General features: G+C 60.6%; 37 protein-coding genes, 3 tRNA genes and 1 pseudogene. 22 read left to right on the forward strand and 19 right to left on the reverse strand.

Going from position 1 to position 47,908, the window contains the following annotated elements; translation table 11 throughout:
- Nucleotides 1-211: 211 nt before the first annotated feature.
- Nucleotides 212-1,873: an L-lactate permease gene (locus ACNA0J_RS25280; protein ID WP_415821665.1), complete on the reverse strand. Its 1,662-nt coding sequence runs from the start codon at nucleotides 1,871-1,873 to the stop codon at nucleotides 212-214.
- Between the two features lie 243 nt (nucleotides 1,874-2,116).
- Between ACNA0J_RS25280 and ACNA0J_RS25285 the strand changes: the two genes are divergently transcribed.
- Nucleotides 2,117-2,965, forward strand: coding sequence for an inositol monophosphatase family protein (locus ACNA0J_RS25285; protein WP_415821666.1), 849 nt, complete (start codon nucleotides 2,117-2,119; stop codon nucleotides 2,963-2,965).
- A gap of 206 nt (nucleotides 2,966-3,171) precedes the next feature.
- On the opposite strand, the gene ACNA0J_RS25290 is transcribed toward ACNA0J_RS25285, so the two are convergent.
- Both ACNA0J_RS25290 and epsC read right to left on the reverse strand, forming a co-directional pair.
- Nucleotides 3,172-4,056 carry an NAD-dependent protein deacetylase gene (locus ACNA0J_RS25290; RefSeq protein ID WP_415821667.1) on the reverse strand — a complete coding sequence of 295 codons (885 nt, stop codon included), beginning with the start codon at nucleotides 4,054-4,056 and terminating at the stop codon, nucleotides 3,172-3,174.
- Between the two features lie 14 nt (nucleotides 4,057-4,070).
- A complete protein-coding gene (gene epsC / locus ACNA0J_RS25295) occupies nucleotides 4,071-5,018 on the reverse strand; it encodes a serine O-acetyltransferase EpsC (RefSeq protein WP_415821668.1) in 948 nt (315 codons plus the stop codon).
- A 303-nt stretch (nucleotides 5,019-5,321) separates the two neighbouring features.
- Between epsC and ACNA0J_RS25300 the strand changes: the two genes are divergently transcribed.
- The 10 genes and pseudogenes from ACNA0J_RS25300 (at nucleotide 5,322) to ACNA0J_RS25345 (ending at nucleotide 20,734) form a co-directional block, all read left to right on the forward strand.
- Entirely contained in the window at nucleotides 5,322-6,080 is a 759-nt protein-coding gene (locus tag ACNA0J_RS25300; RefSeq protein WP_415821669.1) for a TetR/AcrR family transcriptional regulator, read from the forward strand.
- Between the two features lie 86 nt (nucleotides 6,081-6,166).
- A complete protein-coding gene (locus ACNA0J_RS25305; RefSeq protein WP_415821670.1) occupies nucleotides 6,167-8,515 on the forward strand; it encodes an acyl-CoA dehydrogenase in 2,349 nt (782 codons plus the stop codon).
- Nucleotides 8,516-8,539: 24 nt separating this feature from the next.
- On the forward strand, nucleotides 8,540-9,826 hold the full coding sequence (locus tag ACNA0J_RS25310) for an acetyl-CoA C-acetyltransferase (RefSeq protein WP_415821671.1): 1,287 nt from the start codon (nucleotides 8,540-8,542) through the stop codon (nucleotides 9,824-9,826).
- Nucleotides 9,823-11,784, forward strand: coding sequence for a 3-hydroxyacyl-CoA dehydrogenase NAD-binding domain-containing protein (locus tag ACNA0J_RS25315; protein WP_415821672.1), 1,962 nt, complete (start codon nucleotides 9,823-9,825; stop codon nucleotides 11,782-11,784). The genes ACNA0J_RS25310 and ACNA0J_RS25315 overlap by 4 nt, the downstream gene beginning before the upstream one ends.
- A gap of 62 nt (nucleotides 11,785-11,846) precedes the next feature.
- Nucleotides 11,847-13,139 carry an OmpP1/FadL family transporter gene (locus ACNA0J_RS25320; RefSeq protein WP_415821673.1) on the forward strand — a complete coding sequence of 431 codons (1,293 nt, stop codon included), beginning with the start codon at nucleotides 11,847-11,849 and terminating at the stop codon, nucleotides 13,137-13,139.
- Nucleotides 13,140-13,203: 64 nt separating this feature from the next.
- On the forward strand, nucleotides 13,204-15,237 hold a 2,034-nt coding region (locus ACNA0J_RS25325; RefSeq protein ID WP_415821674.1), incomplete at its 3' end, for a 3-hydroxyacyl-CoA dehydrogenase/enoyl-CoA hydratase family protein.
- A gap of 1 nt (nucleotide 15,238) precedes the next feature.
- A pseudogene (locus tag ACNA0J_RS25330) lies at nucleotides 15,239-15,597 on the forward strand (3-hydroxyacyl-CoA dehydrogenase); the annotation flags it as partial.
- Nucleotides 15,598-15,616: 19 nt separating this feature from the next.
- On the forward strand, nucleotides 15,617-16,813 hold the full coding sequence (locus tag ACNA0J_RS25335) for an acetyl-CoA C-acyltransferase (protein WP_415821675.1): 1,197 nt from the start codon (nucleotides 15,617-15,619) through the stop codon (nucleotides 16,811-16,813).
- Nucleotides 16,814-16,831: 18 nt separating this feature from the next.
- Nucleotides 16,832-18,499: an AMP-binding protein gene (locus ACNA0J_RS25340; protein WP_415821676.1), complete on the forward strand. Its 1,668-nt coding sequence runs from the start codon at nucleotides 16,832-16,834 to the stop codon at nucleotides 18,497-18,499.
- Nucleotides 18,500-18,625: 126 nt separating this feature from the next.
- Complete coding sequence (locus ACNA0J_RS25345) at nucleotides 18,626-20,734, forward strand: TonB-dependent siderophore receptor (RefSeq protein WP_415821677.1); 2,109 nt, start codon at nucleotides 18,626-18,628, stop codon at nucleotides 20,732-20,734.
- 93 nt (nucleotides 20,735-20,827) lie between these two features.
- On the opposite strand, the gene ACNA0J_RS25350 is transcribed toward ACNA0J_RS25345, so the two are convergent.
- The 3 genes from ACNA0J_RS25350 to ACNA0J_RS25360 all read right to left on the reverse strand — a co-directional run bounded on the left by ACNA0J_RS25350 (nucleotide 20,828) and on the right by ACNA0J_RS25360 (nucleotide 23,246).
- On the reverse strand, nucleotides 20,828-21,802 hold the full coding sequence (locus ACNA0J_RS25350) for a Bug family tripartite tricarboxylate transporter substrate binding protein (RefSeq protein WP_415821678.1): 975 nt from the start codon (nucleotides 21,800-21,802) through the stop codon (nucleotides 20,828-20,830).
- Between the two features lie 91 nt (nucleotides 21,803-21,893).
- Nucleotides 21,894-22,781: an amidohydrolase family protein gene (locus ACNA0J_RS25355; protein WP_415821679.1), complete on the reverse strand. Its 888-nt coding sequence runs from the start codon at nucleotides 22,779-22,781 to the stop codon at nucleotides 21,894-21,896.
- 27 nt (nucleotides 22,782-22,808) lie between these two features.
- Nucleotides 22,809-23,246 carry a carboxymuconolactone decarboxylase family protein gene (locus tag ACNA0J_RS25360; RefSeq protein WP_415821680.1) on the reverse strand — a complete coding sequence of 146 codons (438 nt, stop codon included), beginning with the start codon at nucleotides 23,244-23,246 and terminating at the stop codon, nucleotides 22,809-22,811.
- 143 nt (nucleotides 23,247-23,389) lie between these two features.
- On the opposite strand from ACNA0J_RS25360, the gene ACNA0J_RS25365 reads away from it, so the two are divergent.
- Entirely contained in the window at nucleotides 23,390-24,079 is a 690-nt protein-coding gene (locus tag ACNA0J_RS25365; RefSeq protein ID WP_415821681.1) for a GntR family transcriptional regulator, read from the forward strand.
- 210 nt (nucleotides 24,080-24,289) lie between these two features.
- Entirely contained in the window at nucleotides 24,290-25,459 is a 1,170-nt protein-coding gene (locus ACNA0J_RS25370; RefSeq protein WP_415821682.1) for a tetratricopeptide repeat protein, read from the forward strand.
- 113 nt (nucleotides 25,460-25,572) lie between these two features.
- Here ACNA0J_RS25370 and ACNA0J_RS25375 read toward each other — a convergent pair whose 3' ends face one another.
- Nucleotides 25,573-26,229, reverse strand: a complete 657-nt coding sequence (locus tag ACNA0J_RS25375) for a TetR/AcrR family transcriptional regulator (protein WP_415821699.1) — start codon at nucleotides 26,227-26,229, stop codon at nucleotides 25,573-25,575.
- Between the two features lie 233 nt (nucleotides 26,230-26,462).
- Here ACNA0J_RS25375 and ACNA0J_RS25380 point away from each other — a divergent pair, with 233 nt between their 5' ends.
- The 3 genes from ACNA0J_RS25380 to ACNA0J_RS25390 are packed head-to-tail and all read left to right on the forward strand — an operon-like array spanning nucleotide 26,463 to nucleotide 32,208.
- A complete protein-coding gene (locus ACNA0J_RS25380; protein ID WP_415821700.1) occupies nucleotides 26,463-27,515 on the forward strand; it encodes an efflux RND transporter periplasmic adaptor subunit in 1,053 nt (350 codons plus the stop codon).
- On the forward strand, nucleotides 27,512-30,697 hold the full coding sequence (locus ACNA0J_RS25385; RefSeq protein WP_415821683.1) for an efflux RND transporter permease subunit: 3,186 nt from the start codon (nucleotides 27,512-27,514) through the stop codon (nucleotides 30,695-30,697). The genes ACNA0J_RS25380 and ACNA0J_RS25385 overlap by 4 nt, the downstream gene beginning before the upstream one ends.
- Nucleotides 30,694-32,208, forward strand: a complete 1,515-nt coding sequence (locus ACNA0J_RS25390) for an efflux transporter outer membrane subunit (protein WP_415821684.1) — start codon at nucleotides 30,694-30,696, stop codon at nucleotides 32,206-32,208. The genes ACNA0J_RS25385 and ACNA0J_RS25390 overlap by 4 nt, the downstream gene beginning before the upstream one ends.
- Before the next feature lie 131 nt (nucleotides 32,209-32,339).
- On the opposite strand, the gene ACNA0J_RS25395 is transcribed toward ACNA0J_RS25390, so the two are convergent.
- Nucleotides 32,340-32,416, reverse strand: a tRNA-Arg gene (locus tag ACNA0J_RS25395).
- A 47-nt stretch (nucleotides 32,417-32,463) separates the two neighbouring features.
- Complete coding sequence (locus ACNA0J_RS25400) at nucleotides 32,464-33,747, reverse strand: MFS transporter (RefSeq protein ID WP_415821701.1); 1,284 nt, start codon at nucleotides 33,745-33,747, stop codon at nucleotides 32,464-32,466.
- A gap of 222 nt (nucleotides 33,748-33,969) precedes the next feature.
- Between ACNA0J_RS25400 and ACNA0J_RS25405 the strand changes: the two genes are divergently transcribed.
- From ACNA0J_RS25405 to ACNA0J_RS25415, 3 genes are all read left to right on the forward strand, one after another.
- Nucleotides 33,970-34,773: an AraC family transcriptional regulator gene (locus tag ACNA0J_RS25405; RefSeq protein WP_415821685.1), complete on the forward strand. Its 804-nt coding sequence runs from the start codon at nucleotides 33,970-33,972 to the stop codon at nucleotides 34,771-34,773.
- Between the two features lie 118 nt (nucleotides 34,774-34,891).
- Nucleotides 34,892-35,185, forward strand: coding sequence for an ArsR/SmtB family transcription factor (locus ACNA0J_RS25410; RefSeq protein WP_415821686.1), 294 nt, complete (start codon nucleotides 34,892-34,894; stop codon nucleotides 35,183-35,185).
- 62 nt (nucleotides 35,186-35,247) lie between these two features.
- The gene (locus tag ACNA0J_RS25415) at nucleotides 35,248-36,360 is read left to right on the forward strand and encodes an alkene reductase (RefSeq protein ID WP_415821687.1); all 1,113 of its coding nucleotides are present in this window, start codon (nucleotides 35,248-35,250) and stop codon (nucleotides 36,358-36,360) included.
- Between the two features lie 86 nt (nucleotides 36,361-36,446).
- Here the strand turns inward: ACNA0J_RS25415 and ACNA0J_RS25420 are convergent, their stop codons facing one another.
- Nucleotides 36,447-37,040, reverse strand: a complete 594-nt coding sequence (locus ACNA0J_RS25420; RefSeq protein WP_415821688.1) for a hypothetical protein — start codon at nucleotides 37,038-37,040, stop codon at nucleotides 36,447-36,449.
- Nucleotides 37,041-37,261: 221 nt separating this feature from the next.
- Here ACNA0J_RS25420 and ACNA0J_RS25425 point away from each other — a divergent pair, with 221 nt between their 5' ends.
- Nucleotides 37,262-37,615 (forward strand): DUF1428 domain-containing protein, encoded by a 354-nt coding sequence (locus ACNA0J_RS25425; RefSeq protein ID WP_415821689.1) that lies wholly within the window; start codon nucleotides 37,262-37,264, stop codon nucleotides 37,613-37,615.
- Nucleotides 37,616-37,725: 110 nt separating this feature from the next.
- Here ACNA0J_RS25425 and ACNA0J_RS25430 read toward each other — a convergent pair.
- A tRNA-Arg gene (locus ACNA0J_RS25430) sits at nucleotides 37,726-37,802 on the reverse strand.
- 50 nt (nucleotides 37,803-37,852) lie between these two features.
- Nucleotides 37,853-38,710, reverse strand: a complete 858-nt coding sequence (locus ACNA0J_RS25435) for a LysR substrate-binding domain-containing protein (protein ID WP_415821690.1) — start codon at nucleotides 38,708-38,710, stop codon at nucleotides 37,853-37,855.
- A 114-nt stretch (nucleotides 38,711-38,824) separates the two neighbouring features.
- Between ACNA0J_RS25435 and ACNA0J_RS25440 the strand changes: the two genes are divergently transcribed.
- Nucleotides 38,825-39,496, forward strand: a complete 672-nt coding sequence (locus tag ACNA0J_RS25440; RefSeq protein ID WP_415821691.1) for an O-methyltransferase — start codon at nucleotides 38,825-38,827, stop codon at nucleotides 39,494-39,496.
- Between the two features lie 94 nt (nucleotides 39,497-39,590).
- Here the strand turns inward: ACNA0J_RS25440 and ACNA0J_RS25445 are convergent, their stop codons facing one another.
- The 4 genes from ACNA0J_RS25445 to ACNA0J_RS25460 form a co-directional block, all read right to left on the reverse strand.
- On the reverse strand, nucleotides 39,591-40,370 hold the full coding sequence (locus ACNA0J_RS25445) for a 1,6-dihydroxycyclohexa-2,4-diene-1-carboxylate dehydrogenase (RefSeq protein WP_415821692.1): 780 nt from the start codon (nucleotides 40,368-40,370) through the stop codon (nucleotides 39,591-39,593).
- Between the two features lie 16 nt (nucleotides 40,371-40,386).
- Nucleotides 40,387-41,730 (reverse strand): MFS transporter, encoded by a 1,344-nt coding sequence (locus ACNA0J_RS25450; protein WP_415821693.1) that lies wholly within the window; start codon nucleotides 41,728-41,730, stop codon nucleotides 40,387-40,389.
- 68 nt (nucleotides 41,731-41,798) lie between these two features.
- Nucleotides 41,799-42,734, reverse strand: a complete 936-nt coding sequence (gene catA, locus ACNA0J_RS25455; protein ID WP_415821694.1) for a catechol 1,2-dioxygenase — start codon at nucleotides 42,732-42,734, stop codon at nucleotides 41,799-41,801.
- A 48-nt stretch (nucleotides 42,735-42,782) separates the two neighbouring features.
- Nucleotides 42,783-43,928: a muconate/chloromuconate family cycloisomerase gene (locus tag ACNA0J_RS25460; RefSeq protein WP_415821695.1), complete on the reverse strand. Its 1,146-nt coding sequence runs from the start codon at nucleotides 43,926-43,928 to the stop codon at nucleotides 42,783-42,785.
- A gap of 327 nt (nucleotides 43,929-44,255) precedes the next feature.
- Here ACNA0J_RS25460 and ACNA0J_RS25465 point away from each other — a divergent pair, with 327 nt between their 5' ends.
- Nucleotides 44,256-45,209 (forward strand): M14 family metallopeptidase, encoded by a 954-nt coding sequence (locus ACNA0J_RS25465; protein ID WP_415821696.1) that lies wholly within the window; start codon nucleotides 44,256-44,258, stop codon nucleotides 45,207-45,209.
- A 100-nt stretch (nucleotides 45,210-45,309) separates the two neighbouring features.
- Here ACNA0J_RS25465 and ACNA0J_RS25470 read toward each other — a convergent pair whose 3' ends face one another.
- The 3 genes from ACNA0J_RS25470 to ACNA0J_RS25480 all read right to left on the reverse strand — a co-directional run bounded on the left by ACNA0J_RS25470 (nucleotide 45,310) and on the right by ACNA0J_RS25480 (nucleotide 47,720).
- Nucleotides 45,310-46,167, reverse strand: coding sequence for a polysaccharide pyruvyl transferase family protein (locus ACNA0J_RS25470; RefSeq protein ID WP_415821697.1), 858 nt, complete (start codon nucleotides 46,165-46,167; stop codon nucleotides 45,310-45,312).
- A gap of 124 nt (nucleotides 46,168-46,291) precedes the next feature.
- A tRNA-Ser gene (locus ACNA0J_RS25475) sits at nucleotides 46,292-46,384 on the reverse strand.
- 70 nt (nucleotides 46,385-46,454) lie between these two features.
- A complete protein-coding gene (locus tag ACNA0J_RS25480) occupies nucleotides 46,455-47,720 on the reverse strand; it encodes an aspartate kinase (RefSeq protein ID WP_415821698.1) in 1,266 nt (421 codons plus the stop codon).
- Nucleotides 47,721-47,908: the final 188 nt, after the last annotated feature.

Raw genomic sequence — 47,908 nt, forward strand, 5'->3', positions numbered from 1 at the left:
CCTCAAAGCCGAGTGGAGCGGATGCTGAAGGTAGGCCCGTAGGGGCCGGACGAAGCGAGCGAACACGGTGTCCGGCCCCCGCGGGCCGGACCGGCTTTGTGAAGCCCTCACGGCCCGATTGCCTCGGCTCGACGTCCAATAAGCACGCCCCCCTCACACCATCGAAACCCTGACGACATGAGAGAAGCAAGACTATTCAATAGTCGACCATTTATTGCACCACCATAGCCGAAAATGGCCACACGTAGGCCTGCAACGTCACATACAACCCGACCAGGCACGCCAACGCAATCGAGTGGAAAAACACATAGCGCAAGATATCGCCTTCGTGATGGAACCAACGTGTAGCCGTCGACGCAACCACGATCGATTGGGCATCGATCATCTTGCCCATCACCCCGCCCGAGCTGTTGGCCGCGCCCATCAGGTTAGCCGACAACCCCAACTGCTCGGCGGCGACTTTTTGCATACCGCCAAAGAGCACGTTCGACGCCGTATCGGACCCCGTCAATGCGACGCCCAACCATCCCATCAAGGTCCCGAAGAAGGGATACAACACACCCGTATTGGCAAAGGCCAGACCCAGAGTGGTGTCGGTGCCGGAATAACGCGTCAGCGTGCCCAACGCCAGCATCAGCACAATGGTCAGCAGCGAGTACTTCACCAGCCATATCGTTTTAAAGAACGTGCGCACAATCGCGATCGGGTTGTATTTCATGACGAAAGCGCTGACCACAGCCGCCAGCAAAATCGCCGTCCCCGTCGCGGACAACAGGTTCAACGAATACACCGCAGTCTCGGCATGCGGCGCCGGCACGACCGGGGGAACTTTGAAAATCAGGTTATGCAGGCCGGGCATCGGAAAGGCCGGTGCAAAGAGACCATTGAGCCAGGCCTTTACCGGAGGCAAGCCCCACAGGAAAACAAAAACAGACAGAATGACCCACGGCGTCCACGCGGCAATCAGTTGCTCGCGGCTATGACTCACCACCGCCTGCATAGGTTTGGCTTCTGCAGCACTGATGTCTTTGCCTCGCAACGACGCCGAGGTCCAGATGTTTTTGGGCCGCCATACGCGCAGGAATGCTACCAGGGTCGCCATCGATACCAGCGCCGCGATGATGTCCACCAGCTCAGGGCCCATGAAGTTCGAGACCAGGAACTGCGGCACCGCGAACGAAACCCCGGTCACGAGAATCGCGGGCCAGATTTCCCACATGCCCTTGCGCCCCGCAAAAGCCCAGATCAGCCAGAACGGCACCAACAAGGAAAAGAACGGCAATTGCCGCCCAATCATGGCAGTGACTTGCTCCAGATCGTAGCCGTGCACCTTGGCCAGCGTGATCACGGGCGTACCCAGCGCGCCGAATGCCACCGGCGCCGTATTCGCGATCAACGACAGCCCCGAGGCCGCCAGCGGCGAAAAACCCAAGCCGATCAAGATGGCTGCAGTCACGGCCACCGGCGTACCGAACCCTGCCGCCCCTTCAAAAAAGGCCCCAAAGCTAAAGGCAATCAGCAGCAATTGAATGCGGCGGTCCTCAGTAATGCCCGAGAGCGAGTCCTGCAAGACCTTGAAACTGCCGTTCTGCTCGGTCAGTTGGTGCAGGAAAATAATGTTGAGCACAATCCAGCCGATGGGCAGCAGACCGGTAAAGCCCCCGAACACCGCCGCACGCCCCGCCATCTCGGCCGGCATGCCGTAGGCAAAGATCGCGACGAGCAAGGCCGTGATGAGCCCCATGCCCGCGGCGATGTGCGCCTTGATATGAAAAACCCCGAGCGCCGCCAGCATCACCACCACGGGTAACGCTGCCAGTAGTGTGGAAATAAACATATTTCCAAAGGGGTCATAGATCTGCTGCCAAGTCATGCTGTCGTCTCCGGTTCAACCTAGTAAGTCGTAAGCGCCCCCACGGGAACGCACGTTTGTTGTTCAGATAACTGCCAATCACAGGTCTAGCCAGCGCATGTAACCAGCGAGTTCCTGACAGTTGCATGAACGTAAGTTCCCGGTAAGAAAGCCATCTAAGCTGACTAAGAAATCTATCTGCTCGGCGTAAACACCCTGCCCTGCAAACGTGCTAGATTTGTGCACCGTTCCCTAGAGCCTCGCATGACTCGCACCTTTACCCGAGAAGACACCCGCCGCATTGCGGCTATCCTGGCCGAAGCCGCACAGGTCGAAGTGATGCCGCGTTTTCGCCGGCTCACCGCCGACGCCGTGCACACCAAGAGCTCGCCGCGCGATCTGGTCACCGATGCCGACGAGGCGGCGGAACGCTTTATCACTACCAAGCTCGCCAAGCTCTATCCCGGCGCGATCATGGTGGGCGAAGAAGCCTCGGCTCGTAATCCTGCCTTGCTGAATATGCTGGTCGATGCGGACCTGGCTTTTTTGATCGATCCGATCGACGGCACACGCAATTTCGTGGCGGGTCTGCCGTTGTTTGGCATGATGGTGGCCGTGTGCCATCGCGGCGACGTATTGGCGGGCGTCATATACGACCCGGTCGCGCATGATTGGGCCATGGCGGTACGGGGCGAAGGCGCCTGGTCCGAGGCGGCCGATGGCACACAGACGCCACTGAAAGTGGCACAGCCGGCGCCGCCTCACGACATGGACGGCATGATTTCCACGGGGTTTCTGCCTGAGCCGCTGCGCAGCACCGTCAATGGAAACCTGGGCACGCTGGGCTCGACTGCGTCGCTACGCTGTGCCGCCCATGAATATCGTCTGGCGGCCAGCGGGCACTGCCACGTCATGCTCTACAACAAGCTCGATCCTTGGGATCACGCGGCGGGTTGGTTATTGCATCGTGAGGCTGGCGGATTCTCTGCGCACTTTGATACGAGCCCGTACAAACCGACGCATCGCACGGGTGGTCTGCTTTATGCGCCGGATGTCGGCAGTTGGCATGCGACGCGTCGCGCGTTGATGGGCGAGGATTTTCCTCCGATGTAGAGACGGCGCGCGTCGTTGCGGCACGCAGCCATCGCCCGGCCCTGGAGACATACCGCCATTACCCTCTGGAGACTTATCCCCAGATTTTGTGGACAACCCTATGGACAGCCTGGGGTCTTTGGCAAAAAATCCAACGGGGCCAAGCACTTAGAAATTTCGTTCAGGACTGATCAGCGCCATCGCTGCACACGGCCATCCGGTACCTGTCAGGCAGCCGGGTCAGCCGCATCAGGACCCACCGCATCAGCCCCCACGGCAGCCCCCGTCAACGGGGAAAAAGGCCCATATAACGCGTCCAGGGTTTCCGCACAGGAGGCCGACACCTTCAAGGTGAATAACTCGTCGGCCCGTGTGCGCCCCAGATTCAACGCAGCGATCGGCAGTCCGGCCTCAGAGGCGGCTCGCACGTAGCGATAGCCCGAGTGCACCATCAATGACGATCCGACCACCAGCACCGCATCCGCATGCTCTAGCGCAGTACGTGCCTGCACCCCGCGTTCCGGCGGAATGCTTTCACCGAAAAACACCACATCGGGTTTGACGATACCGCCACAGCGAGGACAGGCCGGCACGGTAAAACTGGCGAAATCCACACCCTCCAGATCCGCATCGCCATCGGGCGCATCGGCGGCATCCAGTTCGGCCCAATCCGGATTCCGAGCATTCAACTCGGCTTGCCAGGCAGCGCGTGGACCCCTCCAATCGCAACGCATGCAGCGCACCTCGTCCAGACGGCCGTGCAAATCGAGCACACTACGGCTGCCGGCCGCCTGATGCAAACCATCGACGTTCTGCGTCACCAACAGGCGTATGTGGCCTCGCGTTTCGAGCAATGCGAGTGCGCGATGCGCTGCATTGGGCTGCACATGGCCAAAACGGCGCCATCCTACGGTGCTGCGCGCCCAATAACGCGCCCGCGCGGCATCGCTGCCCATGAAGGCCTGAAAATCGATCGGCGGGCTGCGTTTCCATTGGCCATCGGCATCGCGATAATCCGGAATACCTGAACCCGTGCTGCAGCCTGCGCCCGTCAGCACAAACAGGTGTCTGTGCCCATCGATGAACTCACCCAGCGCATGGAAGTCTGGCATGTTGCGGTGATGCCTTATAAGCTGTCCAGCCCGCAATTAGGCATGTTATTGACCAGGCTGGCCTGCGTCACGTTGCTCTCGGCCGGCACGCTGCGCGTGAGCCAGACGTTCCCGCCGATGACCGAACCGCGGCCGATCGTCACGCGCCCCAGGATCGTCGCGCCGGAATAGATCACCACGTCGTCCTCGATAATCGGGTGACGCGGCAGGCCTTTTTTGAGTTCGCCATTTTCGCCAGGCGGAAAACGCTTCGCACCCAAGGTCACCATCTGATAGAGCCGTACACGGTCGCCAATGATTGCCGTCTCGCCGATCACGACGCCTGTGCCGTGGTCGATAAAAAAGCTCTTGCCGATGGTGGCGCCCGGATGGATATCGATCCCCGTATCGGCATGCGCGATCTCGGCCACAATGCGGGCCAGCATCGGTACGCCCAGCTTGTAGAGCACACTGGCCAGGCGATGATGAATCATCGCGGACACACCGGGATAGCACAGCAGCACCTCGTCGACGCTATGTGCAGCGGGGTCGCCTTGATAGGCTGCTGTCACGTCCAGATCCAATGCGCGCCGCACCTGCGGTAACGCGGCGCCAAACTGCCGTACGATCTGCACTGCGCGGGCATGCAAGGTATCGTCTGATTCCGCCTCGCCCGCGTTGCGGCCCATGTGGTGCAGCTCCAGGCAGACCTGATGCAACAATGCGTCCAACGCCGCGCCGATGGTATGCCCGACGTAAAAGTCCTCGACCTCGGCGCGCAGATCGATGGGGCCTAGCCGCATCGGAAACAACGCTCCGCACAATTGCCGAATGATCGTGCGCAGGCTTTCCTGCGAGGGGAACTCGCGATCGCCCGAATCCTCGCGCAGGCGCCCGCGCGGGCCGCGCCAGTCGACACGGGCCGCTCGCAGCCCGGAAACGATATGGTCCAGATTCCAGTGAGCTTGAGACGAATCGTTCATGACAACAGTCCTGCGGCTACCACAGCCGGCGTGCATTCAAACATGAAAACCTCTGAGAAAAGCCTGCGCCGCGCATTCTGCAGCGCAATATTCATGAACTGTAACCGCTAGCGCGGATTTTGCCTCTCGCGACCCGTCTCACAATGGGGTTTTGGCGCCACATTGCGCGAGCATGCGTTTCGGTTCATGCGGCAAAAACCCTGCATCGCCCCACCTTGATGCGCCTACGGGTTAATGCTGACTCGATTAGAAACCTATCTACCTTTATATTTCATTCAAACGAACGTTTGAATGAAATTCATCATGAACAAGCCGAGTACCGACGCAGCAGGAAACACCGGGTCTGCTCAGGCCGAGTCAAGTTCAACGGCGAACGGGCCTGACGACACTCAGTCCCTGGGGCAGTCGACTCGCGACATCATCCTGGACACCGCAGAACGGCTCTTTGCACAGCAAGGGCACGATGGCACCTCGATGCGGCAGATCACAAGCGAGGCTGGCGTCAATCTGGCTGCCGTGAACTACCACTTCGGCTCCAAAGAATCACTGGTACAGGCCGTGCTGAAGCGCCGGTTGGCCGTGCTCAACCAGGAACGTCTGCGCCTGCTGGACGAGCTGGAGGGTCAGGCAGAAGGACGGCCGCTCAAGCCTTCGCACATCGTGGATGCGTTCTTCGGCACCCTGCTGCGGCTGGCATCGCGCCCCGAACACGTAGGCAAGAATTTCCTGCCGCTGCTCGAACGCACCATGACGGATCCCACCGGCTTTATCCGCGCCATCGTGGCCGAGGAATATGCCAGTGTCATGGAACGCTATCAGAACGCTTTTTTCAAAGCGCTGCCCGATGTGCCTCGCACCGAGATTATCTGGCGCTTTCAATTCATGCTGGGCGCCACCTCGTACGCCATCGTCGGCACCGACGTCTTGAGGCTGGCCATGGGCTGGTCCCTGGAAGACAGCGATCCGACGCACGATCCCGAGCGCACCTTACAACGGCTGATGAGCTTTTTATTGGGCGGTTTGCGCGCGCCGTTGCCGCCAGCGTCACCGGCCACGTCCTGACAACGCGAACCGAACATTCGCCCGTATGCAGCGGTCAAGACTCGCAACGGGCACAGGCAATAACAACAATGACGGAGACACCAGAGATGAATGGACTATTTGCGATTGGCTGCATCTTGATAGCCCTGATCGTCATCGTAGTGGCCGTGCCACCGATCCGGCGCACACTGTTGTCGCGCCCCTTGTTTCAGGCGTACCGCAAAGTCCTGCCGCCCATGTCCGACACAGAACGCGATGCGCTGGAGGCGGGCACGGTCTGGTGGGAAGGCGAACTGTTTCGCGGACGGCCCGATTGGCAGCGATTGCTCGATCTGCCCAAGCCGGTGTTGACTGCGGACGAACAACAATTTCTGGACAATCAGGCCGAACACGCTTGTCGCATGGTGGATGACTGGCAGGTCACGCAAAAACAATACGACCTGTCTGCCGAGACCTGGGACTATCTCAAGCACAATGGCTTTCTGGGCATGATCATCCCGCGCGAATACGGCGGCCTGGGTTTTTCCGCCTACGCGCATTCGCAGATCATCACCAAACTGTCGACGCGCTCTTCTGCGCTGGCCGTATCGGTCATGGTGCCCAACTCGCTGGGACCGGCCGAATTACTCCTGCATTACGGGACTGAAGCCCAGAAAAATCACTACCTGCCGCGCTTGGCGCGCGGCGACGAAGTCCCCGCATTCGCGCTGACGAGCCCCTGGGCCGGCTCCGATGCCGCCGCGATTCCTGATTCCGGCATCGTCTGCAAAGGCATGTGGCAAGGCGAGGAAGTGCTGGGCATGCGCGTGACCTGGGACAAACGCTATATCACGCTCGCCCCGGTATGCACGTTGTTGGGATTGGCATTCCGGCTCTATGACCCGGATGGATTGCTGGGCGGCCCCGCTGATGTCGGCATCACCTGCGCACTCGTTCCGCACGATCATCCCGGCGTCGAGACGGGACGGCGTCATTTCCCGTTGAATGCCATGTTCATGAATGGCCCCACGCGTGGCACCGATGTATTCATGCCGCTGGATTTCATCATCGGCGGCCCTGCGAGAGCGGGCCAAGGCTGGCGGATGCTGATGGAATGCCTGGCCGCGGGCCGATCGATCTCGTTGCCAGCCTCGAATACGGGGATGTCACAGCTCACAGCACGCACTGTCGGCGCCTATGCGCGAGTACGCAGCCAATTCCGTACGCCGGTCGGCCGCTTTGAGGGCGTAGAAGAAGCCTTGGCGCGTATTGGCGGGCATACCTATTTGATGGATGCAGCGCGAGTGATGACTGCCGGCGCCATCGATCTCGGCGAAAAGCCCTCGGTAGTTTCCGCCATCGTGAAATACCACATCACAGAACGCGCACGCCAAGTCGTCAACGATGGCATGGACGTGATCGGTGGCAAAGGCATCTGCCTGGGGCCTTCCAATTTTCTGGGACGGGCTTATCAGCAGGTCCCTGTAGGCATCACCGTAGAAGGCGCAAACATCCTGACACGCAGCCTGATTATCTTTGGCCAAGGCGCGATCCGTTGCCATCCCTATGTCCTGACAGAAATGCAGGCCGCGGGAAACAGCGATACCCGAGAGGGCTTGAAAGCCTTTGATCGTGCATTCTGGCGTCACGTCCGATTTGTGATGGGTAACGGTTTACGCGCAATGGGTCACGCCTTGACCGGAGCACGCCTGGCACACGCGCCGGCCTCGGCAGCGCCTGAGATGCACCGCTATTACCGCCAGCTAACGCGCTACGCCTGCAGCTTTGCACTGCTTGCCGACGTGTCGATGGCGCTGCTGGGCGGCAGCCTCAAACGTCGCGAGCGCCTGTCGGCACGGTTGGGCGATATCCTGTCGCAGATGTATTTGGCCTCTGCCGTACTCAAGCGATTCGAAGATGAGGGACGGCAATCGGCAGACGCGCCGCTGGCCCATTGGGCGCTGCAGGATGCGCTGCAACGTTTACAGGCTGCATTTGTCGGCGTACTGGACAACCTGCCACAACGTTCGGTAGGCTGGATGCTACGCCGACTGGTGTTTCCCTGGGGACTCATGCAGCACACACCATCCGACGAGTTAAGCCAACATGTTGCCCGCCTGTTGACTGAGCCTGGCACCACACGAGAACGATTGACCGCCAACTGCCATGTGCCGGACACCGAGCACGAGCCTGTCGGTGCCTTGGAACAAGCCCTCGTTGCCACGCTGAATGCAGAGGCTGCCGACGCGCGCCTGCGCGCCTATGAAAAAACCGGCGCGCTGACAGGTGATCCGCGCGCCAACGTCCGCGATCTGGCCGAGGCAGCGCACGCCCGGGGTGGATTGGACCAGCGTGATTATGAATGCATCAAGCGCCGAGATACGTTGCGCGATCAAGTCATCCGGGTCGACGATTTTCCGTTCGACTTCGGTATGACGGGCGCCATGCAGCCAGGCGCTCAACGTAAAGCCGCCTAGGACACATACGCGAAGGAAAACCTTATGCCACACGCCCCTATCTATGTCGTGGACGGTGCGCGCACTCCTTTCCTGAAGGCGCGCAACGCGCCGGGCCCGTTTTCCGCCGCGGATCTGGCGGTACAGGCCGGACGCGCGCTGTTGCTGCGGCAACCCTTCACCCCTGAGGACTTGGACGAAGTCATCGTAGGTTGTGCAGCGCCGTCGGCAGATGAGGTCAACATCGGCCGCGTCATTGCACTGCGGCTGGGCTGCGGCCATCGCGTGCCCGGCTGGACCGTCATGCGCAACTGCGCCTCCGGCATGCAGGCGCTCGACAGCGCCATCGCAAACATTCATACCGGCCGTTCCTCTCTGGTCCTGGCCGGCGGTGTCGATGCGCTGTCACGTGCGCCTTTGCTTGTCTCCGACGAGATGACGCGCTGGCTCGCTCGCTGGAACTCGGCACGCGGCGTGGGCAATCGTTTCGCCGCACTACGCGGGTTTCCCTGGCGCAGCATCGCCCCGGTGATCGGCTTGGTCAAAGGACTCACCGATCCCGTGGTGGGGCTATCCATGGGACAGACTGCAGAAAACCTTGCCACACGCTTTGGTATCAGCCGCCACGCGATGGATGAGTATGCAGCACGCAGCCATACACGCGCCCTGGCAGCTAGAGCGGCCGCCGCTCACGAGATCGCGCCGCTGATCGATGCCCGCGGCACGCTCTATCCCATCGATGACGGCGTACGGGATGATTCCACCATCGAGCGGCTGGGCAAACTGCGTCCGGTATTCGACAAGCCCTGGGGCAACATCACTGCGGGCAATAGCTCGCAGGTCACCGACGGCGCGGCATTGCTGCTATTGGCCTCCGAGGACGCGGTCAAACGCTGGAACCTGCAACCGCTGGGACGTATCGTCGATTCGCAATGGGCAGGCCTGGATCCTGCGCAAATGGGGCTGGGGCCGGTACACGCGGCCACCTCGATCCTGCAGCGGCATCACCTGGGCCTGAACGACCTGGACCTGTGGGAAATCAACGAGGCCTTTGCCGCGCAAGTGCTGGCGTGCCTCGCGGCCTGGAACGATACCGTCTATTGCCGGGAGGAGCTTGGCACTGAACCCTGGGGTGTGCTGGACCAGGCACGCTTGAACATCGAAGGCGGCGCCATTGCGCTCGGCCATCCCGTCGGCGCCTCGGGCGCACGTATTGTGCTGCATCTGCTGCAACTGCTGCGTGCACGTGGCTTGCAACGCGGCATGGCAGCGATCTGCATCGGTGGCGGACAAGGCGGCGCCATGCTGCTGGAAACGGAGGCTGCACAATGACGTCCACGACAGAGCTCTCGCCATCGCAATGGCGGCACTGGCGCCTGGAGCGCGAAGCCGATGGCTTGGCATGGTTGACGATTGACCGCGCCGATAGCGCCGTCAACGCCTTGTCAGCCGAGGTCATGACTGAGCTTGCCCAGGTGTTGGACACCTTGCAGTCCACCCCGCCTGCAGGCCTCATCATTCGTTCAGGAAAAGCTGCAGGCTTTATCGCCGGCGCGGACGTGGAAGAATTCGCCGGGCTCGCCACGCCGCAACAAGCACACGCGCTGGTGGAACGAGGCTGGCATTTGTTCAACCGCTTGGCCAGCGTGCCCTATCCCACCCTTGCCTTGATCCAGGGGCATTGCCTGGGCGGCGGCCTGGAGCTGGCGCTCGCGTGCCGCTATCGGTTGGCAGTGGAGGTGCCGGGCACCTCGCTCGCGCTGCCGGAAGTCATGCTGGGTATTTTTCCCGGTTGGGGCGGCATGCGCCGGTTGCCCGCACTGATCGGCCCCGTCGCCGCACTGGACATGATGTTGACGGGGCGCCCGGCCGATGCGCGCAAGGCCGCCACGCTGGGCCTGGTCGACGCACGCGTGCCGCCGAGGCTATCGGACACGGCTGCGCGCCGCCAGGTGCTGTCCGGCAAACCGGCTCGTCGAGCGCGCGGCATCGCCGCGTGGTTGAACCATGCGCCATTCAAATCGCTGGTGGCCAAACGCGTCCTGAAGCAAGTCAACGCCAAAGACCCTCTGGGCCACTATCCTGCCGCCCCTGCCATCGTCACCCTATGGTCGCAATACGACGGCAATGCCCTCGCCGCACCACAGGTCATCGACCGCATCCTGACCTCTGATACGGCGCGCAATCTGCTGCGTGTTTTCCGTTTGCAAGAACGCCTGAAATCCTGCGGCAAGGCGCGCGATGGGGTTTCACCTGTACAGCACGTACACGTCGTCGGTGCCGGCACCATGGGCGGCGACATCGCGGCGTGGTGCGCACTGAAAGGCATGACCGTCACGCTGCAGGACCAGGACGCCGCACGCATCGCGCCGGCTATCGGCCGAGCCGCGGCACTCTACGCACGCAAACTCAAAGATCCCTATGCTGCGCGAGCGGCCGCCGATCGCCTGATCCCGGACCCTGCGGGCGACGGTGTCGCTCGCGCCGACCTGGTGATCGAAGCCATCACGGAACAGATCGAGGCCAAACAAGCCCTGTACCGTGCGATCGAATCCCGCCTCAAACCCGATGCGATCCTGGCCACGAACACGTCCAGTCTGTCGCTGGGCACCTTGCGTGCCGGGCTGACCCAGCCGCATCGGCTGATCGGCGTCCACTTTTTCAATCCTGTCGCGCAAATGCCATTGGTTGAGGTCGTCCAGGCAGGCCCCGACGAACAAGGGATACAAGCTCGTGCCTGCGCATTTGTCGGCCAGCTCGGCAAGCTGCCCCTGCCCGTCAGCGATGCGCCTGGATTTCTGGTCAATGCAGTGCTGGCGCCATATATGTTGGCCGCCATGCGACAGGTCGATGATGGCGTTTCGCCTGAAACCGTCGATCGCGCCATGACAGACTTTGGCATGCCCATGGGACCGCTGGAATTAGCCGACACGGTGGGCCTGGATATTGCCCTGGCGGCCGGCCAGCAACTCACACAACAGGCCGAGCCGCCGCGCTGCCTCGCCGATCGCATCGCCCGCGGGGATCTGGGCCGTAAAAGCGGCCAGGGTTTTTACACCTGGCACGACGGCAAAGCCCGCAAGCGTGAACCAGGGACCTCGCCCGCGGGCCTGGCAGAACAATTAATCGCCCCCCTTATCGAACGCACGCAACAGCAGGTCGATCAACGCGTCGTCGCCGACGCCGACCTGGCTGATGCGGGCGTGATTTTTGGCACAGGCTTTGCCCCGTTCACGGGCGGGCCGCTGCACTACCGGAACAACAAGCTGCATAAAACAAGTACGACATAAAAAACGCCAACGCACAGGCCCATGCAACACCCATGTTCACGCCTGACGAGAGGAGACACACTATGCATAAAAAATCGTTGGCCTTGGCTACTTTGTCCGTTGCTATCACGGCGATCGGCAGTGCCAGTAACGTACACGCCGCCGGCTTCCAGTTGTTGGAGCAAAATGCCAGCGGCCTCGGCAACGCCTACGCCGGCTCGGCCGCCATCGCGGAAAACGCCAGCACCATTTATTACAATCCCGCCGGGATGACCTATCTGCCCGGCTTCAATATTTCCGCCGGCGTAAACGCCATACAACCGTCTTTCAAGTTTCGCGACAACGGCAATAGCCGCAATCCCACCGCGCTAGGCGGCGGTGCACCCATGGGAGGCAATGGCGGCGATGCGGGCAACCTCGGGGTCGTGCCCAATGCCTATTTCTCGTGGCAGCTGAACGAAAAATGGTTTGTCGGCCTGGGCGTCGGTGCACCGTTTGGATTGATGACCGAATACAACGACGATTGGGTCGGCCAGTATCACTCCAATAAATTCGACATCAAGACCATCAACATCAACCCGTCGATTGCCTACAAGGTCAATGACCAATTTTCGATGGGCTTCGGCGTGAACTGGCAACACATCGACGCGCAATACAAAAAGAAAGTGGTGGTTCCAGTGACGCCTGCTGGCCCTTTTCTGCCTGGCGATGCCGATTTGAATCTGGACGGCGATGCCTGGGGCTGGAACATCGGCTTCATGCTGCAACCCACCGAGGACACCCGCATCGGGCTATCTTACCGGTCTAAGATTCGCCACAACGCCAAAGGCGACACCAAGATCGACGGCTTTGCGCCAGGGCAATCCTTGTCCTACGACGCCAGCACCAGGGTCGACCTGCCCGACTCGTTGATCTTGAGCGCCGTGCATCAATTGAATGAACGGTGGGAATTGCTGGCCGATATTTCCTGGACCGGCTGGAGCAGCCTGCCCCAACTGAAGATCAAAAACGACGGCGGACCGACCGACACGCTGCCGCTGGATTTCCGCGACACCTGGCGCGTCGCGCTGGGCGCCAATTATCAGCTTGCACCGAAATGGAAATGGCGCTTTGGTGTCGCCTGGGATCAGTCCCCCGTGCACAACCCGAGCGATCGCCCCACGTCGCTGCCCGACACGGATCGCTGGTGGTTCTCAACCGGAGTACAGTATGCAGTGAGCAAAGACACGCAAATCGACGTCGGCTATACCTATCTGTACCTGCGTGATGCCGACATCGATACCACCTCGGGCAATGCGCTGACCAAGGGCCGCGTCGCGGGCGACTATCGCAGCAAAGGGAACATCCTGGGGATCCAGGTGTCCACCCGGTTCTGATCGTCATCATGTTGTCCCGTTCGCTATCAGGCAGCGCCTGGCGCTGCCCAAACAGGAGACCGCTTTGAGCAGCAAGTTCATTGTCAAACACGCCGCCGTACTGGGAGCGGGTGTCATGGGCGCACAAATCGCCGCCCATCTCGCCAACGCCGGCGTTCCCGTTACCTTGTTCGACCTGACCGCCAAAGACGGCGATCGCAATGCCATCGCGAACAAAGCCCTGGCAGGCCTGAAAAAACTCGAGCCCGCGCCGCTTGCGAGCCCGTCGCGCCTCGCGTTGATCACGCCCGCGAACTACGATGACCACCTCGATCAGCTCCCTCACTGCGATCTGGTCATCGAAGCCATTGCGGAACGCATGGACTGGAAAACGGCGCTGTACGAGCGTATCGCCCCGCATGTCTCTCCCGACGCAATCCTGGCCTCGAACACATCCGGCTTGTCTATCGGCGAATTGGCCGACGCCCTGCCTGAAAATCTGCGCGCCCGATTCTGCGGCGTGCATTTTTTCAATCCACCGCGCTACATGCGTCTGGTCGAAATCATCGCCACCCGCCACACACAAGGCGAGGTCGTCGATCATCTGGAAAGCTGGTTGACCAGTCAGTTGGGCAAAGGCGTCATCCGCGCGCTGGATACGCCCAACTTCATCGCCAATCGCATCGGCGTGTTTTCGATTTTGGCCGCGCTGCACCACACCGAACGGCTCGGCCTGGGCTTTGACGAGGTCGATGCCTTGACCGGCCCCAAGATCGGCCGCCCCAAGAGTGCCACCTATCGAACCGCCGACGTCGTGGGCCTGGACACGCTCGCCCACGTCGTGGCCACCATGCGCGACAAGCTGCCATCGGATCCCTGGCATCCGCATTTTCAATTGCCTGCGTGGCTCAATGCCCTCATCGAGCGCGGCGCGTTGGGCCAGAAAAGCGGCATCGGCGTCTATCGCAAAGTCGGCAAAGAGATCCAGGTACTGGATCCCGCGGCGGGCGACTATCGCCCCTCGGCGGGTGTCATTGCCGACGAAGTCGATGCGATCCTGAAACAACGCGATCCGGCGCAACGCTTTGCAGCATTGCGCGCGAGCAAACATCCTCAGGCGCAATTCCTGTGGAGCCTGTTCCGCGACATTTTTCACTACAGCGCCACCCAGCTCGAACATATCGCCGATAACGCTCGTGATCTCGATCTGGCAATGCGTTGGGGATTCGGCTGGGCGCAAGGGCCCTTTGACACCTGGCAAGCGGCCGGTTGGCGCGGCATTGCCGATGCCATCGCAGCTGATATCGCCGCCGGTGCGGCGATGAGCACGGCTCCTCTACCGGACTGGGTACAAGAAAACGGCCGCGAAGGTGTACACAACGCGCAGGGCTCCTATTCCGCGCGCGACGGCAAACAACAACCCCGCTCCGCGCTGCCCGTCTATGCACGCCAGTTGTTCCCCGAGCGTCTGGTTGGCGAAGCCTCCGTCACACGAGGCACCACGCTTTGGGAAAACGCAGGGGTGCGTCTATGGCATCTGCCCGAATTGGACCCAGGCGTCGGCATCCTGTCATTCACCTCGAAAATGCACGCCATCGGTGACGAAGTCCTCGACGGCGTGCTGCATGCGGTGGCGCATAGCGAACAGCAATTGGAGGCGTTGGTCGTCTGGCATGATGCTCCGTTTGCCGTGGGCGCGAATCTGTCGCAAGTCGTGCAGGCATGCGTCGCCGGTCAATTCGACATGTTGGAGGCTACCGTAGAAAAATTCCAGCGCGCCTCGCTATCGTTGCGTTATGCACGTGTGCCGACCGTCGCGGCGGTACAGGGAATGGCGCTGGGAGGCGGCTGCGAATTTCTCATGCATTGCAGCCATCGGGTCCTGGCGTTGGAAAGCTATATCGGCCTGGTAGAGGCCGGTGTGGGCCTGGTGCCGGCAGGAGGCGGCAGTAAAGCCCTCGCCGCACGCGCCGCTGCATTGGCCGCGATGACGGCAACGCCCGCCGAGGTGTTTCCGTATCTGCAGCCGGTATTCCAGAACATTGCCACCGCACAAGTCTCAAAGAGCGCACTGCAGGCCATCGACATGGGCTATGCGCAAGCGCACGACCAGGTCGTGNTTCATCCCGACGAATTGCTGTGGGTCGCGATCAAGCAAGCACGCGCCGCCGCTGATGCCGGCCACACCCCGCCCCTGCCCGTGACCAACATTCCCGTTGCTGGCCGCACCGGTATCGCGAACTTTGAAATGGTGCTGGTCAACATGCGCGAAGGGGGCATGATCAGCGCCCATGATTACCAGGTTGCCCGCAGTGCCGCTGTCGCCCTGTGCGGCGGCGAAGTCGAAGCCGGCACACGCGTGAACGAAGACTGGCTGCTGGCCGTCGAACGCCGCGAATTCGTGGCCTTGTTGCGTACCAAGGAAACGCAAGCACGTATCCAGCACACACTGGAAACCGGCAAGCCGCTGCGCAACTGACACCCGACAAGGATTCCCGATGAGCAAACAAATTCAAGACGCCTATATCGTCGCCGCCACCCGCCTGCCCGTGGGCAAGCGCAATGGCCTTTATGCTACGACCCGCCCCGACGATATGCTGGCGGCCGCCCTGCGCGCCGCGCTGGCCCAGGTCCCTGCTTTAGATCCCGCCCGCGTCGAAGACGTCATCGCGGGCTGCGCCATGCCCGAAGCCGAACAAGGTATGAACGTCGCCCGCATGAGCCTGCTGCTCGCCGGTCTGCCGGACAATGTACCGGGCGTTACGGTCAATCGTTTTTGCGCCTCTGGCTTACAGGCCGTTGCCGATGCTGCCGCGCGAATCCGGTTGGGCATGGCCGACGTCATGATTGCCGCCGGCACCGAATCGATGAGCGCCATGCCGCAAATCATGGGAAATAAAGTCGCCATCAATCCCGAGATTTTTGCGCACGATGAAAACCTGGGCATGGCCTACGGCATGGGCCTGACTGGAGAAAAAGTCGCCGCCCAATGGAAGATCTCGCGCGAGGACCAGGATGCCTTTGCCTTGGCCTCTCATCAAAAAGCCTGCGCCGCGATCGCCGCAGGACACTTCGACGACGAGATCACGCCCTATCAGACCGTCACGCACCTGCCCGGCGAGGCAGGGACCGTACGTACGGTTGAGAAACTGGCGGAACACGACGAAGGCCCACGCCCAGACACCAACGCCGAGGCGCTCGCCAAACTGCGTCCCGTGTTTGCCGCGCGCGGCTCCGTGACCGCAGGCAACAGCTCGCAGATGTCCGATGGCGCCGCCGCCGTCGTGCTCGTGTCCGAGCGTATTCTGCGTGAACTCAATCTCGCTCCTCTGGCGCGCGTGGTGGGTTTCTCGGTCGCGGGAGTTCCCCCCGAAATCATGGGCATCGGCCCCAAAATGGCCATTCCCAAAGCCCTCGCACAAACCGGCATCGCACAACAGGATCTGGACTGGATCGAACTCAACGAGGCGTTCGCCGCGCAATCATTGGCCGTCATGCGCGACCTGCAGTTGGACCCAACCAAGGTCAATCCGCTGGGCGGCGCGATTGCGTTGGGCCACCCCTTGGGCGCGACAGGTGCGATCCGCACCGCCACCGTCGTGCACGGCCTGCGGCGCACCGGCGGCAAATACGGCATGGTCACGATGTGTGTTGGCACCGGTATGGGTGCAGCCGGTATATTCGAGGCACTGTAGCTCGCATCGACTCGACATATGGAACGCATCTGGCTCGATCATTACCCGCCCGGCGTCCCTGCCGACATTGACACTGCGCCCTACGAATCGCTGCTGACGATACTCGACGATAGTTGTCGGCGTTTTGCCGGCAACCCTGCGTACACGAGTCTTGGCACCACGATCACCTACGCCGAGTTCGATCGTCTGTCGCGCGATTTTGCCGCATGGCTGCAATCACGCGGTCTGCGCCAAGGCGACCGTGTCGCGCTGATGCTGCCCAATCTGCTGCAATATCCCATCTGCCTGTTCGGGGCATTGCGTGCAGGCTGCGTCGTCGTGAACTGCAATCCGCTCTATACCGCCCATGAGCTGGCACACCAATTGGGCGATGCCGGCGCGCAGGCCATCATCATCGCCGAGAACTTTGCCCATACCCTGCAAAAGGCATTGCCGCATACCGCCCTGCGCCACATCGTCGTCACCTCCATAGGCGAATTGCTGGGCCCCATCAAAGGCCGCGTGGTCGATCTGGCCGTGCGCCACATCAAACGCAAAGTTCCGGCATGGTCACTGCCCGGCACCGTGCGCCTGCGTACCGCACTGGCTGCCGGGCGTGGCCTGTCGCTGCGCCCACCCACTCTGACGCGCGCCGACCCTGCGTTTCTGCAATACACGGGCGGCACCACCGGTGTCGCCAAGGCCGCCGTGCTCAGCCACGGCAACATGCTGGCCAATCTGTGTCAGGCCCATGCGTGGATACGCGGACATCTGCGCGAGGGCGAGGAATGCATCGTCACTGCCCTGCCGCTTTATCACGTGTTCGCCCTCACAGCCAATTGCCTGACCTTCATCAAACTGGGCGCACGCAACCTGCTGATTCCCGACCCACGCGATCTGCCTGCCTTCATCAAGGCCCTGCGCAAAACACCCTTTAGTGCGCTCACCGGCGTCAATACCCTGTTTTGCGCATTGCTGAATCATCCCGACTTTGCCAAGCTGGATTTTTCCCGGCTGCGCATCACACTCGGCGGCGGCATGGCCATCCAACGCGCAGTAGCCCAACGCTGGCGCGAGGTGACCGGCGTCTCGCTATGCCAAGCCTACGGTCTCACGGAGACCTCGCCCGCGGTCACCTTGAATCCCCTGGATGTCAGCACCTTTACCGGCTCCATCGGCCTGCCGGTCCCCTCTACCGAGATATCCATCCGCGACGATGACGGCCGTGAACTGCCGCCAGGCGAAACCGGCGAACTCTGCGTACGCGGCCCGCAAGTCATGTCGGGCTACTGGAAACAACCCGCCGAAACTGCCCTGGTCTTTCATCCCGATGGTTTTCTGCGCACAGGAGACATGGGCTATGTCGATGAACGCGGCTACGTCTATCTGGTCGATCGTAAGAAAGATCTGATCCTGGTATCAGGCTTTAACGTCTATCCCAACGAAGTCGAAGACGCCGCCGCCCTGCACCCCGGCGTACGCGAGGTCGCCGCCATCGGCGTACCCGACGAGCGCTCGGGCGAAGCGGTCAAACTGTTCGTCATCCGCCGCGACCCTTCACTGGATGCCGCCACCCTGATCGCTCACTGCCGCCAGCACCTGACCGGCTACAAGGTCCCTCGCCACGTCGAATTCCGCGATGAGTTGCCGCGCAGCGCCGTCGGGAAAATCTTGCGCCGCGAACTGAAACCCGGCTCTCGCTCGTAAAAACCACTCATCTGACATACCGAGGTCAGCCCATCTCTGCAGTTTCCCAAAGCCCCACTATAATTCGATAAAATTAATACAAATCATTATCACTATCGGATACATTTTTCTAATCTGGGGATTCTGTTGAACCGTTATTTGCCTGCGACACCCGTCCGCAAGACGCCCGCCTTTACCTTGGCCCTATTGACCGCCAGCCTGGCCCCGTTTTTTGCCCAAGCTCAAGGCACCGACACGGAAGCCGCGACACTGCCAACGGTACGCGTCACTGGCGCCCAGGAAACCGCCACCAGCCCCGTCGAGGGTTATGTGGCGACGCGCAGCGCCACAGGCACAAAGACAGACACCCCGTTGCTGGAAACACCGCAAGCCATCACGGTGATCCCGCGTGAACAATTCGTCGACCAGGGCGCGCAAAATGTCCAGGACGCGCTGAATTACGCCGCCGGCGTGCGCCCCAACGCCTACGGCGTCGACAATCGCGCCGACTACGTTCGCGTACGCGGCGTCGAGCCCGTGCAGTATCTGGATGGCCTGCGCCAGTTCTTCAGCTACAACAACCCGCGCACCGATATTTACGCGCTGGAACGGCTCGAAGTCCTGCGCGGCCCATCGTCCATGTTGTACGGCCAAGGCAGCACCGGCGGCGTGTTGAACCTGGTCAGCAAACGTCCCTTAGCCGAGGCCCAGCACGAAATCGGCGTCATCCTGGGCAATCACAATCGCAAAGAAATCCAGGCCGACCTGACCGGCCCGGTCACCGAGGACGGCCAATGGCTCTATCGTGTCGTCGCGGTCGCTCGTGACAGCGACACGCAAGTGCAACACGTCGGCGACGACCGGCTGATGCTTGCCCCCTCGCTCACGTGGCAACCCAGCGCCGCCACCTCGCTGACGCTGCAAGGTTATTTCCAAAAAGACAAAACCGGCACCACGCAATCGTTCCTGCCCTGGAGCGGCAGCGTCAGCCATAACCCCAACGGTCAAATTCCCACGCGCCGCTTTGCCAGCGAACCGGGTTTCGATGCCTATGACACCGAGCAATTCAGCGTAGGCTGGCTGTTTGAACACAAGTTCAATGATCGCTGGACCGTGCGGCAGAGTTTCCGCAATACGATCAGCAAAGTCGACTACAAGTCGATGTATCCGGACTCGTATTCGAATCCCGAAGCCCCCTACATCGACCCCGAGCAAATGACGCTCAACCGCTACTATTACGTGCACAAGCCACGCATGCGTACGTTGTTGGTCGATCAAAACGTAGAAGGCAAGGTGGATTGGGGCTCGACCCAGCATACCTTGTTGTTTGGTGCTGACTACAGCCGCTATCGCGAAACGGGACAAGAAGCCACGGGCCTCGGCAGCCCGTTGAACGTCTACCATCCTGTTTACGGCAACATCCCGGAATACGATCTCAGCGATACGCCCAAGACGAAACAACAGCAACTCGGTTTTTACGCGCAAGACCAGATGCGTTATCAAAACTGGATCTTTGTCGCAGGGATCCGCCACGACCGTGCCCAGACCGATATCGAAGGCAACGACCGCGAAGTCGACAACGCGACGACCAAACGATTCGGTTTGCTCTACGCTGCAGACAACGGCCTGTCGCCATACATCAGCTACAGCGAGTCATTCACCCCGATCGGCGGCACGGACATCTATGGCAATCGATGGAAGCCGATGCGCGGCAAACAATGGGAACTCGGCTTGAAATACATGCCGCCGGACTCCGATCTGGAGTTCACCGCAGCAGCCTACGACCTGCGCGAGAAAAACCGCCAGGCTCCCGACCCATCCAACCCAAACAACCAGATTCAGGCAGGCAAGACCAAGACACGAGGCATAGAACTGGAACTGCGCGGCCGCGTGACCAAACAACTGGACGTCATCGCCAACTATATCTACACCGACATAGACTCCGATCTGGAGCCCGTGCCCAAACACATGGCGTCGCTGTGGGGTAAATATCGCTTTGCTGTGGCCAGCATGCCCGGCTTTTCGGCGGGTGCGGGCGTACGCTACCTGGGTTCGTTCACCGATGGCGCCGCACCAGAAACCCCATCGGTCACCTTGTTCGACGCGATGTTGGCCTATGACAGCGGCGCATGGCGCTACGCGCTCAACGTGAACAACATTGCCGACAAAACCTACGAGGTCACATGCCTGAACCGCGGCGATTGCTTCTATGGGCAACGGCGTACGGTCACGATGAGCGCGACCTATCGGTTCTGATCGGACGACGGCAAGAACAAAATCGCCGTAGCACAGAGGAGCCTTTCCCCTGCCTACGGCGATTTATCCATCGGTGCAGCGCTCAGATCATGCTTAGCCCAATTGCATACCTGTCGCCTTGATGATCTTTCCCCACTTGTCCTTCTCAGCGCGAATGAATTGACCGAACGCCTGAGGAGTATCTCCCACCAGCCGTACCCCGACCTCGTCGAAACGCTTGATCACCTCGGTATTCGACAGCACTTGCCTCACCGCGCGATTCAGACTATCGACGACATCCTCCGGCGTTCCCGCAGGGGCGACTAAACCAAACCACGCCTCCGATTCAAAGCTGGGCACGGTTTCTGCGATCGCGGGGATATCTTTCATGCTGTCGAGCCGTTTTGCCGAAGCCACGCCCAGCGCCCGCATCTTGCCGGCCTGCACTTGCGGATAGGTCGTGGGTGAATTATCAAACATCACTTGAATTTGCCCGCCCATCAAATCCGTAGCTGCGGGCGCGCTGCCGCGATAGGGAATGTGCTGCAAGTCGATGCCGGTTTCCAACTTGAGCAGCTCCATCGTCAAATGACTCGTTGTACCGCTGCCTTGCGATCCATATGCCACTCGCCCCGGATGTTGTTTAGCGTAGGCGATCAGCTCTGCCACTGAATGGAACGGCGCCTTGGGATTCGCCGCCAACATGATCGGTACCGATGCCAACAGAGACACCGGTGCAAAATCGCGAATAGGGTCATACCCAGGATTCGCATATAGCTGCTGATTAATACTCAATGGACCTGCGCTGGACACCATCAAGGTATAGCCGTCCGCTTTGGCACGCGCCACATAGGCTGCACCGATATTTCCTCCGGCTCCTTGCTTGTTCTCAACGATCACCGGCTGCTTGAGAATGCCCGATAGTTTTTCAGCGAGGACACGTGCTACCACGTCCGTGGTCCCCCCCGCCGGGAACGGCACAACAATGGTCACTGCGCGCTCGGGATAACTCGCCGCCAACGCTGCGTTGGCACACAGCGATGCCACTACAGCGGCGCTCGCCAGCATACGCCGGACTTGCTTGAACATAACTTGTCTCCGTCATTTTTATATTGAGCTTTTTTTATGGCTGCGACCGGGTGCAACGTTATGCAGCATCCCCGTCAAACCGTTTTTCGAATCAAAACCCGTACAACGCGGCCGGGTTGTCCACCAATAGTTTTTGCTGAACTGCCGTATCGGGCACCCACAAGGGAATCAGGTCGACCAGATCGCCGTCGTTTGGCATAGACACATTGCAGATCGGGTGCGGCCAATTGCTGCCCCAGATAATGCGGTCAGGCCAGTGTTTTGCCACACGATGAATCATCGGCAACATATCGGCATGAGGATACGGTTGCGACGACAGTCGATATAAGCTCGCCAGCTTGACCCAGGCACGCCCCGTGTCCATCAAGCTTGCTAGCGCCTCAAAAGCGGGACTGTCCACGCCTTCGTCACCGCGTATACGCGCCATGTGATCCAACACAATGTCGACTCGCAAAGCCTGCAACCGTGGCAATAGCGCGACCAATTCATCGGCATGCTTGAAATGCAGCACCAGATGCCAACCCAGCTGTTGCGCCTCGTCAGCCAAAGCCTCCAATTGATCGAAGCCTACGCCCCCGCCCACGACGGTAGACAAACGATAGCCACGCATTCCTAACGCATGCATGCGCTCACGTTCAGGCAATGGGCAACCCGGCGGCATCACTGCAACGCCGCGCGCGCGGGACCCCATGCGTTCCAACGCATTCAGCGTGGCGGCGTTATCCGTTCCATGCGCACCGCCATGCACGATGACGGCTCGATCGATGCCTAACGTCGCCAGTAGTTTGATGTAGTCATCAACGGTGCAGTCCTCCGGCGTATAGCTACGCTGCGGCGAATAAGGAAACTGCGCCTGTGGACCAAAAATATGGGCGTGACAATCACATGCCCCCGCAGGCATCTGAAAACGGGGTTGTCGAGTATGACGGTCAGGGCCAGCACAACGCGTGGGTTCTCGTGCCTCGTTCGAGCTGTTCATGTATGTCTCCTTTGAACCATGACAACGTCAACGGGCTTGTGCTTCGCGTTCGGCAATGCGGGCCAGCACATCCGCTCCCCGATTCGCCGCGGACACACCGCGGAACAAATACGCCATGCTCACCACTGCCTGCAGCTCTTCCCAACTCGCGCCCGCACGGCGTGCGGCAATACCGTGAATCACCGCCGCATCACTTAATTCCGCCATCAACATGCCAAAGATCATCAGTTGCGCCGTCTTGCCGTCGAAGCACGGGGGATTCATGGCGTGCGCTCGAATTTGCTCCTGCATGTCGACCAAGACCGGATCCAGAGCACCCGTCACCTGCAAACGCGCCTCAACTCGCGGCGGCAAATAACCAAGCAATTCTCGATAACTATCTGCTTGGCGTTCCAGGGCGGCCGGATCGCGCGGCGCGCCCATGGCTTGAACAACGACCGAAGCATCTATGCGAGATGCAGACATACCGGACTCCTTCGTCAAGACGTATCAGGTCGGCAACATGCCGTGCCTCTTTTTTATGGTTGACGAAGCCGTCGGCAAAGTCAATAAAAAATCGATTTTATTTTTAAAATCGATTTTTTAGCCTCAGCGCTACAATATGCGGCATGAAAAAAGCTCAGGTTCCTCCTGTCCCCCCAAAGCTTCAGGCCAGCACATCCCTGACGGCCTCAGTCGCTATCCAGATTCGGGCCGCTATCCTGGACGGCACCTATCCGCCCGGCATGCGACTGCGCCTGGACGAACTGCGCCAGACATACGACGTCAGTCTGAGCCCCTTGCGCGAAGCCCTGACTCGCCTGGCTGCCGAAGACCTGGTCCAAATCACCGACCAGCGCGGTTACCAGGTCACCCCGGTGTCCGCCGAAAACCTGCGGGAAGTCACCGTGCTGCGCACGCAACTGGAAATCACGGCACTGAAAGAGTCGTTGAAACGAGGCGACGAGGCTTGGGAAGACGCATTGGTTGCCGCCTATCACCGGCTGCATCGCCTGGAAGACGGGGGGCAGCGCCCCGAAGGATGGGAAAAAGCGCACCGGGCCTTTCATCTGGCGCTGGTCTCTGCCTGCGATATGCCGTTGCTCCTGCGTTTCTGCGGCAGCCTGCACGATCTGAGCGATCGTTATCGACGCCTTTTCCTCACTCGACACGCCCCGGACGCAAATGTGCCTGGAGAACATCAGGCACTATTCGAAGCCGCCATTGCCCGCGATGACGTGCGCGCCGCTGAAATACTCGCCCGGCACCTGGGACGCACAGGCCAAAACGTCATGATGGTACTGACGCAAATCGCCTAGACTCTTGCCATGAACAAATATCTGACTCTCTTTGCAGCTTCACTTTTTCTTTCCTCTCCCTCGTGGGGGCAGGCGTCGTCTTCCGAACCGGCCAATGCACGCGCAGCGGTGGTGGAGCATTGCTCCAAGACCGTCACAACGACCTGTCTGGTCGACACCATCCAGACCTTTCTTGCGCCGGAACAGGATCAGTTTCGTCGTCAACGGATCATGCTGGCGCTGGCCAGTGCACAGCTTTTCGATGGCAAGATCGATCAAGCGATGACCTCCTATCGCGAGCTGCCCACCGCCACAGGAAAGGCCGAATTCCTCACCTCCTACGCCAAAATCCTGATGCTTCAGGGTGACAAGGCGCGGGCGCTGGAGACGCTGCGCGAGGCCGATGCGCTACTGACCGATAAAAAGGGCACACTCACCCGCCTGGACACCACAAGACAGAGTGAATCGATCGCGCAGGCCTTTGCGGATGCAGGGTCACCGAACGAGGGGCGCGCTATCCTTGCGGAGATCGCCGATTACCGTCATCGCATTCCGATGAATCCCATGCTGCTTGCGCTGATGGTCCAGGTTGCAAAATCACAGGCTGCGATCGGATTCAAGGATGAAGCCGCGCAGTATCTCAGTGAATCGATGGACAAGGCCCTGGACCAGGGATTGTCGTTGGAGCCCGAACAAATCTTCCAGATCTTCGAGACGTGGGCATCGATCGACCCGAAGGCAGCAGCAACGGTTGCCACGGATTTGGTCAAGGTGATCGCAGAGGGCGGCCCCTCGGCATTCGAGTTCGCGATCTGGACGGGCCTGTCCGTTGGCCTGCCCGCCTCCGAAGATCGCACAGCTGCCATCGCGAGCGCCCGCCGATCCATGGCGCAAGCGCCGGAGCGCGCCGCCGTGCTTCGGCTTGCGCCAAAGCTTGCCGGAGCTCTGCGACAGAATGGCAAGGCGGACGAGGCACAAACCCTGCTGGACGACACTGCCGCGCAAGCGTCTGCGCTCTCTGCACCGCTCGACAAAGCGCAGACCCTGCTGATCGTCGCAGAGGCGCTTACCCGCGCAGAAGAAATCACCAAATCGGAAAAGCTGCTGAACGAGATCCTGGCGCTTCGCCCCGGACCCGGCCCGCAAGGCGCGGCCCTGAGGCACTATATGAGCGCTGTGCCAGCGCAATTCGCATTGCTGGGCAAATCAGACATCGCCTATGACTTGGTGATGAAGATTGATGAGCCACGCCGCGACATGGCGTTGATCATGGCGGCCGACAAGCTGGCCGTAAAAGGAGACTATCACCAGGCCATGCGTTTTCTCGGCAAGCTGAACGACGAGATTTCGGCAATGATGATGGCAGGAATCGCACAGCGTCTTGCCGGCATCAACAGCTAGGTCAATGCGCTGTAATTAATGGAATGACGAAGCAAATCGCATGACTCCCTTCGCCGGTACTTGTCAGAGAGGATAGGCAAACTCTCGCATGTCATGCGGCTGCGGCGAAGAACCTATGGCGCGTCGGGCAAAGAACAAGCGGACGGCCCCGTCGCAGGCGGACGGTCGAATACCACGCGTTCAAAAAAGCCCGCGAGTACGACCTGGGCCAGCTCGGCCGACACCTCCTGGGGATCGAAGGCATAGCTGAACTGCATACCTTCGGAAAGCGCCAGCAGGCCCAGCGCGAGCTGCTCTGGCGGCATCGTCAGGGGCGTGCCCACACGGGCTGAGAATTGCCGGGCGAATTCGGCAATGGTGGCGCGCTGCTCGCGCAGGAATGACAAAAATCCGTTCCGGAACACCGGATCTCGCGCCGACTGCAGCTTGGCCTCGATCCAAAGCAGGAAGCATTTGTTGTCGCGGTGCTTCTGACTGTAGAAGGCCACGACGCGCGCCTCCATCTCGGCGCGGCTGGCCCGGTCGTCGAACAGGGCAGCCATCTCGCTCATGACAGTTTCGTGATCACGCCGCAGCAGTTCGAGGAACATTTCCGCCTTGGAGGCGAAGTTCGAATAGAAGGCGCCGCGCGAGTAGCCCGCCTCCTCTGCGATGTCCTCCACACTGCTGGCCAGGTATCCCTTGGCGAGGAACAAGGTCTGTGCCGCGTCCAGCAAGCGCTGGCGCGTCTGCTCCCGGCTTTGCTCGCGTGTCAATCGGACTTTTACCATGCTGTGGAGTGTAGCATCGGCGCCTAATTTCAGATTCATTATTGTATTTAAATACATTTATGAATTAGAATTCGACCTTGTTTTCGTGCGACACCAGCCAAATCCGGTTGACCGCCGCCCGAACCGCATCGAGATATGCCGTGTTCCGAACCTCCGCCCGCGCTGTCGCTCGCCGCCCTTTCTCCGCCGGCCTGCGGCGTGCCGTTCTGATAGCCACGCCGCTGTGCCTGGCCATGCTGGCCGGTTGCGGTGGCAAGGACGAAACTGCCGCGCCGCCGCGCACCGTCGTGGCCATGCCAGCCCAGTCTGATCACAGCGCCCCGCGTCTGAGCGTGCCGGGCCGTATCGACGCGCGCTACACCACGCCGCTGTCGTTCCGAGTGAGCGGCAAGATCATCGAGCGCAAGGTGCGGCTGGGCGACATGGTGACAGCAGGCCAGACGGTGGCCCGGCTCGATCCGTCCGAGACCGCAAAAAACGCAGCCAGAGCAAAGTCGCAACTGACCGCCGCGCAACACCAGCTCGACTATGCCCGCCAGCAGCTCACCCGTGATCGTGCCCAGGCGCGCGAGCAATTGATCGCTGCCAGCCAGCTCGAACAATCGCAGAATACGTATGCCGCCGCGCTGGCCCAGCGCGATAGTGCCGCGCAGCAAGCGGCACTGGCGGCCGACCAGCTCAACTACACCACGCTGGTCGCCGACCATGCAGGCGTGATCACCGCTGAACAGGCTGATACCGGGCAAAACGTGTCCGCGGGCCAGGCCGTCTATAGCCTGGCTTGGTCGGGCGACATCGATGCCGTGGCCGATATACCCGAAAGCCTGCTGGCCCGCCTCAAGGTGGGTCAGCAGGCCATTGTGACGCTACCCGCCGCGCCTGGCGAAGCCTTCGACGCCACCGTGCGCGAGCTGGCGCCAGCCGCCGACCCGCAGCGCCGCACCTTCCATATCAAGCTCACCGTGCAGGGCGCCGAGCACGCCCGGCTTGGCATGACCGCCAACATCGCCTTCGATACCATGAGCGGTCCAGACACTACCTTCACTCTGCCTGCTACCGCCCTATTCCATGATGGCCCGGCACCCGCTGTCTGGGTGGTCAAGCCCAGCGACAACGTGCTGGAGTTACGGCGCGTGGAAATCGCGCGCTACACCGACCGCCACGTGGTACTGTCGGCCGGTATCAAGGCGGGCGAGCGGGTGGTCTGGCAGGGCGTGCACACTGTATCTGCTGGCCAGAAGGTCAAACCCGTGGCACCGCTGCATCCCGAGGACTTCGCCTCGTGAGCGCGCCCGCCCCCCGCACCAACGACACGCATCGCCACGAAGAGGGGCGTTTCAATCTGTCTGCCTGGGCTCTACGCCATCAGGCCCTGGTGGTGTTCCTGATCTCGCTGGCCACGCTGCTCGGCGTGCTGTCGTATTCGCAGTTGGCGCAATCCGAGGATCCACCGTTCACATTCCGTGTGATGGTAATCAGGACCTTCTGGCCCGGCGCCACCGCAGACCAGATACGCGAACAGGTCACCGACCGCATCGCCAAGAAACTGCAGGAGACGCCTTACACCGACTTCATACGCAGCTATTCGCGGCCCGGCGAGTCGCTGGTGTTCTTCACCATGAAGGATTCCGCACCGGCCAAGGACGTGCCCGAGGAGTGGTACCAGGTACGCAAGAAGGTGGGCGACATCCAGGCCACGTTGCCGCGCGGTGTGCAAGGCCCATTCTTCAATGACGAGTTCGGCGACGTCTACACCAACATCTATACACTCGAAGGCGACGGTTTCTCGCCCGCCACCCTGCGTGATTATGCCGATGCGATGCGCACCGTGCTACTGCGCGTGCCGGGAGTGGCCAAGGTCGATTATTTCGGCGAGCAAGAAGAACGCATCTATGTTGAGATTCCCAATGCGCAGCTCACGCGGCTGGGCATCTCGCCCGAAGTGATCGGGCGTGCCATCGATGCGCAGAACGGCGTCAATGCTGCCGGCACGCTCACCACCGCCGACGACCGCATCTTCGTGCGGCCATCCGGCCAGATCCAGGACATGCGCGCACTGGCCGAGACCCTGCTCCGCGTGAACGGCAGCACCGTGCGGCTAGGCGACATCGCGACGATCCGGCGAGGCTATATCGATCCTCCCGTGACCGAAATGCGCGCTGGCGGCAAACGCGTACTCGGCATTGGCATCACCATGCAGCCCAACGGCAACGTGATCAAACTGGGCCAAGCCCTCGATATTCAGACCGCCCAGCTGAGCGAGTTCCTGCCCGCCGGACTCACACTCACGCAGGTCTCAAGCATGCCACACGCGGTCTCGCATTCGGTCGACGAATTCCTGCGTTCCGTTGCCGAGGCGGTCGTAATCGTGCTGCTGGTGAGCTTGGTGTCGTTGGGCATGCGCAACGGCATGGTGGTGGTGATCTCGATCCCCATCGTACTGGCCATTACCGCGCTCTTCATGTATCTGTTCGGCATAGGCCTGCACAAGGTCTCGCTCGGCACGCTGGTGCTGGCACTGGGGTTGCTGGTCGACGACGCCATCATCGCGGCCGAGATGATGGCAGTAAAGCTGGAGCAGGGTTGGAATCGCACCCGCGCGGCCGCGTTCGCCTACACCAGCACCGCCTTTCCGATGTTGACCGGGACGCTGGTCACGGTGGCAGGCTTTCTGCCGATCGCGCTTGCCGAATCCGGCACCGGCGAATACACGCGCTCGATATTCCAGGTATCGGCCATCGCGCTGATCGCGTCGTGGTTCGCCGCCGTGGTGCTGATCCCGCTGCTGGGCTACCGGCTTCTGCCCGAGCGCAAGAAGGACGCCAGCCTGTCCGACGATCACGAACACGACATCTACGACACGCGCTTTTACCGGCGGCTACGCGGCTGGGTAGCGCGCTGCGTGGAGAGACGGTTCTGGGTGCTGGGTAGCACCGTGCTGCTATTCGTGGGCGCCATGGCCGCTTTTTCACTGGTGCCTCAGCAGTTCTTCCCCAGCTCCGACCGGCCCGAGTTGCTGATCGACGTGAGCCTGGTCGAAGGCGCCTCGTTTGAAGCCACCAAACGCCAAGTGCTGCGCCTCGAAGAAACCTTGAAAGACCGGCCCGAGGTCGCCCACATGGTGAGCTTTGTGGGCACCGGCGCGCCGCGCTTCTATCTGCCGCTCGACCAGAAGCTATCGCAACCCAACTTCGCCCAGTTCATCGTCACAGCGCATTCCGTACAAGAGCGCGAAGAGCTGTCAAAATGGCTGACACCAATCCTGCGGGAGCAGTACCCGGCAGTGCGGACACGTCTCTCGCGCCTGGAAAATGGTCCACCGGTGGGCTTTCCGGTGCAGTTCCGAGTGTCGGGCGACAACATCGAAACCGTGCGCGGTATTGCCGAAAAACTGGCCGGAGTAATGCGCGCCGATGCCCGCACAACCAATGTGCAGTTCGATTGGGACGAACCGTCGGAACGATCAGTGCGCTTCGAGGTAGACCAAAACAAGGCACGCGAGGTAGGTGTGACCTCCTCCGACGTGTCGGCGTTTCTCGCCATGACGCTGTCGGGCACCACCGTCACACAATACCGCGAGCGCGATAAGCTGATCGCCGTGGACCTGCGTGCGCCCGCCAACGAACGCATCGATCCGTCGCAGCTCGAAACGCTGTCGATGCCCACACCCAATGGCCCTGTGCCTCTGGGCAGCCTGGGCCGCGTGCACTATGCACTCGAATACGGCGTGATTTGGGAGCGCGACCGCCAGCCCACCATCACTGTGCAATCCGACGTCGTGGGCACCGCGCAGGGCATCGACGTGACCCATCAGCTCGATGCCCAGTTCAACGAACTGCGTGCCGAACTGCCGGTGGGCTATCGTATTCAGATTGGCGGCTCGGTCGAGGAAAGCGTAAAAGGCCAGCGCTCGATCATGGCGCAGATGCCGCTCATGGCGGTCGTGGTACTCACTTTACTCATGATCCAGTTGCAGAGCTTCTCACGCGTGATGATGGTGGTGCTTACCGCGCCGCTCGGCCTGATCGGCGTAGTGATAGCACTGCTGCTGCTCGCCAAGCCCTTCGGCTTCGTCGCCATGCTCGGCGTGATCGCGATGTTCGGCATCATCATGCGAAACTCGGTGATCTTGGTGGACCAGATCGAACAGGACATCGCCGCCGGTCATGCGCGCGTCGACGCCATCGTTAACGCCACCGTGCGGCGTTTCCGACCCATCGCACTCACTGCCGCCGCCGCGGTGCTCGCGCTGATCCCACTGTTGCGCAGCAATTTCTTCGGCCCCATGGCCACCGCGCTAATGGGTGGCATCACCAGCGCCACCGTACTCACCGTGTTCTTCCTGCCTGCGTTGTATGCAGCTTGGTTCCGCGTGCGCAACAACGAGCGCAACGAATCGCCCAGTGTGCCGCCGGGCGCAGATGCCAGCCAGCAGATCCACCCCCACGCCGCGAGCAACGCTACGTGAAGACGCATCTATCCTCCTTTGTTTCGGCGCATCGCACGCGCCGCACGCTGAGTCTGAGCCTGCTGGCCCTGAGCCTGGCCGGCTGCGCGCTGAGCCCCGAAGGCAAGGCACCTGACATGCCGGCACCCGTGCATTACGGCGTGACGCCGATGCCGGCCCAGAGCGCAACCGCACTCGGCGTGGCGCAGGCCTTTGACGCCGCGGCCGTGCCCGCCGCGGATTGGTGGACCCTGTTCGGCTCGCCTGAACTCGATGCGCTGGTGCGCGAAGGCCTCTCCAACAGTCCGGACCTGGCCGCAGCCGACCGCAACCTTGCCGCCGCGCGCGAGCAATTACGCTCACAAATCGGTGAGTCGCTGCTACCCAGCATCGACGCGGGCACTCAAGTCGACCGGCAAGATGCGCTCATCATGCCGACGGCGCAGCCGCCCACTATGCTCTACAACACCTTCGTGGGCCAGCTACGCGCGCAGTACACCTTCGATCTATTCGGTGCGGCGCGCTACGCCAACGCAGCCCTGGCTGCACGTGTGGACCAGCAGACGCATCGCCTGGAGGCCTCGCGCCGCGCGCTCGCCGCCAATATCGTGACCGGCGCGATTCGCTCGGCCGCGCTAGCGCGGCAGGTCGAGCTCACTGCGCGCCAAGTGGAACTGTCGCGCCAGGTGGCGCAGGATGCGCGGCGCCGCTTCGAGCTCGGCTCGACCTCACAGCAAGAAGCGCTCGACGCCGACCAGAATGCCAGCGATCTGGCCGCCTCGCTGCCCGGTCTGCGCAGCCAATGGCAGGCCACGCGTCACGCACTGGCGGTGCTGCTGGGCCGCACGCCAGATCAGGCTCCGCCTGATCTGGAAATCAACCGTATCTCGGTGCCGCCCCACGTGCCGGTGAGCGTGCCGTCACAATTGCTAGCCAACCGAATGGACGTGCAGGCAGCCGCGGCCGCTCTCGAGGGCACAGCCGCCGACGTGGGTGCTCGCACGGCTCAGATGCTGCCCAGCCTGTCGCTATCGGCCTCCATGGGACGCGGCGGCTTTGACTGGCCGACCGCGCTCTCGGGGTCGGGCGGACTGATCTGGAGTATCGGCGCGGGACTTACACAGCCGATCTTCCATGGCGGCGCGTTGCGCGCACAACGGCGCGCCGCGATCGAAACCTATGAAGGGGCGGTGGAGACCTATCGTCAGACCGTGCTCGCTGCCTTTCGCAACGTAGCCGACAGCCTGGCCGCATTGGAAGCCGACAACGAAGCCTTGGCCGCAGCCGAAGCGGCACGGCTGGCGGCTGAGCAATCGTTCAGCAACACCATGCGCCGGGTGGAGCTGGGGGCCTTGCCTGGCTACCAAGGGCGCGCCGCCGAGCAGCACTATATCCAGGCGCTCCTGCGCGAGCTGAACTACGCCTCCACCCGGTTGGCGGACACGGCCACACTGTTCCATGCAATGGGCGGCAGTCCACGACCCAAGCCCACCGCACAGGCCGCGCAATCGGCAACGGGGGAGTCTTTATAAAACACCCCGCGCCTGCCCTGCAGGGCGAGTCAATTGCCGGCCCGTCCGCGGCACCTGACTAACGCCGTAGCCGCTATTGTTCGGACCAAGTAGCAAAAAAGGGTCTCCGCAATGGAGACCCTTTTTAAATTTGGCGCGCCCGGCAGGATTCGAACCCACGACCCCTTGGTTCGTAGCCAAGTACTCTATCCAACTGAGCTACGGGCGCTGATAAAGAGGCGAAATTATAACTGATATTTTTGAGTTGTCCAGCCGCTATGCGGCGCGCCGTTTTTTGCCCTCGATATCCGGCAGCAAGAACGCCACCACCCCGAGCAATGGCAAATACGCGCAGACCTCATACACGTAGGTAATACTGGTCGCATCCGCCAACGAGCCCAGTGCAGCAGCCCCCAGCCCCCCCATTCCGAACGCGAATCCGAAGAACAGCCCGGCAATCATGCCTACCTTGCCCGGAACCAGTTCCTGGGCATACACGACGATGGCGGAAAACGCAGAGGCCAGGATCACGCCGATGATCACGACGAGCACGCCGGTCCAGAACAGATTGGCATACGGCAACATCAACGTGAACGGCGCCACCCCCAGGATGGATACCCATATCACAATCTTGCGGCCAATGCGGTCGCCCACTGGGCCGCCTGCCACGGTACCGAATGCCACAGCGGCCAGAAACAGGAACAAATACAACTGCGCCGTGCGCACGGGCATATCGAACTTGTCCATCAAATAGAAGGTGAAATAGCTGTTCAAGCTGGCCATGTAGAAGTATTTCGAGAAAATCAGCAGGCCCAGCACGCCTAACGCCCCCAGCACCTGATTGCGGGTCAACGTCGTGCCGCCGCTAGCCGCCTTTGCCTTGGGCTTGAGCAGCGCTCGGTTGGCGCCGTACCAGCGCCCTATTCCCACCAGCACGATCATGCCGAACAACGCGGCCAGGGAAAACCACGCGACGCTGGTCTGGCCATGAGGGATGATGACCAGCGCGGCCAACAAGGGCCCCAGCGCCGATCCCACGTTGCCTCCGACTTGAAACAACGATTGCGCCAGACCATGCCGCCCGCCCGATGCCATGCGCGCCACGCGCGATGACTCCGGGTGAAATATCGATGACCCCGTTCCGACCAGGGCCGCGGCGACCAACAAATAAGGCAATGACGGGGCATAGGCCAGCAACAACAACCCCACCAGCGTAAATCCCATGCCGATCGGCAGGGAATACGTCGTCGGTCGTTTGTCGGTGTACAGACCAATACCAGGCTGCAGCAACGATGCCGCGATCTGATAGGTCAGCGTGATCAACCCGATGTCCGAAAAACTCAGATTGAACGAATCTTTCAGCATGGGATAAATGGCCAACAGGATCGATTGGATCATGTCGTTCATCATGTGGGCCACGCTGATCGCGCCCAGGACCTTGAACGAGGTCGAAGATTGCGTCACGGGCGTGGCAGGTACCGAAGACGCCGGCACGCCATGGCCCGTCGTTGCAGCGGTAAAAGCAGGTTCAGCCAAGCCCGCCCCCGCTGGCGCAGGCATGGCGGAGACGGAGCCGGAATTGGCGGGTTGTGAAGAAGTCATAGATGTCAGCAAATCGCGTAGGAAATCAGAGACCGGACGGCAGCTCACCAGGGATTTCGGGGCCAGACAACAAATCGTCCACCCGCCCGAAACGCGAGGGCGATTACCGCAAACAAACAGTGTATAAAGTCCCTAACACACAAACATGCCAATTTTTATCGCGAAAGTGACAGAGTCATCATGCCCGCGCGTTCCATCCCGCCACTGGACCCTACCCGCAGCCGCAACGCCGACGACTATCAGCACGTCCCGCGCCTGATCACCGCCCTGGCCAAGTCCTTTGTGCCCAACGCGACCACGGGACCGCACAGTCACCCGCGCGGCCAATTGGTGTACGCAATCGAGGGGGCCATGCGCGTCAGCACGCCCGACGGTTTCTGGACACTGCCGCCGCTGCGCGCCCTGTGGGTGCCGCCCGGCATCACCCATGGCATCGAGATGGTGGGCACGGTGCAAATGCGTACCTTGTATGTGCGTGCCGACGCCGCCGACGTTCTCTCGAAACACTGCCAGGTCATCGAAGTATCCGCCCTGTTGCGCGAATTGATCCTGGCCTTGGCGGCCGAGCCGATCGAATATGCGCTGGAGGGCCGGGGCGGGCAGATCGCCGCATTACTGCTGACCGAATTGCAAACCGCACCCACGATCCCTATCCAGATCCCCTGGCCCAAAGACCGGCGCCTGCAGACTGTCTGCCGAGCCATTCTGGCTCAACCCAGCCTGAACCGCACTGTGGACGATTGGGGCGACGAGGTCGGCGCCAGCGGCCGCACCTTGATCCGGCTGTTTCAGGCGGAGCTGGGACTGAATTATCGACAATGGGTACAGCAGGTACGGTTGGCCGATGCCTTGCATCGCCTGTCGCTCGGCCAGCCAGTCACACGCGTGGCCGCCGAACTCGGCTATCACAGCCCCAGCGCGTTCAGCGCCATGTTCCGCCGGGCGCTGGGTGCGCCCCCGCAAGCCTATCTGCGCGAGGCCTGAGCGCGCTATTCGGAATCCCTGGCACGGAGATCTGCCGCCCCCAATTTTCAGCATATTGATATATCTAGATTTACGGATTTATAATTCGAAAAAACCCGATATACTGAATCCATACGACATGGACATTGATCTCATCATCAAAGCGCTGGCCAATCCGGTGCGCCGCGAAATTCTGCAGTGGCTCAAAACGCCCGAAAAGCATTTCTCTGCCCAGGAACACCCCCTGGATATCGGGGTATGTGCGGGCCAATTCGAGCGCTGCGGGCTGTCTCAATCCACCATGTCCACGCACCTGGCTGTTTTGCAGCGCGCCGACCTGGTTACGACGCGCCGCATCGGCCAGTGGATTTTCTACAAACGCAACGAGGACACGATCTCGGCCTTTTTACGTGAACTAGGCCAGGACCTTTAGGGCCCTCGCCCCTATTGACGTACGACTTCCCTCACCCCGCCACTCATTACACGACCCGAACCATGCCTACTCTTTTCGACCCCATCGCCGCTGGCGACCTGCAACTGTCCAATCGCATCGCCATGGCGCCCCTCACCCGCAACCGCGCGCCCGGCGCCGTCCCGACCGCTGACATGGTGACGTATTACACGCAGCGCGCCACCGCCGGCCTCATCATCACCGAAGCCACTGCGATCACCCATCAGGGCCAAGGCTACGCGCAGGTCCCCGGCCTCTACTCGGCCGAACAGATCGCCGGCTGGAAACGCGTCACGGACTCCGTCCATCAAGCAGGCGGCAAAATTGTCGTGCAGTTGTGGCACGTAGGCCGTATTTCGCACAACGTGCTGCAGCCGAACCACGGCGCGCCCGTCGCCCCTTCGGCCGTACAAGCCAAATCCAAAACCTATCTGGTGCACGATGACGGCACGGGCGAATTCGTCCCGACCTCTGAGCCGCGCGCCCTGGAACTGAGCGAACTGCCGGGCATTGTCGAAGACTACCGCCGCGCAGCCCGCGCAGCGATCGAGGCCGGCTTTGACGGTGTGGAAATCCATGCCGCCAACGGCTACCTGCTGGATCAATTCCTGCGCAGCGGCAGCAACCTGCGTACTGACGAGTACGGCGGCAGCATCGAAAACCGCGCCCGCTTGCTCAGCCAGGTCGTCCAGGCGATCACCGAGGAAATCGGCGCCGGCCGCACCGGCATCCGTATTTCTCCCGTCACGCCCGCCAACGACGCCAGCGATCCCAACCCGCAGCCGCTGTTCGACCACGTCGTGCGCATTCTGGCTGGCTACAAACTGGCCTACGTGCACGTCATCGAAGGCGCCACCGGCGGCGACCGCCAGTTCCAACAGGGCGATGCACCGTTTGATTACGCGGCGCTGCGCCAGACATATGAACAAGCCGGCGGCCAAGCCGCCTGGATGGCCAATAATGGATACGACGGCAAACTCGCGGAAGACGTTGTCGAATCGGGGCAGGCGGACCTGATCGCCTTTGGCAAGCCGTTCATCGCCAATCCCGACCTGGTACGCCGCCTGCGCGAAGGCGCGGCGCTGAACACGCCGGACAATACGACGTTCTATGGCGGCAGCGCCAAAGGATATATCGACTACCCCGTGCTGGCTTGACTCTGACCGGGAAAAACACAGGATCAGACCACGCTGCGATCTGATGGGCCCGGAGCTGGCTGGCAAATGCCAGCTCCGCATGCCACTCACTCGAGCGTGTCAAACAACCTGAGAATCCACCATACCTGGTACACCAACGTCAGCACCACCAGACTCGCGTGATAGCGGGGACTCTTCACGACAATTGCCAGCAGGCAGGCAATGACGAAAATCGGCGTACGAATCATGTACTCGTTGCCGAACCGCGCAAAATGCGCCTCCCCCTTTAGCAGGGTATCGACCACATCGAATACATACGTCGCCGCCAACAATCCAAAAAACCAGGCCCGGCGCGCGTAGAAAAAATCCCTGTAACTCTCGTAGCCGTGCATCGAATCGGGAAACAACAACGCACTCAGGAGAAACAAGACGATGGCGTAGCCGATGATGAAGAGATACTTGCCGAACGTCCAGTGCGATACCTCATACAGGCCGAACTCCCACCACCAGAAATGAACCAGCATCAGCAGGACTGACGCGACCCACGCCAAATGAATCGCATACAGCCTGTATTGCGTGGGATGCTGGACAATGCGTGCGACGCCCGACAACAATCGAGTCACACCCAGACCAATCACCATCCCCATCACAATACGGATGTGTGGATAGATATCGTGTACCGAATAGACCTGCGTCTCCACCTTGCTGGTGCTCCTCAGGAGTGGCGAATCCTGTCCATCACGGCTCGCCGGGGTTAATCAAACCCTCTTTATACATGTAAGAGTTTGTCGACAGCCTACATGCCGCAACATCGAGCGTTTACGATATCCACCTCGGTACTATCAAACCGAACCCTCACCTCACAACGATTCTCGCCTCACTCATGACAGGAGCTCGCCCTGTCCCACTCAAGGAGCAGACGATGAAGTACGTGGAAGGTTTTCTATTGGCAGTCCCCGCTGCCAACAAAGAGTCCTATCTGAAACATGCCGCCGAGGCCGCCCCGCTTTTCAAAGAGTTTGGCGTCACGCGTATGGTGGAATGTTGGGGAGACGATGTCCCCGATGGCAAACTCACCGACTTTCGCAAAGCCGTCATGGCCAAAGACGACGAAGTCGTCGTGTTTTCGTGGTTCGAATATCCGTCTAAAGAAGTACGCGATGCGGCCAATGAAAAAATGATGAGCGACCCGCGCATGAAAGGCATGGGCGACACGATGCCGTTCGACGGCATGCGCATGATTTTCGGTGGATTTGCCCCCATACTAGATGTCTGAAACGACGGGGGCTGGCGCAAGGGAGTCAGCGAAACGGGGTTGGCTCAATCCCAAGCCCAGACTCTGCGCAAAGAAAAAAGGGTCTCCGCAATGGAGACCCTTTTTAAATTTGGCGCGCCCGGCAGGATTCGAACCCACGACCCCTTGGTTCGTAGCCAAGTACTCTATCCAACTGAGCTACGGGCGCTGCAAGAAAAAGACTATAGCACGTTTTTCAATGACTGCGCAACACAACAGTCACAACGCGGCGCGCAACCAGTCCATGAACACGCTCGCCTCTGAGCCGAGTGCTCGCCCCTGGGCCGGCAAAGCCATCAACGGTTCCAGAAAGGTCACAAAACCGTATGGGGCGACCAATGCCGCGTCGTCCAGCTCCTGGCGCACCAGCCGCTGCTCGACCAGGGCCACCCCCAAACGCGACACCGCCGCCTCAATACACAGGTGCGTATGGGGAAACGTGATCTCGCTCGTCAGTTTCAGGTCTCGTCCAGACAATCGGTGCCACTGAGTCCAGGCGCTGGTGGTGAAATCGTGGGCGATGCGGACCGTGGGTTTGCGCGCGCCCTTGCGGCCTGGCGCGTGTACCGGGCCGAACGCCACCGGGGCCAGTGGTACCGCTGCGGCCAGATCGGCCTGCGAATAGGCCGTGCTGCTGAGATCCCAGGCAATCAGCAGATCCGCACCCTCGCTGCGCAGCTCGCGCGCCGACGTCATGGACAGCCGAATGCGTATATCGGGATGCTGGCGGTAAAAATCCGGCAGATGCGGCACCAGCCAGCGCATGGCGAACGTCGCGCTGCACGCCACATGCAGGCCGGGATGACGGGCACGGCGCAATAGGCCCTCGTAACCTGTTTCCAGTTGATCGAACAAGGGGCGGATCAGAGCATATAGCTCAGCACCATGGGCGTTCAGGCGCAAACCATTGCCTTGTTTATCAAATAGCGCGATCCCTGCGTGCTCTTGCAACATCCGCAGCTGACGGCTCACCGCACCGTGCGTACGATGCAGCTCGCCGGCGGCGGCTGTCACCGAGCCGGTGCGGGCAATGGCCTCAAAGACCTTCAGGGCCGATAAAGGAGGAAGCGATCTCATCCTCCGAGTATGTGAGAAAAACTGACGTACTGCAAAGAATAATTCGATATCCGCAGGCCGGACGAGTGCGTACGATTTCAGACATTCTCACTCATTGCTGGCAAGCAGACCGTCATGAAACAAGCACTCTGGAATACTGTAGACAATTATTTTGAAGAGGTATTGCACCTCAATGACCCAGCCCTGGAACATGCGCTAAACTGCGCTCGCGAAGCTGGATTGCCACCTCATGATGTAGCGCCGAATCAAGGCCGTTTACTGCAAATTTTTGCACAGATGGTCCAAGCCAGGCGCATCCTGGAAATCGGCACGCTCGGCGGCTATAGCACGATCTGGCTGGCCCGCGCCTTGCCTCCATCGGGCAAGCTGATCTCACTGGAGCGCAATGCGGCCTATGCCGATGTGGCGCGCGCCAATCTGGTTGCCACCGGGCTCGCAGACTGCACAGAAATCGTCGTGGGCGATGCACGCGACATTCTGCAGCAGTGGGCGGTTTCGGATATTGAGCCCTTTGACATGATTTTTCTCGATGCCGACAAGGCCGACAATCCGCGCTATCTGGAGCTGGCGTTGCGCCTGGCTCGCGATGGCACCATCATTGTGGGCGACAACATCGTCCGTGGCGGACGTATCGCCGATCCTGAAGCTGCCGACCAGCCTGATGTCCTGGGCGCTCGCCGTTTTCTAGAAACATTAGGCCACGATCTGCGGTTGACATCGACTGCGATCCAGACGGTGGGGATCAAAGGATGGGATGGCTTTTCTTTGGCGCGCGTGTCGCGCTAGCAGGCGGCGCGCTATCGTGCACCACCTGCCGGCCATACGCGGTACGAGTGATGTTCCGACGTCGCACGCGCACCAGCGCGCGAGCGCTCGCGCATCAGCCCTGATGCCCGCCTGCGACGTACATCACTTGACCCGTAATGTAGGACGCCTCTGGCGCTGCCATAAAGCAAATAGCGGCAGCCACCTCGTCCGCCGTTCCCACGCGATGCATCGGCGTTCCTGCCAGGCAGTCTTCGTACATCTCGCGAGTCCAGGCCAGGTCCTGATCGGAGGGCTGCTCAGTATTACGCGGAATGGCTCGCACGCCGTTATCCAGGGCACCCGGCGAAACGCAGTTCACCCGCACGCCGCTGCCAGCCAGTTCCAACGCCATACATACAGTTGCTGCATGCACGCCGCCTTTAGAAGCCGAATACGGCACGCGGTAGATGCCTCGTGTCGCATTGGACCCTACGTTGACGATCGCGCCACGGCCCTGTTTGCGCATGACAGGAATAACCTCTCGGCAAGACCATAGCGTCGGCCACAACGAGCGATTGATCTCCCGTTGCATCTGCTCGGGGGTGTATTCCCAGAACGGTTTCATCCAGATAGTGCCACCGACGTTATGCACCGACACGTCGATGCGGCCGTGAGTGTCCAACGCATACTGCACCATCCGCTGTGCGCCGGCATGCGTTTCCAGATCGGCGTCGATGAACGACGCCTGCCCGCCTTGCGCACAAATTTCCTCGACGACCGACAGGCCTTGCTCGACCGCGCGGTCCACCAGGACCAGCGTGGCCCCTTCTGCGGCCAAGCGTTTGGCCGCAGCACGGCCCACCCCTTGCGCAGCGCCGGTGACGAGGGCTATCTGTTTTTCAAAACGATTCATAGGAATCCTCTCTACCTCAGTGCGCACTCGACAGGTTGCCGGCTGCCGGCTCCGGCGATTTGATCTCTACGGCCAACACCGCCAGCAACGCGCCCAACAAGGGAATAGCCAGCGCCATGAAAAAGCCAGACGGGCCGAGCAACGTCAGGATACTGCCGCCGATTGCCGAGCCGATGATGGCCCCCGCACGGCCAATACCGATGGACCAGCCTGTTGCAGTGGCGCGCAGCGCCGTAGGATAAGCACCGATGACGAGATAGTTCAGCGCCAATTGCTGGCCTCCGATACCGAGACCGGCAGCACCCACCAGGATGAAAACCAGCGTCCAGTTCGTTCCCGCGTAACCCAGGCCCAAGGCGACCACGATACCCAGGACGAACAACACAATCAGCAGCGAGCGGGTCGATACGCGCGGCATCACCGCCGACAACGGAATCGCGCAAATGATAAACACCAGGTTCACGGCAAACGTGCCCATGGGGGCCTGGTCCGCCGGCAATCCCGCCGCCTTCAGCACGGTGGGCAACCACGACAGCAACATGAACCATGCCACCCAGTTCAGCAGATATACCGTCCAGATGGCCAGTGTCTTGCGTGCGTAGCCGTTCGAGAACAGCGCCTTGACGCTGGCGCGGACCTTGGCGTCTTCCGGCACGGAAAACTTGGCGCCGGACACCAAAGGTTGCCTTGTGATTTTCGCCAGAATGCGGCCCACATAATCCTGCCCGGCAGCATCGCCACGCATTGCCTTGAACTGCAGCGACTCAGGCAATAGCGCCACCAGCGCCACCAGCAAGATCAGCGGCGCGACACCGCCCACAATGAAAATGCCTTCCCAACCAATGACGGGCAGCATGCGGGCAGCCAACAAGCCACCCAACATGGCGCCTGCGGGCAACCCCAACAGCACACCGGTAATCACGGTCCCACGCAGACGGGCCGGCACATATTCGGCCGCCAGCGCCAACACGATAGGCGTACACCCCCCCATTCCCAGGCCGGCAATAAAGCGCAAGGCCAGAATGTGCCATGTTTCAGTCGCCGCGGCAGTCAAGAGAGTCGCAATCGCAAAGACCGCAACACCGAGCATGGCGGCAGGACGGCGGCCGATACGATCGCCGATCAGCCCCAGCGACATCGCGCCGATAGCCATACCCACAATGCCCGCCGTCAGAATCGGAGCGAGCTCCCCGGACTGCAGATTAAAGGCGGCCAGGATAGCGGGCCCAGTGAATGCCATCGCCTGCGTATCAAAACCATCGAACAAAGCGATGAGAAAGCAGAGGATCAGCACGCGCCATTGAAAGGCGCTGACTCGCTCCTGATCTATCAGGGCGGGAATGGAAAGCGTTGCGGCCATGAGTGTCTCCTCGCGCAATATGCGCGAGTGTTATGGATGTAATGTAGTGAGGTTGCCGTCGGACGGGTTTATGCCGTAACGGCTGCGCGCAGGCGATGAACAAGCTGGTTGTCCTGACCCTGCACGAGGTTGGTCAACGCAAAGTTGAATTCGATTTCCTTGTACGCGTTATCTTTCAAGCCCAGCGCTGCGCCACCAGTTTTCTCCACGACAGGAGGAATCAGTTCTTCGCGCGTCGCATAAGCAAAGTCGTCCCAAATCAAGGGATCGCCCTCGATGTTGAACTGTGTGGTCAGTTTGCGATGGCCGTCGGCACTGACAAAGAAGTGCACGTGTGCAGGACGATTGCCATGCCGGCCGATTTCATCCAGCAGCTGCTGCGTCGCCCCCTGCGGCGGACAGCCGTAGCCTACGGGCATCAGGGTACGGAACTCATATTGGCCATCTGCCCCGGTCTTGACTGCGCCGCGCAGGTTGAATTCGGTTTGCGCACCCGTCGGATCGAAGTGCGAGTAAAAACCTTTCGAATTGGCATGCCAGCATTCGACGATCGCGTCTGCGAGGGGCTTGCCGTCCGTGTCCGTCACTACGCCGCGAATCACAAGCGGGCCTGCGTCCTGATCAGGATCGAGGTCGATTTTTGACATCCCGTCGCGTACCGGCGCGCCTGCCACGTACAACGGTCCTTCGATGGTGCGGGGCGTGCCGCCCTCGATACCGGCCTGCTTGTCTGCATGGTCCATGCGGATATCGAGGTATTTTTCCAGACCCAGACCCGCTGCCAGCAGGGCGGCTTCGCCATCACGCCCGAGCTGGTTGATGTAGTTCACCCCCGCCCAGACCTCATCAGGAGTGATGTCCAGGTCGTCGATGGCCTTGAACAAATCGCTCAACAGGCGATGCAGCACCTGCTTAAAACGGGCATTGCCGTCTTGACCTGCAATATTCGTTGCCGCAGTCAGCAGATCCTGGACTTCTTTGGTGTTGAATACGTCTGCACTCATGGTTCTGTCTCTCCAATAAATAATCAGTCAGCGTGAACGGATGTCCGTTCAGTGCTGCGTATCAGTGATCTTGGTCAGTCCGTCACGCGTGAACCGCTTTATCTTCGCTTCATCCAGCGCTATCCCCAAGCCGGGACCACGAGGAACCGTCAACGCGAAATCGCTATAGTCCAAAGGTTGGGTCAAAATTTCTTCGGTAATGAGCAATGGGCCGAACAGCTCGGTGCCCCATTGCAGATGGGCAAAACTGGCAAATAGATGCGCCGAAGCAATGGTGCTGACCGCGCCTTCCAGCATGGTGCCGCCATACAGTTCGATGCCGGCCGCATCCGCAATGGCGGCTACCCGTTGAGCGGCAAACAAGCCGCCGTTCTGCTCGATCTTGATGGCAAAGACATCCGCGCCATGTTGTTTGGCAATCTCAAAAGCGCTTTCTGGCCCTTGCAAGACCTCATCGGCCATCAAGGCAACGGGAAAACGGCGCATCAAACGCGCCAGGGCAGCAACGCTGGCGACGGGCTGCTCCACCAATTCGCAACCTGCATCGGCCAACGCCGGAATGGCCCAGCTGGCCTGCGTTTCGCTCCAGGCCATGTTGACGTCCACACGCACCGAGCCGCGATCGCCTAATACCTTTTTGATCTCGGCAACGTGTTTGATATCGACGTCGGGGGCCTTCGCGCCAATCTTCAATTTGAAAATCCGATGACGGCGTCTATCGAGCATCTCCTCGGCTTCGGCGATATCGCGCGCCGTATCGCCCGACGCCAATGTCCATGCGACGGGCAGACGGTCACGGCGCCGGCCGCCGAGCAGTTCGCTGACAGGCACGCCCAGGCGCTTGCCTTGAGCATCGAGCAAAGCCGTCTCCAATGCACTCTTGGCAAAGTGATTGACCTTGACCAGTTTTCCCAAATGCGCCATCAACGCCTGAATGCACGAGGCGTCCTGGCCTATCATGGCAGGCGCAAAATAGGTATCGATGGACAGTTTCATGGCTTCCGGGCTTTCGGGGCCGTAGGCCATACCGGCAATGGTCGTGCCTTCGCCAACGCCCACGACGCCATCACTGCAGTAGATTTTCACTAACATCAAGGTCTGGCCATACATTGTGGCCACCGACAGCTTATGCGGCCTGATGGTAGGCAGATCCACCAGAGATGTTTCGACGCGTTCGATTGTTGCTACGGACATTTTTGAGGCTGTGGAGTTGAGTCACAGCCTGCTTTATAAGATCCGCGCACTTTCAACGTCCAATACTTTATGGATCACATCTATACCTTAAAGGTATTTCACCCTTCCTTCTCATGTGGCCCAACTAATTGCCTAGCCGGCACTCAAGCTCTCCCCCTATAACGAGAAAACCCTTGTATGGTGCCTGCAGGTTTCGTCACCTCGCCCCGCATTGAGTAGAATCAATTCACCCGCAGCCCGAGAGCAGAGCAATCCCGCAGCCTTGGCACCGAGGAGCTCCGCTCTCCCCGACATCACTTGAATGCCGGTGTTTTCTTGGAGCCCTAGTTGAATATCTCCACGCTCGCCCCTGCCGATCCGCCCTTGGAAATATTGCCGCGCGATCTGTCCGCTTATCGGGAAGGCAACATAGGCATTCCCTACGTTCACCGGTTTGAGTCTGGCCAGCCTGGCCCGCACGTGTTGATCAACGCCATTACTCATGGCAACGAGATCTGCGGCATGGTGGCCGCGACGCACCTGCTGGATAACCATATCCGGCCAAAAATCGGCACACTGACGATCAGCTTTGCACATATCGAGGCCTACGAGGCCTTCGATATCGAAGACCCCTATGCCAACCGGCAGCTGGTTCACAATTTGAACCGCATCTGGACGGCGAATATGTTGGATGCGGACGATGGCAGCCCCGAGGTTCGTCGCGCGCGCGAGTTGCGCCCGGTGCTGGATGCTGCTGATTTCGTCCTCGATATCCATTCAACAAGCACGCCCGTGCAGCCGTTCTGGGTTTATAACGAGGCAGACCGCAATACGGCGTTGGCCTCGGCAGTGGGTGCGCCGATCGTGCACCTGGTGATGTCTCCAGCCAAATTCCCGGGCACACCCGTGATCGGCTACGGTCGCCACGGTGATCCAACCGCAACAAATGGCGGCTCGTTGGTAGTCGAATGCGGCCAGCATTTCTCCCGCGCAGCCGCCGAGCTGGCTACCGATGTATCGCTGCGGTTTCTCACCCATCTGGGATTGATCGAGGCTCGCCCAGATGCACCACCTCCGCCTGTGCCGCGACGGTATCGCTTATTGGAAACGCACGTCGTAAAGTCAGAGGATTTTAGTTTCACTCGCCCCGTTATCGGATTTGAGACCTTTGACAAGGGCGAATTGATCGCGATGAACGGCACTGAACCTATTCATTCGCCCTGCGATGAATGCACGATTTTCATGCCTACGCGATTGCCCATCGTTGGACGGGAGGCGGTTTATCTAACGCAAGCTATCTGAATTCAAAGCCATTGAGCATGCCAGCGTGATGCTCGGGGGAGCAAGCACGCTTTCCCGCCGTCAGGGAACCGCGGTGCAAACTGACTCAGAAGACTGAACGCTAAGCCAGATCCAGCATTGCCAGCGGAAAAGCGGTCATCAGCGCGTCTGCATCAAAGACTGGAGCAGGCAGATCGGGAGATTGCAGCGCTTGCGGAATGGAAGTCGAAAACGCCGCAGACGGCCTGCCTGTGCCCAGGAAATAATCCATGTACTTGAATGCCGGCTCAAACAGGCTCGCAATCGGGCGGACCGGCGTGCCGAGCGCCTCGGCCAGGACAATGCCGTGAAGTGAACTCGCCAGTACGAGATCCGCGACGGCGATCTCTGCCGCCACATCCCAGGGTGTCATTCCCGGACTCACGCTGCGAATATCGGCAGTCAGGGCGAGATGCCCCGTCGACATGAGGCGCTCATCGTTCAAGTTCGGAATGTACACAATGCCCCCAGTGGGGCCGGCACTGCGGCGCTTTTCGATGGCCTGCTCGAGCTCGGCAGCAAACAGGCGAGGAAACAATAGGCCAGGGTCGCCATAGACTTCGGGACATGTGATCCCGCGTGTCTTGAGGACCTCTCGTGTCAGCGGTCCACGCACCGCGGTGGCGACAATGCCGATTTTGCCGTTCACGTGTATGGGCCAGACCTTGCCATTGATGCCCGCGCCCCAGATCACATCGCCTTTGCGCGCGTTGTGAATGATTGAACCGACCGACAATAGTTTGGAACGTCCTGCCGCGGGCGCATCGATAACCTGAAGATGGTGTTTCCCATGCTGCGCCAGCAAGGCACGCACGATCATCGGTCCGAGCTCATCGCCAAAATTTGAGGCGTTGGGACGATTGGGCACCCAACGATAGACAGGTACGGTATGGCCGTCAGCCAAGGGAAGATGATCAACGGGTTGCGAAGGTTTCGTCATGAGAAGAAGGATAGTCGAGCACGAACGCAGTCGTGTTAGTGCATAAGACCGAATCTAATCGCAAGAAACAAAAAAGCATCATGAGAAAAGCCCTGCATTAGCAGGGCTTTTCTCATGATGCTTTTGGCGGAGACGGAGGGATTCGAACCCTCGATGCAGTTTTAAGCCACATGCTCCCTTAGCAGGGGAGTACCTTCAACCACTCGGCCACGTCTCCGCAGAACTTGCAATTCTAGCACGATTTTTTTGACGTACGCCAATGGCGCACGCCAAAAATCTGCGCGGACTCAGACTTTTTCCGCAGGCACTTGGTCCAGGCCAAAGGCCTTGTGCAGCGAACGGACGGCCAGCTCCATGTATTTGTCATCGATGACCACCGAGGTCTTGATTTCGCTGGTGCTGATCATCTGGATGTTGATGCCCTCTTGCGACAGGGTCTGGAACATCAGGCTGGCAACGCCGACGTGCGAACGCATGCCGATACCGACGATGGAGACTTTGGCGACTTTGTCATCGGTGACCAGCTCGCGTGCCTTGACCGCGGGTACGACTTCGCGCTGGAGCAGTTCGATGGTGCGTTGGAACTCGTTACGGTTGACTGTGAACGAGAAATCGGTCGTGCCAGCGACGGACTGGTTTTGCACGATCATGTCGACGTCGATGTTGGCAGCGGCGACAGGGCCCAGGATGGAGAAGGCTACGCCCGGGGTGTCGGGCACGGCCAACAGGGTGATCTTGGCTTCGTCGCGGCTGAAGGCGATGCCGGAGACAACGGCGGCTTCCATTTTTTCGTCTTCCTCAAAAGTAATCAGCGTGCCCGAAGTCATTTCTTCTTCGAGCGGGATAAGCGGGTCGGTCAGCGAGGACAGCACTCGGGTGGGGACGCGGTACTTGCCGGCGAATTCCACCGAGCGGATCTGCAGTACCTTGGAGCCCAGCGAGGCCATTTCGAGCATTTCTTCGAAGGACACGACGGACATGCGGCGTGCCTGCGGGACGACGCGCGGGTCGGTGGTGTAGACGCCATCGACATCGGTGTAGATCAGGCATTCGTCTGCCTTGAGGGCAGCAGCGACGGCCACGGCCGAGGTGTCCGAGCCACCACGGCCGAGCGTGGTGATATGCCCCTCGGGATCGATGCCCTGGAACCCCGTCACAATGACGACACGGCCAGCATCGAGGTCAGCACGGATGCGGGCGTCTTCGATGGAGGTGATGCGCGCCTTGCTGAAGGACGAGTCGGTGCGGACCGGCACCTGCCAACCTGTATAACTACGGGCGGCGACGCCTTCGGCTTGCAGGGCGATGGCGAGCAGGCCGCTGCTGGCTTGTTCGCCAGTGGCGGCAATCATATCGAGTTCGCGGGGGTCGGGCTGGGGCGCGATTTCGCGGGCCAGGCCCAGCAGGCGGTTGGTTTCGCCGGCCATGGCCGACGGCACGACGACCACTTGGTGGCCAGCGGCATGCCATTTGGCAACGCGGCGGGCGACGTTGCGGATGCGCTCGACTGAGCCCATCGAGGTACCGCCGTATTTGTGAACGATCAGGGACATCTCGTACTCTGGCTGGAAACCTGCCACTGCTGGGCAGGCAAAGCTGAGTATTTTAACGCGTGGTGAAAATTTGCGCAGGGGTGGGTGAATTCTGGGGGTGTTGAGCGTTCAGATTATCTCTATTTAGACGTACCGGCGGCGTGTCTGAGGCGGCGCTGGCCCNNTNGCCCGGTCTGGCCGCCTCAGAC

This window comes from Bordetella tumbae (assembly GCF_965139195.1).
GTDB classification, from domain to species: domain Bacteria; phylum Pseudomonadota; class Gammaproteobacteria; order Burkholderiales; family Burkholderiaceae_B; genus Bordetella_A; species Bordetella_A tumbae.

Excerpts from the sequence above, each read along its gene's own strand:
- ACNA0J_RS25375 (WP_415821699.1), bottom strand. The coding sequence starts at position 26,229 with ATGGTAAAAGTCCGATTGACACGCGAGCAAAGCCGGGAGCAGACGCGC.
- ACNA0J_RS25370 (WP_415821682.1), top strand. The coding sequence starts at position 24,290 with ATGCTGGCGCTGGCCAGTGCACAGCTTTTCGATGGCAAGATCGATCAA.
- ACNA0J_RS25410 (WP_415821686.1), top strand. The coding sequence starts at position 34,892 with ATGGACATTGATCTCATCATCAAAGCGCTGGCCAATCCGGTGCGCCGC.
- ACNA0J_RS25450 (WP_415821693.1), bottom strand. The coding sequence starts at position 41,730 with ATGGCCGCAACGCTTTCCATTCCCGCCCTGATAGATCAGGAGCGAGTC.
- ACNA0J_RS25440 (WP_415821691.1), top strand. The coding sequence starts at position 38,825 with ATGAAACAAGCACTCTGGAATACTGTAGACAATTATTTTGAAGAGGTA.
- ACNA0J_RS25350 (WP_415821678.1), bottom strand. The coding sequence starts at position 21,802 with ATGTTCAAGCAAGTCCGGCGTATGCTGGCGAGCGCCGCTGTAGTGGCA.
- catA (WP_415821694.1), bottom strand. The coding sequence starts at position 42,734 with ATGAGTGCAGACGTATTCAACACCAAAGAAGTCCAGGATCTGCTGACT.
- ACNA0J_RS25285 (WP_415821666.1), top strand. The coding sequence starts at position 2,117 with ATGACTCGCACCTTTACCCGAGAAGACACCCGCCGCATTGCGGCTATC.
- ACNA0J_RS25400 (WP_415821701.1), bottom strand. The coding sequence starts at position 33,747 with ATGCCTGCGCCAGCGGGGGCGGGCTTGGCTGAACCTGCTTTTACCGCT.
- ACNA0J_RS25300 (WP_415821669.1), top strand. The coding sequence starts at position 5,322 with ATGAACAAGCCGAGTACCGACGCAGCAGGAAACACCGGGTCTGCTCAG.
- ACNA0J_RS25335 (WP_415821675.1), top strand. The coding sequence starts at position 15,617 with ATGAGCAAACAAATTCAAGACGCCTATATCGTCGCCGCCACCCGCCTG.
- ACNA0J_RS25360 (WP_415821680.1), bottom strand. The coding sequence starts at position 23,246 with ATGTCTGCATCTCGCATAGATGCTTCGGTCGTTGTTCAAGCCATGGGC.
- ACNA0J_RS25340 (WP_415821676.1), top strand. The coding sequence starts at position 16,832 with ATGGAACGCATCTGGCTCGATCATTACCCGCCCGGCGTCCCTGCCGAC.
- epsC (WP_415821668.1), bottom strand. The coding sequence starts at position 5,018 with ATGAACGATTCGTCTCAAGCTCACTGGAATCTGGACCATATCGTTTCC.
- ACNA0J_RS25460 (WP_415821695.1), bottom strand. The coding sequence starts at position 43,928 with ATGTCCGTAGCAACAATCGAACGCGTCGAAACATCTCTGGTGGATCTG.
- ACNA0J_RS25480 (WP_415821698.1), bottom strand. The coding sequence starts at position 47,720 with ATGTCCCTGATCGTTCACAAATACGGCGGTACCTCGATGGGCTCAGTC.
- ACNA0J_RS25355 (WP_415821679.1), bottom strand. The coding sequence starts at position 22,781 with ATGAACAGCTCGAACGAGGCACGAGAACCCACGCGTTGTGCTGGCCCT.
- ACNA0J_RS25280 (WP_415821665.1), bottom strand. The coding sequence starts at position 1,873 with ATGACTTGGCAGCAGATCTATGACCCCTTTGGAAATATGTTTATTTCC.
- ACNA0J_RS25470 (WP_415821697.1), bottom strand. The coding sequence starts at position 46,167 with ATGACGAAACCTTCGCAACCCGTTGATCATCTTCCCTTGGCTGACGGC.
- ACNA0J_RS25315 (WP_415821672.1), top strand. The coding sequence starts at position 9,823 with ATGACGTCCACGACAGAGCTCTCGCCATCGCAATGGCGGCACTGGCGC.
- ACNA0J_RS25320 (WP_415821673.1), top strand. The coding sequence starts at position 11,847 with ATGCATAAAAAATCGTTGGCCTTGGCTACTTTGTCCGTTGCTATCACG.
- ACNA0J_RS25290 (WP_415821667.1), bottom strand. The coding sequence starts at position 4,056 with ATGCCAGACTTCCATGCGCTGGGTGAGTTCATCGATGGGCACAGACAC.
- ACNA0J_RS25380 (WP_415821700.1), top strand. The coding sequence starts at position 26,463 with ATGCTGGCCGGTTGCGGTGGCAAGGACGAAACTGCCGCGCCGCCGCGC.
- ACNA0J_RS25425 (WP_415821689.1), top strand. The coding sequence starts at position 37,262 with ATGAAGTACGTGGAAGGTTTTCTATTGGCAGTCCCCGCTGCCAACAAA.
- ACNA0J_RS25305 (WP_415821670.1), top strand. The coding sequence starts at position 6,167 with ATGAATGGACTATTTGCGATTGGCTGCATCTTGATAGCCCTGATCGTC.
- ACNA0J_RS25435 (WP_415821690.1), bottom strand. The coding sequence starts at position 38,710 with ATGAGATCGCTTCCTCCTTTATCGGCCCTGAAGGTCTTTGAGGCCATT.
- ACNA0J_RS25365 (WP_415821681.1), top strand. The coding sequence starts at position 23,390 with ATGAAAAAAGCTCAGGTTCCTCCTGTCCCCCCAAAGCTTCAGGCCAGC.
- ACNA0J_RS25415 (WP_415821687.1), top strand. The coding sequence starts at position 35,248 with ATGCCTACTCTTTTCGACCCCATCGCCGCTGGCGACCTGCAACTGTCC.
- ACNA0J_RS25310 (WP_415821671.1), top strand. The coding sequence starts at position 8,540 with ATGCCACACGCCCCTATCTATGTCGTGGACGGTGCGCGCACTCCTTTC.
- ACNA0J_RS25405 (WP_415821685.1), top strand. The coding sequence starts at position 33,970 with ATGCCCGCGCGTTCCATCCCGCCACTGGACCCTACCCGCAGCCGCAAC.
- ACNA0J_RS25445 (WP_415821692.1), bottom strand. The coding sequence starts at position 40,370 with ATGAATCGTTTTGAAAAACAGATAGCCCTCGTCACCGGCGCTGCGCAA.